The organism is Paenibacillus sp. CMAA1364 (genome assembly GCF_054373195.1).
The window spans coordinates 1-57,671 of the sequence record NZ_JBITNB010000022.1; the positions used below are offsets into that span (position 1 = coordinate 1).

At 39.9% G+C, this 57,671-nt stretch carries 44 protein-coding genes and 2 pseudogenes (1 of these 46 running past the window's edge); 36 read left to right on the forward strand and 10 right to left on the reverse strand.

The window, feature by feature from the left end; all coding sequences use genetic code 11:
- The first annotated feature begins 105 nt into the window (after window positions 1-105).
- Complete coding sequence (locus ACH8E3_RS12585) at window positions 106-1,209, forward strand: FAD:protein FMN transferase (RefSeq protein WP_458632992.1); 1,104 nt, start codon at window positions 106-108, stop codon at window positions 1,207-1,209.
- 87 nt (window positions 1,210-1,296) lie between these two features.
- Here ACH8E3_RS12585 and ACH8E3_RS12590 read toward each other — a convergent pair whose 3' ends face one another.
- Entirely contained in the window at window positions 1,297-1,902 is a 606-nt protein-coding gene (locus tag ACH8E3_RS12590) for a TetR/AcrR family transcriptional regulator (RefSeq protein ID WP_458632993.1), read from the reverse strand.
- A gap of 194 nt (window positions 1,903-2,096) precedes the next feature.
- Between ACH8E3_RS12590 and ACH8E3_RS12595 the strand changes: the two genes are divergently transcribed.
- From ACH8E3_RS12595 to ACH8E3_RS12640, 10 genes and pseudogenes are all read left to right on the forward strand, one after another.
- Window positions 2,097-2,945 carry a hypothetical protein gene (locus ACH8E3_RS12595; RefSeq protein ID WP_458632994.1) on the forward strand — a complete coding sequence of 283 codons (849 nt, stop codon included), beginning with the start codon at window positions 2,097-2,099 and terminating at the stop codon, window positions 2,943-2,945.
- 23 nt (window positions 2,946-2,968) lie between these two features.
- Complete coding sequence (locus ACH8E3_RS12600; RefSeq protein WP_458632995.1) at window positions 2,969-4,141, forward strand: DUF5692 family protein; 1,173 nt, start codon at window positions 2,969-2,971, stop codon at window positions 4,139-4,141.
- A gap of 252 nt (window positions 4,142-4,393) precedes the next feature.
- Window positions 4,394-4,813 carry a HEAT repeat domain-containing protein gene (locus ACH8E3_RS12605; RefSeq protein ID WP_458633034.1) on the forward strand — a complete coding sequence of 140 codons (420 nt, stop codon included), beginning with the start codon at window positions 4,394-4,396 and terminating at the stop codon, window positions 4,811-4,813.
- Between the two features lie 155 nt (window positions 4,814-4,968).
- Window positions 4,969-6,849, forward strand: a complete 1,881-nt coding sequence (gene htpG, locus ACH8E3_RS12610; protein WP_458632996.1) for a molecular chaperone HtpG — start codon at window positions 4,969-4,971, stop codon at window positions 6,847-6,849.
- Window positions 6,850-6,987: 138 nt separating this feature from the next.
- Complete coding sequence (locus ACH8E3_RS12615; protein ID WP_458632997.1) at window positions 6,988-7,686, forward strand: pseudouridine synthase; 699 nt, start codon at window positions 6,988-6,990, stop codon at window positions 7,684-7,686.
- 271 nt (window positions 7,687-7,957) lie between these two features.
- A pseudogene (locus tag ACH8E3_RS12620) lies at window positions 7,958-15,174 on the forward strand (pullulanase).
- A 183-nt stretch (window positions 15,175-15,357) separates the two neighbouring features.
- Window positions 15,358-15,627: a NifU N-terminal domain-containing protein gene (locus tag ACH8E3_RS12625; protein WP_458632998.1), complete on the forward strand. Its 270-nt coding sequence runs from the start codon at window positions 15,358-15,360 to the stop codon at window positions 15,625-15,627.
- 159 nt (window positions 15,628-15,786) lie between these two features.
- The gene (locus ACH8E3_RS12630; protein WP_458632999.1) at window positions 15,787-17,298 is read left to right on the forward strand and encodes a methyl-accepting chemotaxis protein; all 1,512 of its coding nucleotides are present in this window, start codon (window positions 15,787-15,789) and stop codon (window positions 17,296-17,298) included.
- Window positions 17,299-17,348: 50 nt separating this feature from the next.
- Entirely contained in the window at window positions 17,349-17,528 is a 180-nt protein-coding gene (locus ACH8E3_RS12635) for a DUF3934 family protein (RefSeq protein ID WP_458633000.1), read from the forward strand.
- 207 nt (window positions 17,529-17,735) lie between these two features.
- Entirely contained in the window at window positions 17,736-18,866 is a 1,131-nt protein-coding gene (locus tag ACH8E3_RS12640) for a polysaccharide deacetylase (protein WP_458633001.1), read from the forward strand.
- Between the two features lie 131 nt (window positions 18,867-18,997).
- On the opposite strand, the gene ACH8E3_RS12645 is transcribed toward ACH8E3_RS12640, so the two are convergent.
- Window positions 18,998-19,903: a helix-turn-helix transcriptional regulator gene (locus ACH8E3_RS12645; protein WP_458633002.1), complete on the reverse strand. Its 906-nt coding sequence runs from the start codon at window positions 19,901-19,903 to the stop codon at window positions 18,998-19,000.
- Window positions 19,904-20,140: 237 nt separating this feature from the next.
- Between ACH8E3_RS12645 and ACH8E3_RS12650 the strand changes: the two genes are divergently transcribed.
- From ACH8E3_RS12650 to ACH8E3_RS12700, 11 genes are all read left to right on the forward strand, one after another.
- Window positions 20,141-20,707 (forward strand): carbohydrate-binding family 9-like protein, encoded by a 567-nt coding sequence (locus tag ACH8E3_RS12650; RefSeq protein WP_458633035.1) that lies wholly within the window; start codon window positions 20,141-20,143, stop codon window positions 20,705-20,707.
- A 24-nt stretch (window positions 20,708-20,731) separates the two neighbouring features.
- Window positions 20,732-21,574: a sugar phosphate isomerase/epimerase family protein gene (locus ACH8E3_RS12655; RefSeq protein WP_458633003.1), complete on the forward strand. Its 843-nt coding sequence runs from the start codon at window positions 20,732-20,734 to the stop codon at window positions 21,572-21,574.
- 50 nt (window positions 21,575-21,624) lie between these two features.
- A complete protein-coding gene (locus ACH8E3_RS12660) occupies window positions 21,625-22,644 on the forward strand; it encodes a Gfo/Idh/MocA family protein (RefSeq protein ID WP_458633004.1) in 1,020 nt (339 codons plus the stop codon).
- A gap of 377 nt (window positions 22,645-23,021) precedes the next feature.
- Window positions 23,022-23,969 carry a radical SAM protein gene (locus ACH8E3_RS12665; protein ID WP_458633005.1) on the forward strand — a complete coding sequence of 316 codons (948 nt, stop codon included), beginning with the start codon at window positions 23,022-23,024 and terminating at the stop codon, window positions 23,967-23,969.
- A 173-nt stretch (window positions 23,970-24,142) separates the two neighbouring features.
- On the forward strand, window positions 24,143-24,733 hold the full coding sequence (locus ACH8E3_RS12670; RefSeq protein WP_458633036.1) for a spore coat protein: 591 nt from the start codon (window positions 24,143-24,145) through the stop codon (window positions 24,731-24,733).
- A 174-nt stretch (window positions 24,734-24,907) separates the two neighbouring features.
- A complete protein-coding gene (locus ACH8E3_RS12675) occupies window positions 24,908-25,624 on the forward strand; it encodes a cytochrome c biogenesis CcdA family protein (protein ID WP_458633006.1) in 717 nt (238 codons plus the stop codon).
- 24 nt (window positions 25,625-25,648) lie between these two features.
- Window positions 25,649-26,200 carry a redoxin family protein gene (locus ACH8E3_RS12680; RefSeq protein WP_458633007.1) on the forward strand — a complete coding sequence of 184 codons (552 nt, stop codon included), beginning with the start codon at window positions 25,649-25,651 and terminating at the stop codon, window positions 26,198-26,200.
- A 28-nt stretch (window positions 26,201-26,228) separates the two neighbouring features.
- The gene (gene msrB, locus ACH8E3_RS12685) at window positions 26,229-27,356 is read left to right on the forward strand and encodes a peptide-methionine (R)-S-oxide reductase MsrB (RefSeq protein ID WP_458633008.1); all 1,128 of its coding nucleotides are present in this window, start codon (window positions 26,229-26,231) and stop codon (window positions 27,354-27,356) included.
- Window positions 27,357-27,379: 23 nt separating this feature from the next.
- On the forward strand, window positions 27,380-28,159 hold the full coding sequence (locus ACH8E3_RS12690) for a response regulator transcription factor (RefSeq protein ID WP_458633009.1): 780 nt from the start codon (window positions 27,380-27,382) through the stop codon (window positions 28,157-28,159).
- Between the two features lie 8 nt (window positions 28,160-28,167).
- The gene (locus tag ACH8E3_RS12695) at window positions 28,168-29,886 is read left to right on the forward strand and encodes a cache domain-containing sensor histidine kinase (protein ID WP_458633010.1); all 1,719 of its coding nucleotides are present in this window, start codon (window positions 28,168-28,170) and stop codon (window positions 29,884-29,886) included.
- A 45-nt stretch (window positions 29,887-29,931) separates the two neighbouring features.
- Window positions 29,932-30,432, forward strand: coding sequence for a hypothetical protein (locus tag ACH8E3_RS12700; protein WP_458633037.1), 501 nt, complete (start codon window positions 29,932-29,934; stop codon window positions 30,430-30,432).
- A 65-nt stretch (window positions 30,433-30,497) separates the two neighbouring features.
- Here the strand turns inward: ACH8E3_RS12700 and ACH8E3_RS12705 are convergent, their stop codons facing one another.
- The 3 genes and pseudogenes from ACH8E3_RS12705 to ACH8E3_RS12715 form a co-directional block, all read right to left on the reverse strand.
- Window positions 30,498-31,757, reverse strand: coding sequence for an MFS transporter (locus ACH8E3_RS12705; protein WP_458633011.1), 1,260 nt, complete (start codon window positions 31,755-31,757; stop codon window positions 30,498-30,500).
- Between the two features lie 160 nt (window positions 31,758-31,917).
- A pseudogene (locus ACH8E3_RS12710) lies at window positions 31,918-32,785 on the reverse strand (arsenic resistance protein).
- 15 nt (window positions 32,786-32,800) lie between these two features.
- Window positions 32,801-33,742, reverse strand: coding sequence for an NAD(P)-dependent alcohol dehydrogenase (locus ACH8E3_RS12715; protein ID WP_458633012.1), 942 nt, complete (start codon window positions 33,740-33,742; stop codon window positions 32,801-32,803).
- 233 nt (window positions 33,743-33,975) lie between these two features.
- On the opposite strand from ACH8E3_RS12715, the gene thrC reads away from it, so the two are divergent.
- Entirely contained in the window at window positions 33,976-35,370 is a 1,395-nt protein-coding gene (gene thrC / locus ACH8E3_RS12720; protein ID WP_458633013.1) for a threonine synthase, read from the forward strand.
- A gap of 118 nt (window positions 35,371-35,488) precedes the next feature.
- On the opposite strand, the gene ACH8E3_RS12725 is transcribed toward thrC, so the two are convergent.
- Window positions 35,489-37,258, reverse strand: a complete 1,770-nt coding sequence (locus tag ACH8E3_RS12725) for a sensor histidine kinase (protein WP_458633014.1) — start codon at window positions 37,256-37,258, stop codon at window positions 35,489-35,491.
- Window positions 37,255-38,688: a response regulator transcription factor gene (locus ACH8E3_RS12730; RefSeq protein ID WP_458633015.1), complete on the reverse strand. Its 1,434-nt coding sequence runs from the start codon at window positions 38,686-38,688 to the stop codon at window positions 37,255-37,257. The genes ACH8E3_RS12725 and ACH8E3_RS12730 overlap by 4 nt, the downstream gene beginning before the upstream one ends.
- Window positions 38,689-38,939: 251 nt before the next feature.
- On the opposite strand from ACH8E3_RS12730, the gene ACH8E3_RS12735 reads away from it, so the two are divergent.
- The 5 genes from ACH8E3_RS12735 to ACH8E3_RS12755 all read left to right on the forward strand — a co-directional run bounded on the left by ACH8E3_RS12735 (window position 38,940) and on the right by ACH8E3_RS12755 (window position 45,357).
- Window positions 38,940-39,878 carry an ABC transporter permease gene (locus ACH8E3_RS12735; RefSeq protein ID WP_458633016.1) on the forward strand — a complete coding sequence of 313 codons (939 nt, stop codon included), beginning with the start codon at window positions 38,940-38,942 and terminating at the stop codon, window positions 39,876-39,878.
- 22 nt (window positions 39,879-39,900) lie between these two features.
- Entirely contained in the window at window positions 39,901-40,800 is a 900-nt protein-coding gene (locus ACH8E3_RS12740; RefSeq protein ID WP_458633017.1) for a carbohydrate ABC transporter permease, read from the forward strand.
- Window positions 40,801-40,859: 59 nt separating this feature from the next.
- Window positions 40,860-42,494 carry an extracellular solute-binding protein gene (locus ACH8E3_RS12745; protein WP_458633018.1) on the forward strand — a complete coding sequence of 545 codons (1,635 nt, stop codon included), beginning with the start codon at window positions 40,860-40,862 and terminating at the stop codon, window positions 42,492-42,494.
- A 230-nt stretch (window positions 42,495-42,724) separates the two neighbouring features.
- A complete protein-coding gene (locus ACH8E3_RS12750) occupies window positions 42,725-44,113 on the forward strand; it encodes a sulfatase (RefSeq protein ID WP_458633019.1) in 1,389 nt (462 codons plus the stop codon).
- Window positions 44,092-45,357, forward strand: coding sequence for an anaerobic sulfatase maturase (locus ACH8E3_RS12755; protein ID WP_458633020.1), 1,266 nt, complete (start codon window positions 44,092-44,094; stop codon window positions 45,355-45,357). Before ACH8E3_RS12750 ends, ACH8E3_RS12755 begins: the two co-directional genes overlap by 22 nt.
- A gap of 269 nt (window positions 45,358-45,626) precedes the next feature.
- Here ACH8E3_RS12755 and ACH8E3_RS12760 read toward each other — a convergent pair whose 3' ends face one another.
- On the reverse strand, window positions 45,627-46,826 hold the full coding sequence (locus ACH8E3_RS12760; RefSeq protein ID WP_458633021.1) for an ROK family protein: 1,200 nt from the start codon (window positions 46,824-46,826) through the stop codon (window positions 45,627-45,629).
- Window positions 46,827-47,009: 183 nt separating this feature from the next.
- On the opposite strand from ACH8E3_RS12760, the gene ACH8E3_RS12765 reads away from it, so the two are divergent.
- From ACH8E3_RS12765 to ACH8E3_RS12790, 6 genes are all read left to right on the forward strand, one after another.
- A complete protein-coding gene (locus tag ACH8E3_RS12765) occupies window positions 47,010-47,696 on the forward strand; it encodes a chromate transporter (protein WP_458633022.1) in 687 nt (228 codons plus the stop codon).
- A gap of 13 nt (window positions 47,697-47,709) precedes the next feature.
- Window positions 47,710-48,243: a chromate transporter gene (locus ACH8E3_RS12770; protein WP_458633023.1), complete on the forward strand. Its 534-nt coding sequence runs from the start codon at window positions 47,710-47,712 to the stop codon at window positions 48,241-48,243.
- A gap of 39 nt (window positions 48,244-48,282) precedes the next feature.
- Complete coding sequence (locus ACH8E3_RS12775; protein ID WP_458633024.1) at window positions 48,283-49,209, forward strand: formylglycine-generating enzyme family protein; 927 nt, start codon at window positions 48,283-48,285, stop codon at window positions 49,207-49,209.
- A gap of 40 nt (window positions 49,210-49,249) precedes the next feature.
- Window positions 49,250-50,710 carry a sulfatase family protein gene (locus ACH8E3_RS12780; protein ID WP_458633025.1) on the forward strand — a complete coding sequence of 487 codons (1,461 nt, stop codon included), beginning with the start codon at window positions 49,250-49,252 and terminating at the stop codon, window positions 50,708-50,710.
- A 51-nt stretch (window positions 50,711-50,761) separates the two neighbouring features.
- Window positions 50,762-51,751 (forward strand): L-glyceraldehyde 3-phosphate reductase, encoded by a 990-nt coding sequence (gene mgrA, locus ACH8E3_RS12785; protein ID WP_458633026.1) that lies wholly within the window; start codon window positions 50,762-50,764, stop codon window positions 51,749-51,751.
- Between the two features lie 173 nt (window positions 51,752-51,924).
- Entirely contained in the window at window positions 51,925-52,944 is a 1,020-nt protein-coding gene (locus ACH8E3_RS12790; protein ID WP_458633027.1) for an asparaginase, read from the forward strand.
- A 47-nt stretch (window positions 52,945-52,991) separates the two neighbouring features.
- On the opposite strand, the gene ACH8E3_RS12795 is transcribed toward ACH8E3_RS12790, so the two are convergent.
- Window positions 52,992-53,762, reverse strand: a complete 771-nt coding sequence (locus tag ACH8E3_RS12795; RefSeq protein ID WP_458633028.1) for a polysaccharide deacetylase family protein — start codon at window positions 53,760-53,762, stop codon at window positions 52,992-52,994.
- Between the two features lie 121 nt (window positions 53,763-53,883).
- Between ACH8E3_RS12795 and ACH8E3_RS12800 the strand changes: the two genes are divergently transcribed.
- Both ACH8E3_RS12800 and ACH8E3_RS12805 read left to right on the forward strand, forming a co-directional pair.
- On the forward strand, window positions 53,884-55,632 hold the full coding sequence (locus tag ACH8E3_RS12800; protein WP_458633029.1) for an ABC transporter ATP-binding protein: 1,749 nt from the start codon (window positions 53,884-53,886) through the stop codon (window positions 55,630-55,632).
- Complete coding sequence (locus ACH8E3_RS12805; RefSeq protein ID WP_458633030.1) at window positions 55,629-57,368, forward strand: ABC transporter ATP-binding protein; 1,740 nt, start codon at window positions 55,629-55,631, stop codon at window positions 57,366-57,368. Before ACH8E3_RS12800 ends, ACH8E3_RS12805 begins: the two co-directional genes overlap by 4 nt.
- A 57-nt stretch (window positions 57,369-57,425) precedes the next feature.
- On the opposite strand, the gene ACH8E3_RS12810 is transcribed toward ACH8E3_RS12805, so the two are convergent.
- A protein-coding gene (locus ACH8E3_RS12810; protein WP_458633031.1) for a putative quinol monooxygenase crosses the window boundary here: on the reverse strand, window positions 57,426-57,671 show its 3' portion. The gene runs 48 nt beyond the window's last position; only the last 246 of its 294 coding nucleotides appear in the window; its start codon lies off the right edge, out of view; the stop codon is at window positions 57,426-57,428.

A 57,671-nucleotide genomic window follows, 5' to 3' on the forward strand; every position in this document is an offset into this window, starting at 1 on the left:
GGTACGTACGGTGGTGTGAGAGGTCGGGGGCTAGTCGCCCCCTCCTACTCGATTACAATCGCATGATAATAATTCGCTATGTTGATTAGGAATGAAGGTGAGCATATGCTTAAACTACGTAAAGGAATAACAGTCTGTTTACTCTTCGTGTTGAGCTTAACAGGATGTACGTTGGGACAGCAACATCAGGTAGAGAAGTATCATAAATACAGCGGAAGCTTCTACGATAGCTTCAACACGTTAACCCAATTCATTGCGTATACGAAGAATGAAGAAGAGTTCCACAAGTTCTATGAGAAGGCACATAAACGATTTATGCAACTTCATACATTCTATGATATCTACAATGATTATGAAGGAATCAATAACATCAAGACCATTAATGATCATGCCGGAATCAAACCAATAATCGTGGATCAGGACATTATCGATTTGATCATGTTCTCCAAAGAATGGTCAACACGCGTTGGATCAGACACGAATATAGCGATGGGTTCTGTTCTTCAGATTTGGCATGACTATCGCGAAGAGGGAATAGATCAACCCGATCAAGCCAAGCTACCACCTATGGGTATACTAAAAAAGGCTGCAGAGCATATGGATCTTGATAAAGTGATTGTAGATACAACGTTAAATACAGTCTATCTATCTGATAAAGAGATGAGTCTCAATGTAGGTGCAGTGGCAAAGGGATTCGCAACTGAGTTGGTAGCCAAGGAATTAATAGAAGATGGTTTATTATCTGGTATGATCAGTTCTGGTGGTAACATTCGTGCAATCTACAAGCCGCTAGACGACATACGTCAGCGATGGGGTGTAGGATTACAGAATCCTGACAAGTTCATTGCATCAGATGAGGAGAATTTACTAGATACGATTTATATTAATAACGCATCTGTTGTTAGTAGTGGCGACTATCAGAGGTATTACGTGGTGGATGGTAAAGTATATCATCATCTGATTGATTCCAAGACACTGATGCCAGAACAATATTATCGGACCGTCACCATTATGACAGAAGATTCGGGTGTTGCCGATTTTCTGTCCACAACGATATTCCTTATGCCTTTTGATGAGGGATTATCACTCATAGAGAGTTTAGAGGGTGTCGAAGCCATGTGGGTGATGCTTGATGGAACTATTGAAGCCACGGCTGGAATGAACAAGATCATGAAGAGTCATGGGGCAAGTGGCGCGAATGCGGAATAAACAGAACAACTAAATAAAAAGACAGATAGGCCTAAATAGAATTACTATTTGGGCTTATTTGTCTTTTTATTTCATTCGTTCTAAAGGTTAATCCAATGTCTGACTATTCATGAAATCCATAAACCTAGGAATGCCCTCTTTTAATATATAGTGGTATACCGTAGTTACTTCCTCAGGAGTCGAGACATTGGAACCAAGAACCATTTGAAGTGCAACACCATCGATTGCCCCGATTAATAAAGAAACAAAAGCACGACTATGTTTACTTTCTTCTTTATTATGTAAGAGTTTGATGAGCTCTTCTGATCGCGTGATCCATTCGTCATATTTCTCTGTGAATTTCAATCTGAGATCTTCGTTACCAATCATAGCTTCTTGTGCAAGATAGAAATGCAGCTTATTTTCAGATGGCTTTTTAAATCTTTTTAAGATATTATCTGTTATCTCAGCTATGAGGATATCATTATCTTTGGGTAATGTTCTAGATTTCTCAGCAATTCGAGTAGATTCAGATAAGCTATGATCCATGACATCATACAAGACATCTTCCTTATTCTTATAGTAATGATATATTGCCCCCGTACTCAACCCTGCTTCTTGAGCAATGCTTCGCATCGTGGCACCATTAATTCCTTGTGCAATGATGACTCTTTGTGCTGCCTGTAATATTCTTTCTTTTCCGACGACACTCATAACCTTTACCACCATTCTGCTAAGTTAAAAATATCGTACCATAATAATATGGACACTACCAATTGTTATGGCTGGATTGCGTGATAAACATCACAGCTGTTATGTTAGAAAATTGTTATGCTCTGAATGAAACCGAACGCTTGTTATGTTTTAGGGGGATTAAGATAATTATTTTAAAATGAGGAGGGCTTAAAATGCAAATTCCAATTTGGCAGTATGTAGTTACGATGGTCGCTTATATTAGTTTGCTGATGTTTATTGTTGGTTATATGCGTAAGCATATGAAATTCGCCAACATCTTCTGGATCGCTACATTAACTACATTTCCCTTGTGGATTATGGGTGGGGTAGTTGGTTGGTTCAGATGGGTAAAAATCCTAAGTGTTATTTTTCCAACGATCTTCTTAGGCTTCGCACGGTTATCAAATGCGGATGGAATGGCAGCCAAATTCAAAGGCAAGTTCTGGGATTCACTTCGTAAGGATTGGGTGTTATGGATTCTGTATGGTGTATTATTCCTTAACATAGCTGAGGCGACCATTAAGGACGTAGCATTAGGCAATCTGTTCAATGCAGCATGTGGATTCCTTCTATGTGTAACGATTCCATTTCCATTGAAGAGAAACTTCTGGAACATTACAGGTAAAGGTGGAGAACTAGTTGTATACACTACAATCGCATGGAACTTCATCTATACGACTTGGAATGCAGCTTTTGTATATGCAGAAGCACCAATCTACTTCGCAAGTTCATTATGTATTCTATTAGCAGCAGAGCTGTATCCTATCATCAAGCGTAGACCAGAATTATATGTCATTGCTCGTGTATATACATTAGCAACACATTTAATTATTAGAGCGGTAGCACCGAATTTATTCCCAACACTCATGGATTCTTCTTCATGGCACAACCCAATGGTACTTAAATATTGGGGAATGATTAACTTTATTATCATCGTTCCATATGTGTTCTGGCATGTGTACCAACTTCACACAGGTAAAGCGAATGTCAGCTTCCGTAGAGGTAAAGTAGAGGCAGTTTAACTATATAGGTTAAGGAGAATGTCATGAGAAAATCTAAATTATGGATAATGTTATTTTCTTTTCTACTGGCCTTAGTTTATCTACCTTCGGTTAGCTCTGCAGATTCATCTAGTACAAAGGAACTTACGCTAGGCACATGGCAAGGGATTGTGGATGGTTCTTCAAGTGAGGGTTCCTTCTTCTACCGTATGGAATTTAACAAAGATGGTACCGTTTCTGTTCTGAAGCAATACGGCGGGAACAATGTCAAAGAGCAGAAGACTTGGGTTCAAACGAATAATAGTATTGAGGTTACGAGTGAGACCGGCGCAGTTATAACCGATTTCGATGGTGCAAGTCTATTGATTGAAGATGCTTCCAAAAGTATCTCATACCAGAATGGCGATTATATAGGGGTTATAAGTAAGCATAATAGAACACTGTCTGTCATACACTGGGTACTGATTTTAGTAGTTCTTATTGCACTAAACGAATTATTCAGACGCTATAAATGGTTTTCCATTGTATTCTTCTTCATTCTTCCCATTGTATTATTACCTTTATGGATGAGCTATGGCGTTACACATTGGTTCAAATGGGTCAAAGTATATTCTGTAGTAGCAGCTAGTGTCTGGTTTATACTCATGAGATTCACAGGGTTAGGTAAATATAACTTTGCGAAAATGGTAGCAGCATTGTTCTTAGCAATAAATATCGCTGAGGCTGTTACACAAGATTTCTCCATGGCATTTCTGCCTAATATCCTGAATGGAATAGCAGGAATACTCTCGATTATCACATTGTTCTATGGTTGGAAAGGGATTCAAGCAGATAGAAGTAAGCAAAAAGATCTCGTATGGTCTAAGATGACTATCTTTTGGATCATTGCTTATGATCTATGGAATTGGGTATTCGTATATCTCAATTTCCCTGGTTCAGCCTCCGCACAGTTCATGGTGCTCTTGGCATGTACGATTCCTGCCATGTTTATCAAGAAAGGAACTTGGCTGCAAGCACGTGCATTTACACTTGCTGCTTGGTTTATGTACTATTTTACCTTCGCAAGATTTACAGAGGCAACCGAGTTATTAGTTCCTAGAAATGACTTTCTTATGTTGTTCGTAGCCATTCTAAGTATTTCAGCTAATGCAATATATGCAGCTGTTTATTTCAGAAAGCTATATATAGAAAGAAAACAATTACGTATAGCTGAATAAGTACGACTGGAAAAGACGGATGCAGCTAAAGTGTACCGTCTTTTTTGTATATAATTATCCTAACAACGTAGTTCATGGATTAATCTAGACATTAAAGCGCAATAATAGAAACATATGAGGTATAATAGCTATAATGATGTTATTTCATTGTGCTCACCAGATTTTGAATAGAGGGGATTGGATCGTTTGAATATTGAAGAAGTAAATAATGAAGAAATAAATGATGAAGAGGTATTAGAATCAGGTCCCAATATGGAACAATTAAAGAAAGCTGTCAATCGTACATCGGATTGGAGAGTGCGTCTAGAGGCTGTAGAAGAATTAGGGCAGTTAGACGACCAACAATCTATCGATATACTTACACGTGTGATGGCTAATGATGCTGTCTATCAAGTGCAAGAGGCTGCTTACCATAAACTTAAGGCATTAGGTGAAGATGTTCAGTTGCCGTCTAAGAGCACAGGTGAATTGGTTAAGGGAATCACGAAGATTCTAGTTCGTATTAAGAAGAGTTTACCAGAAGGCCATACGTATGAAGAGTTCAAAGAGAAGTTCAAGAAGATGAGAGTTGACCTTTATGATGTATACGAAGGCGATAAAGGTTCTAATTTTGATTCTTGGTTAGAAGATACGTGGGTATCTTTACCGGTTAGAACATCAGCTAAGAAATAGTGGCTGTTGCCTTGTAGACAAGCTTAAGTATAAGCACAACTTGACAACAAAAATTAAGTTATGTAAAAATAGGGATTAGCACTCTGGTCATTCAAGTGCTAATCCTTTTGAAATATAAGAAAATATTGTTAGCTAAATTGAAAGGGGAATTTATCTTGGTTAAAAAAGAGTTCAAAGCAGAATCCAAAAGATTACTAGAGATGATGATCAATTCCATCTATACGCACAAAGAGATCTTCATGAGAGAACTTATTTCTAATGCTAGTGACGCCATTGATAAAATATATTACAGAGCACTAACGGATGATAGCATGGTGTTTAACCAAAGCGATTATTTCATCAAAGTAACAACCGATCAAGAAAAGCGTACATTGACTATTTCCGATACGGGTATTGGGATGACAAAAGAAGAGCTTGAGAATAACTTAGGTACGATTGCTAAGAGTGGTTCATTAGCTTTTAAGAAAGAGAATGAAGCCAAAGACGGACACAATATAATTGGTCAATTCGGTGTTGGATTCTATGCAGCGTTCATGGTGGCAGATGATGTTACCGTAATCAGTAAAGCGCTTGGTAGTGACGAGGCTTTCAAATGGGAATCTAAAGGTGCAGATGGCTATACCATTGAATCATGTGAGAAAGATAGCGTAGGAACTGAAATCATTCTGACCATAAAAGAAAACACCGAAGATGATCAATATGATGAGTATTTAGAAGAGTACCGCTTAAGATCCATCATCAAGAAGTACTCTGATTTCATTCGCTTCCCAATCAAGATGGATGTGAAAGAGCAGAAGCCTAAAGAAGGTACCGAGAATGAATTCGAGGAAGTTCTTGAAGAGCAAACGGTCAACAGCATGGTACCGATCTGGCGCAAGAATAAGAACGAGCTTACACCTGAAGATTACGAGAACTTCTATGTTGAAAAGCGCTATGGTTTCGATAAGCCGCTGAAACATATTCATATTAGTGCAGACGGTGCGGTTGTATATAATGCCATTCTCTACATACCTGAGAATACACCATTTGACTATTACACCAAAGAATACGAGAAGGGCTTAGAGCTATATTCCAACGGTGTATTAATTATGGATAAGTGTTCTGATTTACTCCCTGACTACTTCGGATTTGTGAAGGGTATGGTCGATTCAGAAGATTTATCACTGAATATCTCAAGAGAAATGTTACAGCATGATCGTCAGTTAACGCTAATCGCTAAGAACATTAAGAACAAAATTAAGAGTCAGCTATTAAGTCTGATGAAGGATGAAAGAGAGAAGTATGAGAAGTTCTTTATCTCTTTTGGCAGACAGCTGAAATTCGGAGTATATAATGATTACGGTATGCACAAAGACACATTACAGGATTTATTGATGTTCTATACATCCAAAGAGAAGAAGCTTGTATCCTTGGATGAATATGTATCAAGAATGCCTGAAGATCAGAAGTACATTTACTACGCTTCTGGAGAATCGATTGACAGAATTGAGAAACTTCCAGCGATGGAGCTTGTGAATGACAAAGGGTATGAAATTCTATACTTCACAGATGATGTGGATGAGTTCGCAATCAAGATGATCATGAGCTACAAAGAGAAAGAATTCAAATCTGTATCCAGCGGTGATTTAGGTATCGAAGCAGATGCCAATGATAAGCCTACAGAGGAAGAAGAGAATGAGAATAAGGAACTCTTTGAAGCGATGACAGGCATACTTGGGAATAAAGTATCGAATGTTAAAGCGTCCAAGAGATTGAAGACGCACCCTGTATGTATTTCTACAGAGGGTGAGTTAACGATTGAGATGGAAAAGATATTGATGGCTATGCCTAACGCTCAAGATGTGAAAGCAGATAAGATATTGGAGATCAACGTCAATCATGATGTCTACCAATCATTGAAAGATGCTTACACCAATGATAAAGATAAGCTGAGCTTGTATACTAATCTGTTGTATAATCAAGCCTTATTGATCGAGGGATTGCAGGTTGTTGACCCGGTTCAATTCACGAATGATATTTGCAAAATAATGAAATGATGAAGCGAATTACAGAGTAGTAGCTGAATAACAAGAATAACCCGTATCTGGTGTGAACCAAGGCGGGTTATTTGTCGTTGTGATGAAGACTCTGCTAGAATCAAGATATATCAACATGTTCGAAAGTGGGATAAAAATATGAGAATTAACAAATATATTAGCGAGACAGGCTTTTGTTCAAGGCGCGAAACGGATAGATTAATAGCGGCTGGAAGAATTACGATTAACGGTGTTATCTGTGAACCAGGTGACAGCGTTATTCTAGGTGACACAGTGCTCATTGATGATGAAATGATACCTAGTAAGGAAGATCATGTATATATCGTACTAAATAAGCCCATAGGAATTACTTGTACGGCTGCAAAGCATGTAGCGGGTAACATTATTGATTTCGTGAATTATCCTACTCGAATTTTTGCTATTGGTAGACTAGATAAAGCTTCAGAAGGCCTAATATTATTAACGAACGATGGAGACATTGTGAATAAAATGATGCGTTCAGAGAATGGTCATGAGAAAGAATATGTAGTGACAGTAGACAAATGTGTTACTGCTCAATTCCTTCAGTGCATGTCTAGTGGCGTAGATATTCTTGGAAGGACAACCAAACCGTGTGAGACATTTGCGATCGGTGAATATGAGTTTAGAATCATCTTAACCCAAGGACTAAATCTTCAAATTCGTAGAATGTGTAAGGCTCTTAGTTATAGAGTGCTTAGGCTTGAACGAATAAGGATAATGAATATCTCTATCCATGGACTAGAGCAAGGGAAGTGGAGAGATCTTACCGGTAAAGAACTACAAATACTACACAAACAATTAGATCCAACGAGATGATCTTATAAATTATTAATTGACGTATTGAATAAAGCGTTATAGTATATAAGTGCAAACGCTTTCACGACTTTTAAAAAGTTAGAGGTTTATAAAATGACACTTTCTGTGACGGGTACTGACTTCAGGGGACCTAGTGATGTTACTATTTATTGTTTAAAGGAGGGGTTATCGACTTTTATGCAATCGTTTGCATTATTTTTAAAATTATAAAAGAAGGAGTGTTGCTCACGTGAAGTCTATTTATCAAATGAGACGTATACTGTCCAGCTTTATGGTTTTTATTCTTGTTATTTCGAGTGTGGGGTTAATTCCATTACAGGCTGGTGCAGATACAAATAAAGTTGTGTTGGTCGGTGATTTACAAGAGGCGTTCGGATCTAATGGGAATTGGGATCCTGCAGCACCTGCAACCGAAATGATTGATATGGGCAACGGAAACTATCAGTTCACAGGTATCTTGCCTGCAGGTTCTTATAAATATAAAATTGCCATTGGTGGCAATTGGGATATCAGCTATGGTTTTGGATCATACACAAATCCTATGGGCAAAGATGATGGAGGTAACATCCAAATTACGTTAACCCAAGAAACAGCAGTGACATTCTATTATAACTATCTGACTAATAAAATAGCGGATTCTACTTACTACACGCCATTAGCCGTCGATAAGCATCCGCGAGTAGTTGGGGATGTGCAAATGAATATAGGCGATGCAAACAACTGGTCGCCTGCTGATGCACAAACCATGATGTATGATGATGATTTTGATGATATTTATTCTGTCACGAAGACTGTTTACGCAGGTGATTATGAATATAAAATCGTTCTAGGCTCCACATGGGATGATAGTGCCTATCCCGGAAGTAATGCGAAGTTGAGTCTTCCAGAGAAGCTTGCGGTCACTTTCAATTACAATCGATTAGACCATAGCGTATCTGCAGAGTTCGTCGCACCAGGTGACGATATTCCGGCCAATACGGTCGCATACATTATCAAAGACCGGACAATAACTATAGCCCTTATGGGATTTGGAACTGGGAGGATGTAGCAACACCGTCATCCGTATGGGCATCAGATGCGACCCTTTTTCCAGTTGATCAAATAGATGCATTTGGAGCATATGTTGATATTCCACTCAAAAAGAATGCAAAGAAAATAGGCTTTTTTGTTGTGAATCGTACCAAAGGCGATGCGGACAAAGAGGATAATAGAAGCTTTAATCTATTGGATAGATATAATCAGGTATGGATAAAACAAGGAGATGATAAGGTCTATGTTTCATCTAACGGAGAGTTACCTACAGGTCTGACGTCTGCTGAAGTATTATCTGATAGTAAAATTCAGTTAGGATTTACGATGACCGAAGGTCTAGTTGAGAAAGCATTGAAAGATGCACTAATCATTACGGACAAGAACGGTGATGCTGTAACGATTAACAGAGTCCAAATCATGAATGCGACAACAGTTGAAGTTATGACAACACCGTTCTCGTTGGAGAATGTTCCATTAAGTGTTACATACGCTGGCATAACGCTGTCGGCTACGACGGGTTGGAGAATGATCGATGAAATGTATCATTATGAGGGGAATGATCTCGGAGCCAAATATCACGCGGATACAAAGAGTGTAACGCTTAAACTTTGGGCACCCAAAGCGAGTTCAGTAGTTGCGGATGTATATGACAAATATGATTCTACGCAACTAGTGAGAAGTGTGAACTTAACGCAAGAGGATAAAGGTATATGGTCTGCTAGAATTTCCCCTGGGGATCTAGGTGTTACAGATCTTAAAAACTATTTCTATCAATATGAAGTAACCAATAACGGTATAGCAAAACAAGTGCTTGACCCTTATGCCAAATCAATGGCTCCATTTAGAGTGAATACGAAAGGTAACGTTGGTTCTGATGGAGATGCTGTAGGTAAAGCGGCCATTGTGGACTTGAGCGGAACGAACCCCGCAGGTTTTGACTTCGCAAAGATTGAAGGATATGAACAAAGAGAAGATGCAATTATTTGGGAGGTCCATGTGAGAGACTTCACATCAGATCCATCTATCGAGAATGATTTGAACAATGCAACATGGGGATCGTACGATGCATTTAAGAATAAAATTGATTACATTAAATCTCTTGGTGTAACGCATGTTCAATTACTTCCTGTCATGGCTTGGTATTACGGGGATGAGATGAATATGAACACAAGAGAACTTGATTATTCAACCAAAGACAATGAATATAACTGGGGATATGACCCACATAACTATTTCTCGCCGGATGGCGCTTACTCTGAGAATCCTGCAGATCCGGAACTCAGAATTAAGGAATTGAAGAACATGATTGACGCCATTCATGATGCGGGTATGGGTGTAGTGCTGGATGTTGTATATACTCATATGGCTGAAGCAAGCTTTTTAGATGATATCGTTCCTAACTACTATGCATTTCAAGATGCAAATGGAAATAATATAGGTGGTTTTGGAAATAATCTAGCGACAAACCATAAGATGGCTGAGAAATTAATGATAGATTCCGTTAAATACTGGTTTGACGAATACAAAATTGACGGAATGCGCTGGGATATGATGGGTGATGCAACCTATGAGTCTGTCCAGAATGCTTATGATGCAGCAGAAGCAATTAATCCGAATGCTCTATTTATAGGTGAAGGTTGGAGAACGTTCGGTGGAGCGGTTGCAGATCCTTCATTAGCAGGTAAAGGGGCAGATCAGGACTGGATGGACAAAACCGACAGTGTCGGTGTGTTCTCTGATGAGATGAGAAATGAATTAAAGTCTGGTTTCGGTTCGGAGGGGCAACCGAGATTTATTACAGGCGGTGCGCGCGACATTGATGTAATCTTCAACAATATCAAAGCGCAACCAGGTAACACAGCCGAGGATGATCCAGGCGATATTGTACCTTATATTGAGGCACATGATAATCTAACATTATATGATGTCATTGCACAATCTATTAAGAAGGATCCATCGATAGTAGCTAATGATCTGGAAATTCATAAGCGGATCCGACTTGGGAATATGTTAGTACTGACGTCACAAGGGACGGCCTTTCTACATGCAGGACAGGAATATGGACGTACGAAACAATGGAATGGGGTCACCGCCCCAGCAAGTCCAAATGAACACAAGTTTACTGAATTAGAAGATGAGACAGGTCATGTATTTGGATATTTCGTGCATGATTCCTACGACTCCTCCGATGCAATCAACATGTTTGACTGGACGAAAGCAACGGATAACATAGCTTTCCCTGTGAATAATACAACCAGAGAGTATACAGCTGGCTTGACAGCGTTAAGGAAATCAACGGACGCCTTTCGACTAGGAGACCAAACATTAGTAGACTCTAATATTACCTTGATTCAAGCGCCGGAGATTAAATCACAAGATCTCATAATTGCCTATAAGAACAAAGCAACAGATGGGACGGGTCATTATTATGCATTTGTAAATACAGATAATACAGCAAGAACACTTACACTTTCCGAAGATCTAACAGTAGGTACGGTCGTTGCAGATAATGATGAAGCAGGGATCGTTGAGGTTAAATCGAAATCTGGATTTACACTCACGGCTAATTCAATCACCATAGAACCTTTATCAGCAGTTATTATTAAGATGGAAGCTGCGGCTTCGGTATTAAGCTCGATAGAAGTGAAAGAATCCAAATATTCATTAGAAATAGGCAGAACGAATCAAACAGCCGTGTATGCGAGATATGATGATGGAAGCCAAAGAGCAGTAACGAGCAAGGCTACTTATTCATCAAGTAATAACCTCGTAGCGACTGTGACTGCCAAAGGTTTAGTGAAGGCAGTGTCTAAAGGAACTGCCACGATTACAGTTGCTTATGGCGGGATCACGTCAGAAGTAACGGTTAACGTTACTGCGGAAGTAGCGAAGCGTTACGTCCAAATCAATTATATACGTCCAGATAAGGATTATGAGAATTGGAAGCTGTGGGTGTGGAACACAGGTGTGAAGAATGATCTGATTCTTTTTGATAAGGTCGAGAACGGTGTGGCTACTGTTATGATTGAAGTCGGCCCACAAGCGACAAGTGTTGGATTTGTTCTTATTAAAGCCAAAGGTACAGATTTAGATTGGAACAAAATCAAACAAGATTATCCGGATGATCGCTTAATTTGGGTCACACCTGGCGAGACCCTTACCAAAGTAAATGTGACGAGTATGGTCAGAGACATGGATATTTTGCCAAGCATCACGGGGCCAATTCTGAATGACGGTAATATTACGTTTGTGTACAGAGATGATGAGCTTTTCAAAAGCGGGCAAATGAGCTCTATGACAGATATAAAACTTAAAATTGACGGTACAGAATATGCAATGACTTACGATCCAACCAAAGAATGGTTCAGTTATACGTTAAATAATGTAGGAATTGGTACACATGAATATACGTTCGTTATAACCAAAGATGGGGTAGTTAATGAGGTGGCAGATCCATACAATACGACGAATGGGAAGTCTATTGTGGAGTATCAGTTACCTATAATGACAATGAAATCGATTGTTAATCCATCTGTCATTACAGCTAACGAGAATGCGGTACTGAAATTGAATGTTGTATCGGATCAATTCATAAACTACCGTGAAGGTTATATCGATCTTACCGAATTAGGTGGACCAGATAAGGTGGAATTTGATACGGAGCTTTTGGAACAGTCCATTGCAGTAAAGGATTCGATAGCTGCTGGATCGAAGAGTATCCCAATCACTTTAGTAGATCAATATGGTAACAAACATATTCATTCTGCGACCGTACAGGTGAAGGCAAGAACGTATACTGGGACAGATGATTTCGATTGGGACGAAGCTCGGATTTACTTCGCGCTGACGGATCGTTTCCAGGATGGTGATCCAACGAATAATACCGATGTTGATAAAAGTCATCTTGAAGCCTATCACGGAGGTGACTTCAGAGGTCTTATTGATAAACTGGATTACTTACAAAATTTAGGTGTAAATACATTGTGGATTACGCCAATTGTAGACAACATAGATTTCAACAAAGGTGTTGATTTCAACAGTAAACAATATGGATATCATGGCTATTGGGCTAAAGATTTCACAAAGATTGACGAACATCTCGGCGATCTAGAAACATTCAAAGAACTAATCGATACCGCCCATGATAAAGGAATAAAGATCATGGTAGACGTAGTCTTAAATCATGCAGGGTATGGCTTGAAAGAAGAGGATAATAGACCTGGAATCACGGAGGAAGACAAGGAAAGATTCGCAGGTATGCTGAGAACAGATGGACTTTCTTCGGATGAAGATGTGCTTAAGGGAGAGTTAGCACAACTTCCTGATTTCATCACAGAGGACATCGACGTTCGTGCACAAATCATGGATTGGCAAGCTGGATGGTTAGATCGGGCTAGAACAGATCGTGGATATACGATTGATTATTTCCGTGTAGACACCGTGAAACATGTTGAAGATACAACATGGAAAGCGTTCAAGAATGTATTGACTTCGATTGATCCGAATTTCAAATTGATCGGTGAATACTTTGGTGCAAGCGTTGATAGTGATGGTGGTACGCTCCAAAGTGGTCAAATGGACAGTCTTCTTGATTTCAGCTTCAATGAGAATGCGTCGATGTTCGTGAACGGGAACATTGAATCGGTTGAAGCTTATCTAGCTAATCGGGAAGCGCAGATGGACAATACAAGAACGATGGGACAATTCCTGAGTAGCCACGATGAGGACGGCTTCCTGTCATCTGATGCCGTTGGTGGAAATAAAGGTAGATTGAAGGCGGCTGCGGCACTACAAATTACTTCCAAAGGACAGCCAGTCATATACTATGGAGAAGAATTAGGACGTTCAGGTAAGAATGCAGGCGACATGAGTAAAGGGGAATTTAGTGAGAATCGTGCAGATATGCCTTGGGATCAGTTAGAGAGTGAAAAAGATTTGCATGATCATTACCAGAAGCTGTTGAATATCCGAGCTAAGTATTCCAAAGTGTTCTCCAAAGGAACACGGACATCTCTTGTTGCTTCTAATGAAGAAGGATATCTAGCATTCAGCAAAAAATATGAAGGTAAGAATATCGTTACGATTATTAATACGAAAGAAACAAGTAAAGACGTTACGTTAAGCGTCCCGTTTGCAGCTGATAGCGAAGTGAAGGATGAGTATAGTGGGAAGGTTTACAATGTGACGAACGATCACAAAATAAGCTTTAGCCTTCCAGGTATAAATGAAGGTGGAACTGTTATTCTTTCTCTCATGCCATCGGTTGGTGTTGATACCGACAATGAAACTGAACCCGGTGATAGTAATGTCTCTATTGGTAGTGGGTCTGCTAGTGGTAATAGCGATAAAGTTACCCAGAGGATTGTCACTGAAGAATCGTTGAAGAGCGGCATAGAGAAAGTCATCATTAACCTTGGAGTAAGTGAAAATGGCGTTCTACTTCCGTTGAAAGTAGCTGAAATGCTGGGATCTAAGTCAATTGAAATCAATCAAGGTGATTACAAGATTGAACTTTCTTCACAATTGCTGAAAAACATTCAGTTATTGATTCCATTTGGGCAAGCAGAAGGAGCTGTCATTTCCTTCAAGATGGATGAAGTAAAACAATCACTAGCCGAGTCCCTTGTTGAGCAATCAAATAGCTCGAGTTCGAAGATGAAATTGGCAAGTAAGATGTTCAATTTCAGTCTGAGTATCCAAATGAAAGATGGAAAAGAAATGAAGGTAGAGCGTTTCGTAACGCCGATCACTCTAGTCTTCCATGTTGATGCTTCTGCGAATAAAAAATGGTTAGGCGTATATTTTATTAAGGAAAATGGGGAAATGGAGTATGTAGCCTCCTATTGGGAAAATGGCAAACTTAAAGCGGATGTTTACCATTTTAGTAAGTATGCGGTAATAGAATACAACAAATCGTTTGTAGATTTGGTTAATCACTGGGCGGAAGCGGCTGTTAAGGAACTTGCTGCCAAACATGTGGTGAAAGGAAATACCGATAGTACGTTTAGTCCTGCAGAAAAGTTGACTCGTGCTCAGTTCGCAACGATGCTCATTCGAGCATTGAACTTAACGGAGGAGGGTGACTTTTCTTTTAAAGACGTTGATAGTAGCGCTTGGTACGCTTCGGCAGTTTCGATCGCATATCATAGCGGAATGGTGAGAGGTAAGAGTGAAATGATGTTTGCACCACAAGAAAGCATCACACGAGAAGAAATGGCTGTGATGGTCCTGCGTGCTTATCAGTTTAGAAATGCAGGAGTTACAATACCGAATGGTTCTGGCTCTGTGTTCACAGATGAACAACAGATCAGTTCATGGGCTATTAAAGAGGTTCAAGCAGCTACATCGCTTGGATTGTTGAACGGACAAAGTAAGAGTGTATTTGTTCCGAAAGCGTACACGAGCCGTGCTGAAAGTGCTCAAGCTCTCGTGAATTTACTTGATAAAATTCAGTGAATGACTGGCAAGGACCCCACCCATCTCTAAGTGAGATGGGCGAGGTCCTTGTTTATTACGTAAATAGCAAATATAATGGAATGTGGTTTATATTTAATAGGACAGTTTGGAATGACTGAGCTGATAATTAGTAAGATATGGTGCGGCATGGTACAATGATCTATAAAAAGGGGAGTGAATCGTATGTCAATACAAATGAATGTTCAACCAACACCTAATCCAAATTCAATGAAGATCAATGCGAGCGGAACGATATTTGAAGGGGCAGGAAGTGTATCCCTCAAGAGTGGCGCTCAAACAGATCATCCTTTGGCAAGTGCTCTACTTGCTATAGAGGGTATTGATAATATATTTGGAATACGAGATTTCGTTACAGTTACTAAGGAACCAGATGCACAATGGGACGTTATTCTACCTCAAGTAGAAGAAGCTTTCAAAGTTGTCTATGGCTAATGTTATGACCACTCCGTGAGCCGAAGTGTAATAAGAAATGGTTGTTGTAAAGACTATAAACAGTAATAATTCAACGAAAGATTAACCTGCCTTCATTGTGAGAATTAGTGGATGCGGGTTAATCGTTTTGTTAACTTTTAGCAACTAGGAGTGGGATAAATGGTACAAAAAAAGAATAAATTTATGCTTTATAATTCGTTAGGTATGGTGGCACTAATTTATGTCATCTATTTCATTACGCTTTCAGGAAAGATGGATATGCATGGGATGCATAGTGGACAGGCTTCAGATGATGTCGTCTTGAAATACATATTATTAGTACTCCCGGTTATTCTATTGATTGTCACGACGATCATATACTTGCGTAACCATATACACAAGTATATTCCCCATCTCGTTTCTATTGTGTGTTCTTTTGCAAGTATAGCGATTGTTGTAGCGGGTAATGGAGCGGTAGAATTTCACTTTTCGATATTTATGGCGATTGCATTAATCGCATACTATGAACAGATATCCATTATAGTCACGATGACATTGATTTTTGTTGTAGAGCATGTGGCAGGACTCTTAGTTATACCGGAATTGATATTTGGAGCGAGTGAATATCCATTCCTTATGGTATTGGTGCATGCAGTCTTCTTGGTACTGACTTCTACGATGACGATTATACAAGTTATTTCTAAGCGGAGATTAACGAATGAGCTTGAAGAAGGTAAGCAACTACAACAACGTATTATTGAGAATACAATTGCTGAATTGAGTAAGTCGACCGAAGCCATTAATGAGTCTGTTGCTTCCTTGGAGATGAGTGTGAATCAGACCATTCAATCCAGTGAGAGAATTACAGGTAACATTAACAATATTGAACAGGAAACGGTGACACAGGCCGAGAAGATCAGAGTTAACACCATCTCTATCGAAGAAGTTGCTGTAGGCGTGGATCGGATTGCTCAAATGTCTGGTCAGGTAGCAGAATCGACAGAATCCATGCTTCAAAGAATCATTGAAGGTAATAACTCGGTTCTCAAGGCAGAGAATCAAATCAGTAACGTATCGCATGCGAGCCAAGAAGTGTATCAATCTTTCACTGAATTAGTTGAAAAGACAAATGAGATTTCTAACATGGCAATCGTCATTCGAGATATTGCAGAACAAACCAACTTATTATCCCTAAATGCTTCAATAGAAGCTGCAAGAGCTGGGGAAATGGGTAGAGGATTCGTAGTTGTAGCACAACAAGTGAAGAAGCTAGCTAATCAATCGAGTACTTCAGCCAATGAAATTACTGAATTAATAGACACAGTACAGGCACGTACGATGCGGACACTAGGTTCTATGGAATCTTCTACAGAAGAAGTAACGAAAAGTGTCGAAGATATGGTTGAATTGAAACATATATTCAATACGATTATGATGGCTTCAGAATCAATTTCTGAGCAAATGACGGAATCTGCAACAACGACTGAACAAATGAGCACGATGACAGATCAAGTAAATGTAACCATAGATGAAATAAGTGTCACTGTAGATGCTTCGGTTAAAGAGATCAAGGAAATGTCTCTTGAACTTAATGACCAACAACATAATATAGAGACGATTATGAATTCTATCGACAAACTGCAAATACAAATAGTGAATTTAAATGAAATTGTTGTGAGATTAAATAATTAAACTATTGATGTTATAATGATTGTGAGTCTTAGAAATGTTGGAGTGATGATATGAGTAAAGCTAAGGGTGGAACAGGAAAAGGAACAGGCAAGAAGGGTTGGACCCGTTGGGACAAGATGGATAAAACCAAGAAGGTAAAGAAAAATTATGGTGCGATTCGTGCTGCGGCTAAAGAATCAGAAAATGCCAATTCAAATCATCGGAAAAAGCATGACAACGAGTCTGAGTAGTAAAGACAGCTGAAATGTTGTGGAATTACTAACCAAGTAGAATAGCGAAAGCCCCTTGAGGATGATTTATCTTCAAGGGGCTTTCGCTGTATGTAATAGGTAACAGAACCTTTACCTAAGGTTACAATCTCTCAAATAACATAGTAATCATTTGTGATATAGTATGTTTATTAAATACTAGATTAACGTCAGATAGGAGTTAGGCCAATGATAATCAAGAGAACTTCGTACTTATTATTAATACTAATATTCATGACAACAGGTGTGATACATACCGTAGAAGCAGCGAATATGACTTCATTAAAGCTCAGTATTAATGACAAGATAAGTTCTGTTGATACGGTAATGAAAGACAATTCATTCTATGCTTCTTTGAGAGACTTATCGGAAGCTATGGATGCACAGATGACAGGAACAATATCCATTCTGACGATTGTGAGAGACAATCAAAGGATGATCCTTTATAAGGATGATCAAATAGCTGTTCAATCGGATGGAAGTAAGGTCACTATGGTTACATTCATTCATCAAGGTAAGCTCATGGTTCCATTACGTGAGTTATCTAGTTATTTCGGTTACCAAGTGACGTATCAATCTAAGGAGAATCTATTAAGAATCAAAGATAGCCGTGCTACGCTAAGTGACAAAGAATTTATAACGAAATTCTCAACGCAACTTAAGGCAATGACAGTGGTAGTGCCAACAAAACCTTTAGCTAGTAAAGGGAAAATCGTATATTTAACTTTCGATGATGGACCAACGTCAACCACAGGCCAATTGCTAGATGTATTGAAAGAACATCATACCCAAGCTACATTTTTTATGTTGGGGAATAATGTAATCAAATATCCTAATGCAGTTAAACGGACTGCTTCTGAAGGACACAGTCTAGGTTTGCATGGGGTTACACATATGAAGACGAAATTCTATCAATCGCCAGCATCAGCTAGAGCCGAGATGGATACCGATAAGAGATATATCAATAAGATAACAGGGATTAGTCCTAAATTAATACGCACGCCTTATGGTAGTAAGCCATACTTTACCACCGCTTTTAGAGATAAGATGTTAGGTGATGGTTACCGTTTATGGGATTGGAATGTTGATTCTATGGATTGGAAGTTTCAAGAAGATAGTAATTCGATTTATACAACCGTCATGAATCAAGTAAGACAATTAGAGAAAGGCAAGGTAACCCCAATTATTCTACTTCATGATCAGAAAGCGACTCTAAAGGTCCTTCCGCAAATCATTGAATCTTTGAAGAAGAAGGGATACTCATTCGAACTGATTACGCCAGATTTGAAGCCAGTAAATTACTGGCAGGATATAAGGTGATCTCTTTATACCATCAATACTAATATCGTAATGGATATGATATATGAATAAACAACAAATAGGTCAGCCGAAAAGAAGCTGACCTATTTGTTGTTTATAGCGGTAACCAAACAGTAGGTAAAAGTTATAACTTATAGAATCCGCGATAACTTGCGATATTCACTTGCTGGGATACCTTCTTGTCGACGGAATAAACGGCTGAAATAATGAATATCGGGATAACCCACATGTTCGCCAATTTCTTCAACCGTCATATCGGTTTCACGTAATAGTTTTCTTGCTTCGCGATGTCGAATAGATTGAATGAATTCATTGGGTGGCATGCCAGCGGTTTGCTTAAATAATTTAGCCGTATAATCAATACTTAATTGTAGTTCTTCTGCAATAGAATGATTACACCAATCCCCAGAGGGATTTAATTCGATCTTCCCCATAATTCTAGAAATCTTATTGGCATACGGTGAGGTATGTGTTAATGATATAGAACGCGAGATGCGTAATAGATGAGCTAGAATATTTAGGATCAGAGCTCTGCACACGAGTTCATATCCGAGTGGGCGCATTGTAAATTCGTGGACCAGTTTCTCCATCAACTGAATGCACGCAAGTGGAATGGTATATACAACTTGCGACGATAGGGATGTGAAATTCTCGGAACAGGGTTCCAGTGCGAATTTATTCAAATGGATATTCTCTTCATTAACAATCATATCCGCTTCGGTTGCAATATTCAGCTCATCGAAGAAATCAAAGTGAATCCCAAGAAAACTTGCATCTGGTGTAGATACGACTTCATTCTGGTGCAATACACCAGAAGGTAGGAAGAGGAGTTGTCCGGCAATTATATCAAACCTCTGACCGTAAATAGTTGTTGCCGCTTGTCCTTGAACCAAGTAGAGAAGTTCAAAATTATAGAGTCTTCTCTCTGGAAGGACACCTGTAGGCATTCGTTGAAATTGTGCATAATGAATATTAGGGGACCATTCTCTGAAACTAGCTTGTCGCTGAAGGGGGTAGATTCCCTTAATCATGTCCATAATAATGCTCCTTGGATAATTAAATATATTTAATAACGGAATTGTGCAAATAATACCCTTATTGGCTAAAGCAATGCGATCATAACTCGGTTATTATAAATGTATTATCACATGTTATTGTTATGTATACAATATAACTGAATGAGATAAGGAGGGTGAAGGCTAATTACTACAGCTAAGCAAGTTGAGAATAGTTATATATGTAAGCGCGCCGAATATTTAAATTCGGATTGCTCTATTGAGTCTCTTGACTGGAGTAATGCTCAAGTGATCTCGTTAACGGATACGGCAACTGGATTGCCTTCTCGTGAAGACACAAAGGTTCAAGCTTGTTGGAATACAGACCATTTGTTTATTCGCTTCGTATGCGAGGATGCTCACGTCGTGTCAGATTACGTGAAGAGAGATGATCCATTATATGAGCAGGACGTTGTGGAAGTATTCATAGATGAGGATGGTACGGGTAAGGAATATTTAGAGTTAGAAGTAAGTCCCAATAATATCGTGTTTGACGCTATTATTCAGAACGACGGTCACCAATCGATTGTTGGTTCGGACAAGTCGTGGGAATTTAGAGGACTTCATACTTCAGTCGCAAGAGATGATGCAGATCAATTGGTCTATTTCATCCAAATTCCATCAACCAATTTCAAGAAACCACTACAAATAGGTTTGCAATGGAAGGTTAACTTTTATCGAATTGATGAGTGTGTGCAAGGAATTCGTGAGTATCAGGCATGGCAACCTACAAGAGCAATAAACTATCATATACCATCCAAATTTGGAACCATGTTATTCATATAAATTTATATGGGGAGGTTTTTTATAATGAAAAAGGGAATAAACATTTGGTCTTTCAATGGGGATTTATCGATTGGGGAATGTATCAAGACAGCAAAAGAGGCAGGATTTGACGGTATTGAATTGTCACTGAATGAGACGGGCGAGTTAGGTCTTGCTAGTGGTGATAAGGAAGTTAAGGAGATCAAGGATCGTCTAGAAGATGCATCACTTGAAATCGCTGGATTGGCTACTGGTTTGTATTGGGATTATCCAATGACAAGTTCAAATAAAGAGCTTCAATCCAAAGCTATCGATGTATGTAAGAAACAGCTTGAGTTAGCAGAAGCATTTGGCGTAGACGCGATCTTGGTCATTCCAGGCGCGGTTGGCGTAGACTTTATTCCTGGTAGTGAAGTTGTTGATTATGAGCATGCATACGACCGTGCACAGGAGTCTATTGCCAAATTAGTACCTTTTGCAAAAGCTGCTGGCGTATCGATTGCAATCGAGAACGTTTGGAATAAGTTCCTTCTATCTCCGCTAGAAATGCGTTCGTTTATTGATGATTTGGGATCTGAATTCGTTGGATCTTACTTTGATGTGGGTAACACCGTAAACAATGGTTATCCAGAACACTGGATTCGTATACTAGCCCATCGTATTAAGAAGGTACACTTCAAGGATTACCGCCGCGATGCTGGTGGACTACATGGTTTTGTAGACTTGCTAGCAGGTGATGTGAATTATCCAGCAGTAATGGATGCGCTTAGAGCTATTGGATACGACAACTACGTAACGGCCGAGATGATTCCTGCCTACACACATCATTCGAACCAAATTATATTCAATACATCCAACTCCATGGATGCCATCTTGGGTCGCAAGTAATCATTCGTTCATTCAGTTATTTATTATATATATAATAGGAGGTTTTTATTATGTTGAAAGTTGGATTAATCGGATTTGGATTTATGGGACATATGCACTTTGATAATTATGTTAGATTAGCATCTGAGGGTGAACAGGTTCAATTGGTAGCGATCTGTGATATAAGAATTGACGAGCTTAAAAAGAGTGCAATCGTAGGTAATATTGCTACAGATAAATCAGAATACGATTTGACGCCATATAACCTATATGACAATGTAGATGCGATGTTGGCGAATGAAGAGTTGGACGTGGTAGACATTTGTCTACCAACCTATCTGCATGCGGACTTAACCATTAAAATGCTTGAAAAAGGATTACATGTATTCTGTGAGAAGCCAGTTGCTTTTGATTCTAAAGATGGATGGAAGATGGTTGAGACAGCTAAACGTAATGGCAAAACATTGATGATCGGTCAATGTTTACGCTTCTGGCCAGCATATGAGTATTTGAAAGAATGTGTAGTCGATGGACGCTACGGCAAAGTGAAATCAGGACATTTCTTCCGTGGATCAGGATTCCCGCAAGGTTGGGAAGATTGGTATCTAGATGGAAGTAAGAGTGGTGGTAACATCATGGATATGCATCTTCATGACACAGATATGATTAACTGGTTGTTCGGTATGCCGGATCAGGTATCTGCACTTGGTCGCAAGGATGATTCTGGAAGTAGATATGACGCAGTTTCTACGAACTATATCTATCCAGATGGTAAAGTGTTGAATGCCATGTCTGACTGGACGCTTCAAGGTGACTTTGGCTTCGCAATGACGTATCGTGTCAATTTCGAAGGTGGAAACTTAGTGTTTGAGAATGATGAACTTAAGGTTAATCCAAGTGATGCGCCAGGATTTGTGGCTGAGTTAATCGAAGATAGAGGATACTATCGTGAAGTGAAACACTTCATTCAATCTATTAATAGTGGAGAACAGATTACAATTTGTACGCCAGAAAGCTGTGTAAATACTTTGGAGATCATCGAAGCAGAGCTTCGTTCTGCAGACAACGCAGGAGCATTAGAGAAGATCTAAGTTTTTCTAGATAAGTTTGTCCCGATAGCAGGCCAAGGTAGTATACCCTTGGCCTGCTATCTGATGTTTCTGGTCCACTTTATTTAGAAGTATAAGGAGATCGCTCTTTATGTTAATGGTTGGTGGAAAGATGAAGTAGCGCAGCGGACGGAACGACTTCGAAAAAGCGTTAGCGGTCGCCTTGGTCTCCGAATTTCAACCACTGCGTGGTTCAATCTAGAAATTTGGAGAGCACAGCGATTGTAGAAACGTTCCGTTCGCGGAGCGTCTACTCGGACAGCCCCTATGCACTTGCTATAAGATACATCACACAAGTGTTGATGATTACATTATATAATCACTTATTGTGATAAATATCTTCAGGGGGCGATCAAATAATGAAGTATAAATCTCTTGAACTAGAGAAACCTAATACATATGCATTAGAAGGATTGGAGATTGGCGTAACCTCTAATTGTAACTTCCGCTGTGATTACTGCTGTGCTTATGAGAGAAATGACGGGAATAGTCTGGATGCGAAGGAAATCATTCGTATTCTTGAGGGCATTCCCACATTGAAACGAGTAAGATTATCGGGAGGAGAAGTGACTTTGAAGTTCCAAGACTGTGTCGAGGTGGTTGCCTATTGTTCATCAAGAGGTATTCAGACGCAGTTAAATTCCAACGGTAGTCTGCTTAATGCAGATCGTATTCAACAATTGGTTGATGCACAACTGACGACGATCCACATCTCATTCAATTTCACGACGGCAGAAGAATTCTCACGTTATTACAACATCCATCCTAGCGTGTATGTAAAGATTAGAGAGAATATATCCATGTTCGCAGCAACTTCTGTGGACACGGTCCTGGAGACGTTATTATTCAGTGAAACCGAGTATCATATGATGGAGATCAGTGATCATGTGTACCAATTAGGTGTTCGAACACACGAGATTCAGAATAGCATCATTATGAATCATACGGGTTGGAAGGCAATTGCAGCTCGCGAAGCATTGAAGAGTGCCGTTCATGAGCTGATTGAACATAAGAAAGAGGATACCACTTTATATTTCACATGTATGGATCATTTTGCAGAGGCGCTAGGGTTCAAAGAACAACCAGGTGTTTATTTCCCTCATTGTATAGAAGGCAAGACGCAACTCCATCTTCATGGGAATGGTGATATTCTCATCTCTGAATTATGTCATCCTGTTATTATCGGTAATATTTATACAGGAACAGCATTACAAGATATCTATACAACAATACCTCCTCAACTACAAGATTATCTAGATAAGGAACCATGCCCCGCATTTAATGCGTTATTCCCACAAGGATTATAATATCTTTGCACAAAGGCCTATACCTCCAGTGATCATATTGTTCGCAATGTTGTCATGTATAAATAAGTGCTGAAACACTCAACCTATTGTAGTTAGATTAACCATCCCAATACATTAGAGGAGGTTTTACAGTGCATAATCAAGGTCAACAGAATCAAGCGAATAATCAACCAATGGGTATGCAGAATCAGAATATGCAGCGTGCGGGTAAGGAAGTTCTCGACGTGCATGACGTATTAACTTGTACGGTCGCTGTTCTAGATCAAATGGTAATGTATAAAACGATGGTACAAGACCAAGAATTGTTATCTATGATAGATCGTCAATATAACTTCATTCTGTCACAGTACAACCTGACAGCAGAGTGCTTTACAACAGGGCATAAACCAAGTCAAGACACTGCCAAGTATATGATGCAAGAATCAACCGATCAGATTATCTATGGACTGAAGCCAGGTCAGCCGAAAACACCTGCTCAATCCGCTAATGAAATCAAGGAAGAACACATTAGTGGATTTATGCTAGGTAATCTGAAAGCAGCAACTTCACATATGACAGTAACTGCTTCGGAGGCAACGAATCCTGTTATTCGTCGAGTGATCGCTTCGCAAATTGAGAACTACCTTGAGATGGCCTATGAAGTATTCTTGTATCAGAACAAACATGGATACTATCAGTTAGCAGAGTTAACACAGTCCGATGCACAGCAACTGTTAAATGCTTGCGCACCCGCAACAGGTCATTCGCGGATGCCGTTACAATAAACGTTAGATCACATATTACAATAGTAAACTTAAGAAGAAGAACCCTAGCCAATCGGCTGGGGTTCCTTTTCTTACATATGATGATTTTATAGAAAGGTATCATGAGATCGAATGTTCATTCCACATGAAATGCATTACACTTTAACTAACTTATATAAAGAGGATGTGGCTAGCATGTTGACAGAACAAGTATACATTGGAAGTGTGTTTATTGCAGGCATATTATCTTTTTTCTCACCGTGTATATTACCTTTGCTACCAGTTTACTTATCATTTCTAGGTGGTTCGGATATAGAAAATAAGACGAAGACGAAGACAATTGGTAAACTTATAATTCATCCCCATCTGATAGGGAATACGATCTTCTTTATTCTAGGGATATCTACCGTCTTTGTACTACTTGGATTCGGAGCTGGAGCGTTAGGCAATGTGATTAATAATTCTTGGTTTATTATTGTGTGTGGTGCTGTTGTTGTTCTATTTGGTATTTATCAGACTGGTATTATTAAGCTGTTCTTTATGGAACGTGAGAGGAAGATGGAGTTAGACTTGCAAGGCAAGAAAGGATGGATCGGAGCATACCTTCTTGGGTTCACATTTAGCTTCGGTTGGACGCCATGTATTGGGCCAGTATTAGCCGCAGTTCTAAGTATATCAGCGAGTGAAGGTTCATCGATGTTCGGAGGATGGTTAATGTTAGTCTATACATTAGGATTAGCGATCCCGTTTCTCGTACTATCTCTCTTCACAGATGTATTACTGCAACGCATGAAAAAGATATATAAATACATGGGAACATTAAAAGTGATATCAGGTATCATCTTGATTCTAATGGGATTGTTACTGATGTCCAATAAGTTGAACATGATCACCACGTTTTTTGCAGTGTAATCACACTATAGGGGGTATACGATAATGATGATAAGAAAGAAATGGACTATGCTAACGCTGTTTATCTCCATTGTTGTACTTATAACAGCTTGTGGGAATAGCGCCAATACTTCAACTGAAGCATCGGGGACGCAACAAACAACAGTAAATCAAGGGAAGCTTGCTCCCATGTTCGCACTTAAGGATCTAAATGGCAATGAAGTTGTACTAGCAGATTTAGCGGGAGAAAAGGTATATGTGAAGTACTGGGCGTCATGGTGCTCGATATGTCTTGCGGGGCTTGAAGAACTCAATACATTATCTACTCAAGATGTAGATTTCAAAGTCATTAGCATAGTAAGTCCCAACTTTAATGGAGAGCAATCGCAGGAAGCCTTCACTAAGTGGTTCAAGACACAATCAGCATATCAAGATGTTACCGTACTATTGGATGAGGATGGAACATGGGCGAAACAATTCGGAGTTAGAGCATATCCGACAAGTTATTATATTGGTTCAGATGGGATATTAGCGAAGACTGCCCCCGGCCATAGTTCGAATGAAAAGATTATAAATGTCATGAATGAGGTCAAATAATACGGACAGATAGATAGGAGGAGCTAGAATGAAACGATATACATGGTTAGGTTCACTGTTATTACTCTTGTTAATTGCGACAGCTTGTTCATCCGTGAATAGCGCACAAGGTGAAGGTATAGCAAATGATACACCGCAGGTATCTAACAATCCCAACTCAACGATCGATTACACCAATACGGAGTTAAAAACAATTTATTTGGCTGGCGGATGTTTCTGGGGCGTAGAGGAGTATATGTCACGTATCTATGGTGTCAGTGATGTGACTTCCGGCTATGCGAATGGAAAGGGTGAGAACCCAACCTATCAAGATGTCATTGACGGGGATCGTGGATTCGTCGAAACTGTGGAAGTGAAATATGATCCCAAGCGAGTGACATTAGAAGATCTAATAGCTAAATACTTCAAAGTGATCAATCCATTAAGTCTCAATAAACAAGGCAATGACATAGGCGATCAATACCGTACAGGTATATATTATAAGGATGATGTAGATCTACCGATAATTACAGCTGCTGTGGCATTAGAACAAAAGAATTATGATCACGAGATTGTAACAGAAGTATTACCTCTCACGAATTATTACTTAGCTGAGGAATATCACCAAGATTATTTGATTAAGAATCCGGATGGCTATTGTCATATTGATCTAAGTATTCTGGATGATCAAGAAGTACCGGTGGAAGATGGAGGGGCAATTCAGATTGATGCTACCCTGTATCCTAAGCCAAGCGATAAGGAACTGAAGAGTAAATTAACCAATGAACAGTATCAAGTAGCTGTGAATGAGGATACAGAACGTGCATACTCCAATGAATACTGGGATCAATATGAACCAGGTATATATGTTGATGTAGCTACAGGAGAACCTCTTTTCTCAAGTCGAGATAAATATGATTCTGCCTGCGGATGGCCTAGCTTCACGAAGCTGATTATCAAAGAAGTTGTGACCTATCATGAAGATAAGGCATATGGCATGGTGAGAACAGAAGTGAGAAGTCGTGCAGGTGATATTCACCTAGGACATGTGTTTGATGATGGACCTCAAGATAAAGGTGGCAAAAGATATTGCATCAATAGTGCTTCCATTCAATTCATCCCTCTTGCAGATATGGTAAAGGAAGGGTACGGTTATGTTACTATAGCAGTAGAATAATACAGAAATGGAGCCCTTCGTGAATGTATACATTAATGCTTGTAGAAGATGAAGAGTTGGTGCGTAATGGGATAAAACGTTTCGTACCTGTAAGTGAATTGAACATTACCGAAATCATTGAAGCAAGCAATGGAGAAGAAGGGCTTCGGCTCTTCGAAATTCATCTACCTGATGTGGTGCTGTTAGATATTAATATGCCTAGAATGAATGGGTTGGAATTCGCCAGTAAAATAAAGATGATCAAACCCAGTGTCAAAATCGCAGTCATCACGGGTTATGACTACTATGATTATGCGGTGACGGCTTTGAAATTGGGAATCGATGATTATGTGCTTAAGCCTGTATCGAAGAACGATGTCTTTGAAGTGTTGAGTAAATTGGTGGAAAAGATGAATAGTGAATCTCAACAAACCATGTTGCACGATGCGCTTAAAGAATACCAGATGAATATCCATACGAATCAGTCAAGTGATGATGATCGTTATAAGTTCTCTATAAGTCAAATGGTAGAGGATAATATAGGCGAACCAGACTTTTCACTCACGATGCTAGCAGAGCATATGGGGTTTAGTTCGGGTTACATGAGCGTTTTGTTTAAGAGATTGTTTAATGTGTCTTTTCAAGATTATATGGTGTCGACACGCTTAGAACGTGCAAAGCTTCAATTGCTAATGTCAGACATGAAAATGTATGAAATATCACTAGCTGTTGGCTTCGATAACCCCAATTATTTCAGTTCAGCTTTTAAAAAGAGGTTCGGACTCTCGCCGCTCCAATACCGTGAACGGATCAAAGAGTCATGAGGAACTTTATGCATTCCCTTCAATTTCGAATTTCATGGATTTATATGATGATTAGCTGTGTGACGATCGGTATTATTGGGACAGTGCTCTATGTTGGTATTTCGCAAGTGGTGATAAAGGATTCTATTCAATCCTCGGAGATGGCCATAACGAAGAGTGGCACGTACGTAGAGATGTATATAGATCGTCTGAAAGTATTAACGACGATGCTTGCACATAATCCACAAACGATTCGAACACTAGCATCTGAGGATAAATCCGGTGAAGAAGACGTACTCCAATTCATTAATACGGTTCTTATGTCAGACTCCTATATTAAATCCGTTGTGGTAATTGGGAAAGACGGCTATGTTCTATCTAATGAGAAAAAACTAAATATGATGCGTTCATCCGATATGATGAAAGAACCTTGGTATGCTGCGGCAGTCAATAGTAGTAACCCTGCACTTACCTCCGCAAGAATGCAGAAATTCTCAATGGATAAAGATAATTGGGTCATATCCATGAGTCAAGAAATTAAAGATGAGAACAATAACAATCTTGGTGTTGTTCTATTGGACATTCAATATAAAGGGCTTGAAGACTATCTGAATGAGCTGGAATTGGGTAGCAATGGGTATGCTTATATTGTGAATAGCCAAGATGAGATTGTCTATCATAAAGATCCTTCCTACTTCAGAAATGATAAGAAAATAAATAAATTGCTTCAGCAAACGCTAGATAAGGAAGGATACGATAAGAAACAGAATATCCTTGTTCACCATACCGAGCTTCGAAATTCAGATTGGACATTGGTGGGCGTCAGTTCATTAGATGGACTAGCACAAATTCGTAACCAATTACTGAAATCATTTGTGATCGTGGCCTTAGGCTTGTTAACGTTAATTGTTATCGTCTCTCCGCTGATTGCTAAGAGTATGACAAGACCGATTCAACGGCTAGAACAAGCAATGAAGAAGGTGGAGACAGGCCGATTAGAGGTCAGTGTGCCCGAGACGGGTGTGACGGAGGTACAGGGGCTAGCTCAACATTTCAATAGGATGGTCATGGAGATGAAACGCCTCATGGCGGATATTGAGAAGAAGGAGCAGAATCTAAGGTCCTACGAGTTGAGCGTATTGCATAGTCAGATCAATCCGCATTTCTTGTACAATACGTTGGATACGATTGTGTGGATGGCTGAGTTCAACGATAGCGAACGAGTGATCTCGACAACGAAAGCACTTGCTAGGTTCTTTCAATTATCGCTAAGTGGTGGAAGTGAGTTCACATCGATTCAGAACGAAATAAACCATGTGACACAATACCTCTTTATTCAGAAAGAACGCTATGGTGAGAGACTGCAATATGACATTCAGTATGACCTTGAATTATCTGATCTGGTTATCCCGAAGCTGATCTTACAACCGTTAGTGGAGAATGCGATCTATCATGGTATACGTGAGAAGGATGGTCCTGGCTTGTTGGAGATTTCCTGTAGAACAACAGATGAGGGACATATTCTTTTTATCGTGAAAGATGATGGGGTTGGGTTCGATACGTCCTTGGATAAGAGTAGTCTGATAGGTGAAGGTGAGTCGGTAATCAAACTAGGTGGTGTAGGTATTCATAATGTGGACGAGCGATTGAAACTCTACTATGGTCAGGAATATGGGATTACGATAGCGTCTAAGTTATGTGAAGGAACAACGGTAAAGATTGTGGTTCCCGGTGTAAATGACTTATAATATAGAGATATGTTATAGATTATATAAAAGGATGTTGGATGTGTGATGTTATCTTTTGAACAGAAGCTACAAATTCTAGAATCTTTCCCAGAATTACAGCGTAAGAATGTATCACTTGGACGAGTGAACTTTCACTATGAAGAGAGCCAGACGGATAAAAAAACGATAGCACTTCACATGCATCCTAATGGCAATGGATTCATCTATGTCGGTCTATTAGAAGGTTATGATGCGGATGAGAAAGGGTTCGTAAATATCCGTGAATATACATCGGAAGAACTGACATCACTGGTTATTGCAGCTATTGACTCCCTCTCAAATGACAAGGTCGAGCTTTATGTACAATCAGGTAAAGTAAGTAACCAAGAAGCGGCTCAATATGAAGCCGAAATGTGGATGAACCGTGAAGAGGAAATGTTATCACTTACACGTGACGATGACCTTTGGTATATCTATACAGGTCCTACAATTGAAATGGTGTTCGGAACACTTCAAGAAGCGAAGGAATATTTATGGGAAGAAGGGTTTAGACCTTCAAAAGAATGAGTTGTAAATGAAATGGGATGTCCAAAGCCGTATTAATATGGCTTTATGGACATCCCTCTTTTGTTCTATGATGTTGTTTCAGGTGTAACGGTAGCTAAAGAAGCAGCAGGTTTATGTTTGAATATTGGAATTAGAATTAAAGCACCAACTAGCATGATTAGCCCGGATACACAGTAAATTTCCACAAGTGGGAAATGGCTTTTGATAAAGCCTGCTAAGGACATCATAATGACCATCATCCCCATGAACATTGGACTGAGCACACCATTCACACGACCTACATAAGATTGTTCTGTCGACTGTAGAATTAGGGTGTTGATACCGATTTGAATACATGGCATCGTCAGACCATTTATAAATTGTAGCACCAACGTTAAGGGAACGCTTGTTGAGAGTCCCATGCCAGCAACAGATAAAGCACTGACCGTCATCCCAAAGGCGAGTAGAACTTGTGGAGATACTCTTTTGGCTAATGTCATCACGCTAGCACCGCCAATCAGCATGGCAATTCCATTCACCATGAGAAGAAATTGAAGGAATTCCTTTGTTTGGCCAAGTCGTTCCGTCACTAGGAAGAGTCCTAATGTCTGGATTATCCCCACGGAGAACCCGGCGATGGCAAATGCTCCAGCAAGTACCTTCAATATCGGGCTACGCCATACATAACGAAATCCATCAGCTAGTTCTTGGCGCAAGTTCAACGACTGCTCATTGTGATCGGTCTTCTCTACATCGGGAGGTAGACGGAATAACACTACTGCTGATAATAGGAAGGCTACACCCATAACGGCAATGGAAATATGAATACCAAATTGGTGATATGAGAATATGCCAAGTGCAGGTCCCATGATCATAAAGATAGCCATCAGGGATTGGAATAGTGCCATGCCTTGCTGTAACTGATCGGGATGGACATGCTGCTTGAATAACTTCATCACAGATGGCTGTGAGAATTGAGATAATATTGCGGATACAAACGTCGCTAAGTAGATCATTTCCCATGAACCATATAGTAAAGTTAAGAGAACAGCGAGTACCGAAATAGAGGATAAGAAGTCACACCAAATCATCGTTCTTTTTGGTCTCCAACGGTCAGCAAAGGCCCCTCCAATGAACGAGAACACAAAGATGGGTGCGAATTCGACGACGGAAATAAGTGATATGGCTATGGGATCATTGTTTGTTTGATCGGTTACGAACATCAAAATGGCAAAGTTACGAACCCATATTCCAATTTGAAGAAATAAGTTTGAGATAAGTATGGTTTGGTAGAATCTGTTCCTGAATAAATTACCGGTCATGGGTGACGCATGCACATTTGACATTTAATACACTCCTAAATAAGTTCCGTCTTATTTTTCACTATATTAGAATAAGGTATTATAGACTATTTGGAAAGGGGAAAATCTAAGAAAAGGGATTGAGAAAGGAGAAAGAAATCGTTCTTCCCCAACCTCCAAATCCAAATGTAGAATCGGATGGACCTCAAGGGCAACCGGGTTCAATATCAGGGGTAGACTTGTGTTGATCCCGCATAACAAAACCTGGAATTAGGCGGATGTAAATTATTTCTCCGATCAATTCTACAATCGTCTGGGTAACAATAACGGTCGCTGCGATCGGAGCCCAATCATCTGGCAAAGCCAAAGATCGGGATGACACCACGGATGATATTGAAATCGAAATACACCTTTTCAATTTGGGACGCTACGACAACGATCAGTGTAAGTGCCATGAATGGGACTGGCAACCAAGCCGTTGCATTAAGCGCGGATTGTCCTCTAGGTCTACGCCTAGTCCACAATTGTGTACACACCGCAAATAATAATGGCAACACAATCAAGCTTAAGAAAGCCTCTACAAACAGTCCTACCTTCATAATATTAATCGTTTCCTCACCTATAAATAGCCATAGATACAGCGGAAGTAATATCATTTGAACAACGAATAGAATAGGAGTTGCGGCTAACATTAACTTCTCATTTCCACGGCCTAGCTGTATGAACACAATGATGTAATCGATGCACGGAGTCAATAAAACAAGGTATACTCCAATCGAAACAGCGGGAGTCAGCGGATACAGTTGTGTAAGCAACCATACGACAATGGGTACAATAATAAAATTTGTAACCAGTAATGCACCGATAAATTTACCATTTGACAGAGATTTCCGTGAATGAAAAAAGGGAATCTGTGCGAACATTCCAAATAGAAGAACTGCCAGAATAGGTGAAATGGTAAAGTACAGAAAGGAACTCACAATAGGACTTATCAAGCCTACAGTAGCCCCAATGAATAGAGATGCTACATATAACCAAATTTGTTTATTCTCAAGCTGTTCTCTCGTAATCAATTAAAGGGTAACCTCCTAATCTTGAACTTGAATAATAATTTTACCACGTACTTTGGAGGTTTCACTAAGCACATGTGCTTGGGCAATGTCCGATAGAGGGAATATATTCTCGATAAAAGGGTTCACTAACCCATCGTTACTCAATTGTCCCACGATTTCCAGATCGGCTGTATTGGCATGCACGGATATAAATCGACTTTGTCGGCGAGAAGAAAACTTCGATAGCATGATAGAGGGTGAGGGAATCGTGGAGACATACGTCCCGTTCTCTTTTAAAATACGACGGCAACGCCAATAGCTATATTTGGCAACAGCGTCAAAGATTATATCATAATGCTGGTGATTGTTTTTGAAATCGGACTGATCATATGGTAATACCTCATCGCATCCAAGGGTAGTCGCAAGATCAATGTTCCTTGAATGGCAGACACCTGTAACATGGCATCCTGCGGCTTTAGCCATCTGTACGGCGAAATGCCCCACACCACCGGTAGCGCCCGTAATAAGCACGCGCATGCCTGGTGAGATATGAGCTTCTCTGTGAAGGGCTTGATAAGCAGTGAGTCCAGCTAAAGGAATGGCAGCGGCTTGCTGATCATTCAGACGCTTTGGTTTTAGAGCTACTTTTGAAGCGGGACAGCACATGACTTCGGCATATGCACCACCCTTTATGGCAGCCGATGAGAAACCATAGACTTCATCGCCCGGTTTAACATGTTGAACTTGAGATCCGCACGCGATCACCACACCTGAGAAATCAGCACCAAGGATGCGTGGGAACTTAAAGCCTGACATAAAGAAGATACTCCCTGAGCGTGTTTTATAGTCGATTGGATTTACGGAAGAAGCCATAACTCGTATTTGTACCTCATCAGGCTGAGGCAGGGGTTCCTGTACGGATTCGATCTTGAAAACGGTAGGCTTACCATATCTGTGAATTACAGCTGCTTTCATCATGGGCTAGGCTCCTTTTATAGGGATCATGAATAGACTTGCGTATTGAGGGCTTTCCTTTTGTATCATACATGATTGATAGCAAGAGAAAGTAACAAATGGATATGGAATTTGTCGTATACAAGGGTCTTCTGAAAAATAAGGGATTGGCTATATCTGCAAGGGAAGGTATTATAGATATAATGAATTAGACGTTGTTCATGAACTAATCTAAATGATATTAATGGAGGATTCATATGAAATATATAAGCACAAGAGGGAATGTAGAACCTCAAGGGTTCATCGATACTGTACTTATGGGGTTGGCAGATGATGGGGGATTAATGATTCCGCAGGAGATCCCACAGGTGTCAGCAGAGACATTAAAGGAATGGAGTACTTTAAATTATAAGGAATTATTCCTACGAATCTTTGCACTGTACACCAATGAAGAGATTCCGCAAGAGGATCTGAAGGAAATGGTAGACAAGAGCTATGCTAGCTTCCGGACTTCCGAGGTAACACCTGTGAAGCAATTGAATGATTCACTTTACATTCTAGAATTGTTCCATGGACCAACATTTGCGTTCAAGGACGTGGCCTTGCAGTTCATGGGTGAATTCTATTCCTATGTATCCAAGAAACGCAATAAGATCATTCATATTCTTGGCGCAACATCGGGAGATACAGGTGCAGCAGCGATTCAAGGGGTTCGTGGTAAAGAAGGAATTAAGATTTGTATTCTTCATCCACATGAGAAGGTAAGTAAGGTACAAGAACTACAAATGACAACGGTGGAAGATCAGAATGTATTGAACCTTTCCGTGAAAGGGAACTTCGATGATTGTCAGAAGCTGATTAAAGAACAATTTGCGGATCTGGATTTCAAAAGCAAGCATAATCTACGCGCGATTAACTCGATTAACTTCGTTCGTATACTGGCTCAGAGCGTCTATTACTTCTACGCTTATTTTCAAATCGAGCAAGGAGACCAGCCGAAGAAGATTAACATGAGCGTACCTTCCGGGAACTTCGGAAATATCTTCTCAGGTTTTCTAGCGAAGAAAATGGGCTTGCCGATTCATAAATTGATTATTGCAACGAATGAGAACAATATTCTGGAACGATTTGTGAAGACGGGTGAATATAAACCTGGTAATTTCAGAAGTACGCATAGTCCATCTATGGATATTCAAGTCGCAAGTAACTTTGAGAGATATCTCTATTACTTCTTAGATCAAAACTCGCAGAAAGTATCATCGTACATGAAGAAGCTACAGGATGATGGAGAGATCGTGATGCGTGGCGAAGATTTGGCACGCGTTCAGAGTGACTTCGAAGCTTATGGGGCAAGCAATGATGAAGGACTACGATTGATCAGCACATATAAGGCAGAATATGATTATTTACTAGATCCGCATACAGCTTGTGGTGTTGCTGCATATGAAGCGTGTAGTGGAGATGATGAGATATGTATTTCTTTTGCTACGGCACATCCTGCTAAATTCAATGAAGCAATCGAACAATGTGACATTGAGCAGGAGTTCCCTGATGAAATTCAGAAATTGTTCACTAAACCACAATACCAGGTTGTACTAGATCATAATAAAGAAGAAATCATTAAAGAGTTAATTACATTTTATGAGAGATAAAGTTAAACAAATATAAGAGGTGATGTTCACAGATCAATATCATGATCTATGAACATCACCTTTTGTTTAATTATATAGTCTAGTACCCTTTGAACAGCCATTCGCTGTGAATACCTGTTCAATAAATCCAGTCTTTGATGGGAAGTTGAATCGTGACCGTTGTGCCTTCACCTTGGGTGCTGACAATCTTGATGCCATATGGGTCACCATATTTCAACCATAACCGGTTATGCACATTCTGTACACCGATATGCTCACTTGAGGAAACATTCTTCATATTTAACCTGTCAATGATAGTAGAAAGATCATCTGAATCGATGCCTACGCCATTATCTGCAATGGTTATCACTACATTGTTCATATTACGTTTTTCCACGCGGAGTAGAAGTGAGCCTCCTTTACCAAAAGGTTCTAAACCGTGGGTTAGTGCATTTTCAAGGATGGGCTGAATGATCATCTTAGGAACCGGAATTGTCTTGAGATCATCAGGACAAGACAACTCGAATGTCATTCGATCTGGGAATCTGCCTTGGTGAATTTTCACGCAAGCCGCCGCAATTTTAAGTTCATCTTCTAAACTCACCTCATCCTTCGCTTTGATCGTGTACCTCAACATGGTGGATAAAGCGTTTGTCATCTCATAAATATCCCTATTACCTTTGACGATTGCAATTCCTTTAATAGAATCAAGTGTATTGCTTAGGAAATGCGGATTGATCTGACTTTGAAGAAAAGCGAATTCTGCACGTTGCTTCTCTAAATCTACCTGATATAGTCTGGTTGTAGTCTCAATCAATTGCCCGGTCAGATCATGAACACTTTCGAGCATGGTGTTGAATTGATTGGATATGACCTCGATTTCAGCATAACCTTCTAGGGCAACCTTCGTATGAAGGACATCCAGATTCTCAGATTTCAGTCTAATCATGAATTGCATTAGCTTCGTAAGTGGATTTAGAATATTCATCGTCAGAATGGTATAGGGTATGGTGAATAATAGAAGAAATATCACAAGCAAGATGTAGGTTGATTTCCGTAATGAATCCAGTTCTTTTATCAAGCTGTGTATTGGGACTGCAGTTATAATACTTCCAGAAATCTCCGGTAAATCAAAGGATTGGATAACATAATCCTTACCTTTGATATTAGTTATATAGCCGTTCTCCCCGTCAGCATCCTTACCTGCTTGTTTAAATTGATGGAGTAATTCATCATTATTACTATTATTCGTATATACAACATCATTATCATCCATAACGATGATGGTTGATTCTGTTAGACGTGGATAACGTTCCAATTCTGTTTTTATGGAATTAACATCCAATGCAATTGCAATATAACCAATTTTATCTCCATATAATGCTGTATCCCCAGAAGCATAAATATTCATTCCAAATAAAAACTTATCTTTGGAGATTAGATTATCCTCTTTACGATAGCCAATATATTGGACGCTTCCGTCATCTTTAAGTTTCTGCATATCCAAGTGAATATCATTCATTTTTCCAACTAGTGGTGTCTCTATGTTTAGATATCCTGCAGTTACAATATCAAGGATATCCTTATTTGTACTTTTGACTACACCCAGTAGACTTTGAGCATTCTTAGATAGATGATAGATACCGAGTTTGTCCTTTTCAGTGATTAATGCTTGTATGGTTGTATCGTAACCAAGATTCATTAATAAATTGGATGTGTTGGTATAATTAGCAGATAACTTCTGCTTCAGCATGAATACGAGTTCCTTATTGTATTGTGTATTCTGATTTATGATAATGGCACTGGTCTGCTGATATACCTTGATGATAACGATAGGAATCATGGAAATGATGATGGCTCCAATAATCAACACCTGCATCCGGATAGATAGTTTTTTGAAAGATTTCATTCTGCTAACCTATATTGAGTCGGGGTTAGCTTGTTGTATCTTTTGAAGATTCTCGTGAAGTAGAAATAATCATGGAATCCACATTGTTCACCGACCTGATAGATGGTAAGTTCGGTTTCTTTGAGAAGCTTACAGGCATAATCTATTCGTAAACGCGAGATATACTCCACAATGGTGTCACCAACTTCCTTCTTGAACAATTGACATAAATAGTTAGGGCTTAAAAAGAACTTGTCTGCCAAGATTTGAATGGATATTTCTTGGGTGAAGTTACCATGGAGGTAAATCACGATTTCTTTTACCTTTTTGTTAGCTACATGGACAACATGTGCAGATATCTCTTCAGTGAAATACTTGTAAGTTTCCTTAATCATCTCTTCGATCATGACATCAATATTTCCATAATAGGTATACAAGTGCTCATATCCTTCGAAGAATCGACTATTCGTTCTATTTCCCTCACGATAGAAGAGATACATTGACGCTGTATAAATTAAGTAAGCATCCTTTATCGTAAAAGTACCATTGTGAAACAGGTTTCTTGTAGACTCCAGAATATTGATAAATTTGCTCTGATCTTTGTGTTCTAGTGCATAGTTAATTTCCTTGAGCGTCTCATTGATAGCAATACTAGGCTGATTAGTAGCTTTATAGACACCGGATTTACTTGTTGTAAATATACCGTAGGCTACCAAGGATGCGGCTTCAAGGGAAGCTTCAAGATCTGTAACATCGGAAATGGAGTAGCCTACGCCTACACTTAACGAGCTTGATGTATGTGTAAGTAGACACTGTTTGAGGAAATCATCTTTATGTTCATCAATGACAAGATATCCAAGACGATTGTAATTCATGGCAAAGCTAAGTTGCCCTTCCATCTGCTGAACCGAATGAAGATCAATCCCTTGCACAACAATGGGGGTAATATGAGAATTGGAGTCAATTGGCATAAGATTATCCTGTAGAATCAGGTTCATCTTCGTAGTATTGCTAGAACAAATGGCATCGTACATCTCCAAAGAGTGAATAGGTGAGTGCGCTTTCATCTTTGATTTCTGTTGCAGATATTCGGACGCTCTACTTAGCACACTATGAATTTCTTCAATCTCAAAAGGCTTTAAGCAATAACTGAACGTGCCGTAATTTAAGGCTCTTTGTGCATAAGCAAATTCTGCATGTCCACTCAACACAACGAATAATGTTTCTGGTGACGATAACTTACCGTTCTTTATAAGTTCTAGGCCACTCATATCAGGCATTTTTATATCTGTAAGAACAAAGTCTGGACGAAGATTCTTAATCAATTGAAGGGCATCTATTCCATTCTCAGCATCCCCAATGACTTCGAATCCATATTCATTCCAGTCTACCCCAGCCTTTAAACCTTCAACAATCCACTTCTCATCATCCACCACGATAGCAGTATGCATAATTTCCCCCCTGTAGTAAACAATTTCTTATTCCATCGTAATGGTGAAAGTATGTGTTGGGTATGGCGAAAACTACGATCAATATATCCAATATTATGATAAGCGCTTACTGAAAGCGATTCCATTGAATAATCCACATGATTCGAATTATTTATCCATACTCAGAGTTACACTCTCTCTTTATAATCTAACATATAGAGCCACAAAAAAAGAATATATCACGAAAAATCAGCGAAAGGTGGCAAAAGGGGATGGAGAAAGTGGAGAAGAAAGTTAAAAAGAGAAACTTGTGGGACACAATGCTCCAATATAAGTACTTTTATATCATGGTTCTACCTCTCTTAGCATGGTACGCAATATTCAGTTACGCTCCAATGTATGGGGTTACACTGGCATTTAAGACGTTCGACTATAGCGAAGGTATTACGGGAAGTCCATGGGTAGGGCTAGAACACTTTAGAACAATAATGTCTGATCTAGAGTTACGTCGTGCATTCTATAACACCATTATAATTAGTATGGTGAAGTTGGTAACACACTTCCCAACGCCAATTATTCTGGCCATTGTATTGTATGAATTTTCACGGGTAGTTGCAAGACGTGTGTTTCAGACTATTTTAACATTCCCTCACTTTATTTCATGGGTTGTATTATCTGGTATTATCGTCAACCTATTGAGTAGAGAAGGAATCATTAATCAGTTAATCATTATATTTGGTGGTGAGGCGATTTCGCCACTTGTAGATGAGAATTCATTCCGTTCTGTATTGTATATTACCCACATTTGGAGAGAAATCGGTTGGGACTCTATTATATATCTAGCAGCATTAGCAGGAATCAATCCAGAGTTATTCGAGGCTGCAGAGATGGATGGGGCTAACCGCTTTCAACGACTTGTCAACATCTCATGGCCTGGTATTAAGAGCACAGTGGCTATTCTCTTGATCCTTCACGTAGGTCAACTCATGACTAACGGTGCGAGCTTCGATCAAATCTTCAACATGTACAGCTCGCCAGTGTATTCGGTTGCTGACACATTAGACACTTACATTTATCGAACATCGTTTACAACCGGAGGCGACTTTGGTTATACGACGGCAGTAGGTATTGTGAAATCATTAATTAGTTTAATGTTATTGGTAATAGCTAACACGGTTGTGAAGAAGCTTGGTGAGGAAGGATTATATTAATAAGTATAAGGGGGACCACAAATTGGATGCAGTAGTGAAAAAACAAAGAAAAAAGTGGAAACTATTTGACATCATAGCTTATATCGTTTTAGGCATACTGACGCTGATCACGTTCTTTCCGTTCTATAACGTAATCATTGTTTCGTTTGCAAGTTTTGATGCCATTAGTAAGAGTGATTTATATATATTACCTAAGTCATTTGATCTATCTGCCTACAAGCTTATTCTATCGGATATGAAGTTTTGGAGTTCTCTGCGAAATTCAGTCGTCGTAACTGTAGTAGGTGTTGCATTTAGTATGACTCTATCGGTTGCTGGTGCATATGCCCTGTCTAAGAAAGGTATGCCTGGTAGAAATACTATGCTTACATTGATCTTATTCACAATGTTCTTCAATGGGGGATTGATTCCGTTTTATCTAGTAGTAAAGGAGTTAGGCCTAGTTAACAACATTTTGGTAATGATTATTCCAGCGGGACTCAATACATTCTATCTTATCATTATGAAAAACTATTTCGCTACGATTCCTGAAAGTCTGGAAGAATCAGCTAAGCTAGATGGTGCGAACGATATGTATATTTTACTTAAAATTATCCTGCCGATATCCGCACCTTTTATCGCTACATTCGGCCTATTCTATGCAGTAGAGAGATGGAATGAATGGTGGTATGCGTTGATCTTCATCAGTGATTCATCTAAGGTACCACTTCAAATCTATCTTCGTGAGACATTGATTACGTCCAACTCGTTACTGAACACGATGGCAATGGACATGGCATCGAAGGGTAATAGTGCCAAGGTGTACACTCCAGCATTACAGATGGCAACGATTGTTATTACTTGTATCCCGATTATTGCGGTGTATCCTTTCTTACAAAAGCACTTCAACAAAGGTATCATGGTTGGTTCAATTAAAGGATAAGGCAACACAAATATAGCAACCTATCCTAAATATGTGAAAACAAAAGGGAGGCTTCATCTATGAAAGTTAAAAAAGGAAAGTTTATCACACTTATTGCCTGTACTGCATTACTTGCAAGTATGCTGGCAGGATGTGGTAGCGGCAACAATAGTAATGAAGGTAGTGCCAATGCACCTAAGAATCCAGATACAAACTCTAGTGCAAATGTAGATGATCCATATAAAGAACCTATGGAAATCTCGATCGCATTCTGGGATATTGAGGCTGAAATTGCAAAATTAGCACAGGATCCAATAGCCCAAGATATTCTGAAGAAATTTAATATCACGATCAAACCAGTGAATACGACATGGGATGACTATGCTCAGAAGATTCAAATGTGGGCTTCATCTGGTCAGCTACCTGATATATTCGCCATTGATGCTATTGGAACACAATACCAGAGAAAATGGATTGATCAAGGTGTTGTCAAGGCACTTCCAGATCTAGCTAAATATCCGAACCTTGAAGAATTCTTTAAGGCACCAGATATTGCAGGATTGGCTGTAGAAGGTAAACAATATACTGTTCCACGTCGTATGTTCCCAACGTTAGACTGGAGTGCTCTAGATAGAACAGTTCTATATAGATGGGATTTAGCACAAAAGGCTGGTATTACGAAAGAACCTGAAACATGGGATGAATTCAAAGCGATGCTTGATGCCATCGTGAAACAAGATACTGAGGGCAAGAAGATTACGGGTCTGACAGCAGCACAAGTGAAGATGATTGGTGGTTTCTTCTGGCTATATGGTAATCCACTCGCAACTAGTGATGGAAGCGGAAGTGATTATAAATGGATTGAAGAAGATGGGAAGCTAATTCCGGCAGTGTTCTCTAAGAATGCTGTTCCAGCTCTTCAGAATATGAGAGAAATGTATGAGAATAAATTGATTGATCCAGATATCGCGTTAACTAAACCAGATGTTTCTTATGATAAGTTTGTTTCTGGTAAGGCAGCTGCAGTACTTACTGGTGGTGGATTTATTAACTTTGATGGTAATGTGAATACGAAGCGTTGGGAGCAGACATACCCAGACGTAGAAATCACAGATAGTGTTAAAGTTCTTAAGCCACTAGTTGGACCTGACGGTGAACGCCACCACGCTGTTTTCAAAACATACTGGTCTGAAAGTTATTTCAGTGGAAAGATCAGCGACGAGAAAATGGAACGCATCATGGCAATGTATGATTATATCCTTTCACCTGAAGGAAAAGATTTGTTGACTTATGGTAAGCTAGATGAAGATTACAAAATCGAAGGCGACAAAAAAGTTGCTATTGGTGATACACCGCTTCATGAGAAATACCCAACAAGAATGTTCTTCAAGAACTTAGTTTCTTATGAGACATCCGATAGTTATGATATGAATAACCCATCGATTACAAGTGAGAAGATTCGTCAAGAAGGTATTGACTATATCGATTGGATTATTGAGAATACCAAAGTGTCAGATTATGATATTCGCTTAACTTATATGTCTACTCCAGCGAAAGACAAGTTCACTGTCTTAGATCATGATGATCTTTTGAAAGTTATGCTTTCTAAAGAACCAGTTGAAAAAGTATGGGATGGTATTATGAAGGATTACAAAGCTAAAGGATTAGATAAAGTTATTGAAGAAGTTAATGCAAAAGCAGCAGAATTGAAGTAATAACAATTAAAATAGGCAACTTCCTGAAAGTTCTAACTTTCAGGAAGTTGTCTTCATATGTAAGGTGTGAAAATTTTTTAGCTATTGTGAAATATCAAATAGACAATAATTGATGTTAGCTTCTAGTATGAACGATAGGATATAGCCTAATATCATCAGAATAAATAAGAGACGATTGTTCTTCAACAAGTGCGAATAAAACTACGAGCTATACGAAGGAGAAATTGATTATGCGAATTTTATATCTCGACCTGGACGCTTTACGTCCTGATCATCTAGGTGCTTATGGATACCATCGAAATACGTCTCCTAATATTGATTCTATTGCTGCAGAAGGTGTGAGATTTGACAATTGTTATACTTCTGATGCACCCTGTTTGCCATCGAGAACAGCAGTGATGTCTGGTAGATTCGGAATTCATACAGGTGTTAACGCACATGGCGGTACGGCAGCTGATATGCGAAGAGAAGGAGCTACTCGAGGATTTCATGATATCCTTGGACAAGAAAGTCTACCCGCTTTTCTGAAGAAGTCAGGTATGCGTACGATATCGATAAGTCCATTTGCGGAGAGACATGGTGCATGGACTTTTAATGCAGGGTTCTCGGAAGTATATAACACAGGCAAATGTGGATTAGAATCTGCGGAAGAAGTTACGCCTGTTGTACTCGATTGGATTGATAGAAATGCGAAGGAAGATAACTGGTTCCTACATATTAATTATTGGGATCCGCATACACCTTACCGTGCCCCGGAAGATTTCGGGAATCCGTTTGAGAATGAAGAAATACCTTCTTGGTTAACGGAGGAAGTTGTAGCTTCCCATTTGGAGAAAGATGGTCCATGCAACCTACAAAATATCGATATGTTCGTCCGCCCAGAATATCCAAGGCAACCTGGTATGGTTAGTGATATGGCTGGTGTACGTCGAATCATTGATGGTTATGATTGTGCAGTTCGTTATATGGATGGCCATATTGGAACACTGTTTGAAGCGCTTCGTAAAGAGGGTGTCATGGATGATCTAGTGATTATTATCAGTGCAGACCATGGGGAGAACTTGGGCGAACTAGGGATTTATTGCGAGCATGGTACGGCTGATCATGCAACATGTCGCGTGCCCATGATTATTAGATACCCTGGTTGTAAATCAGGTCATGTAGATGATGGTTTACACTATCAATTGGATCTAGCTCCGACGATAGCTGAACTCATGAATCAACCCGCAGCTACATCTTGGGATGGTACCAGTTTTGCTCCTAGCATCATGCAGGGAGAAGATAGTGCCCAACCTTATCTGGTCGTTACGCAATGTGCGCATGTCTGCCAACGGAGTGTACGATTTGGAGATTATATGTATATCCGCTCGTATCATACGGGATATTTCGAAATTGAGAATGAGATGTTGTTCAATGTGAAGGAAGATCCTCATGAACAATATAATCTTGCGAAGTCTCATCCGGAATTGTGCCATCAGGCTGTTTATATATTGAATGAATGGCATGATCACATGATGAACACGATGCCATATACGGAGGATCCGCTGTGGGTCGTTATGAATGAGGGTGGACCTCTTCATGCAAGGGATTATTTGCAGTGGAGAAGAAGTGCACGATGAGCGGCTGTATACAAACTTCAAGACCCCAGAACCTTCATGTGATGTGGAAGACGGTCTCAGAAGATTGTAATCTGGCGTGTGACTATTGCTACTACAGCACCGCTGGTGGCAAGCCACATCATCCTATACGTACGATGGACGTAGATCTTCTAGAACGTTTTATCACGCAATACATGAACAGATCATCAGGGATTGCCACCTTTTCTTGGCAAGGCGGGGAACCGTTATTGGCAGGACTTCCATATTTCGAGAAGGTTGTCTCCATACAAGCACGTACTGCACCTGCAAATACGGTGATAAGTAATGGATTACAGACGAACGGAACGCTCATCAATGAGAAATGGGCAGGTTTTTTTAAACAGTATCACTTTCTTGTTGGGGTTAGTCTTGATGGACCGCAACCGATTCACGATACGCGTCGAGTAACGGGTTCGGGTCAAGGAAGTTTTGAGCAAGTGATGCGTGGAATTCGCCATCTAGAGAATGCGGGTGTGGAATATAATATCCTGACGGTCTTACATGAGGACAACATTACGAAACCGGATGAGTTGATGGCATTTTATAAGGAGCAGAAGTTCCAATACATTCAATTCATTCCTTGTATGGATTTTGTCTCACAGCAGAGCGGTATGGCTGGGAAATTCCGAATTACACCTGAACAATATGGACGATTTCTATGTCGGACCTTTGACTTGTGGTACAACGAAGGATACCCAGAAATTCCTGTGCGTATTTTTGAGAATATGCTTCTTGTTCTTATGCATCGACCTTCAGAAGCGTGTGTTCATAGTGTGTCCTGTCCGAAAATGATGGTGCTTGAGACCAATGGGGATGCCTATCCTTGTGATTTCTTTATCGATGATGAACATAAGCTTGGAAATATTGGGGATACGGACTTAGAGACATTGCTAGATAGCCCGGTATACGATGAATTTCTACAGTTGAAGCCGAATATGAATGAGACGTGCCGAACATGTGAATTCATTAGCTTCTGCCATGGGGGATGCCCACGTAACCGAAACTGGTTAGATGTGTTTGATCGTTCTGAGGTGGATTATTTCTGTTATAGCTATAAAATGTTCTACGCTCATGCCTATGAGCGGATGACTCTCATTGCTAACCGGTTGAAGACAGAACAGATGTTGGATTATCGAAGAAATGGTCATCCATTGCCTGGACGAAATGAGATATGTCTATGTGGTAGTGGTAAGAAGTTCAAGAATTGTTGTCAGACTCGATCATAATTTTGACGTAATGCAACACTACGAATGTGAATCATTCTTCCGATCGCTGTTGGTACCAGATTTCTTCTCAATCTTATGAAAAAGGTTGAAATCCGGGACCAAAGCATAAGCTTCCGAAGTAGCTTTCCGTTGGAAAGCTTGTAGGCGAACGCTTCGCTTCTCCAGTATGACTCCGCCTTCTCCGTTGTAGCTTTATTTCTCGTTACAACTCAAAGGCTGACCCCTGTAATTTCTCAGGAGTCAGCCTTTTTCAATTGTTATAATAAATTCTAAAGAACCATATGATTTCGTACCATGATGGCTGCGCCTGTCACAACTGCTTCCTCCCTTAATTTACCTAATGAGAATTGAGGGTGGTATTCAGGATAACGATAGATGTTCTTCAACGCAACGGAGGATGCAGTCTCGAAGAATAATGGATGGGAGTGAATAAGTGCACCACCTAAAATAATCGTCTCGGGATGAAATAAGTTAATCACATTAGCAAGTCCAATACCCAAATAAACGGCCGCCTTTGTAAATAATTCGCGAGCATGCGCATCGCGATCTCTGAGCGCTTGAACTAATACATCGTAAGTTAATTGTTCTAGTGATACTTGATATGTACTCAGTATCTGATCGCGCCCCATCTTTACTTCGTCACGTGCGTGTTGTTCCAGAGCCTGTACAGACACGAACGCCTCCAGAGCACCATGATTCCCCGAATTAAGTAATCGAGGTCCACTGGTTTCTATAATCATTTGTCCAATGGCATCCTCCATATCCATGGTACCATGGAGAATGACTCCGTGGGACATCATGGATGACCTTAGACCTGCTCCAGCATGAACATATAACATATGTTGTATGTCTGCATGTCGAATGGACCAACGTTCACCCAGAAGTGCGGCATTAGCGCCATTGTCCAACCATGCCTTGAAGCCCGTTCGTTCCTCCACAAGCTGACATATAGGGAGATTATTCCAACCCGTAGCAGGAAAGTGTAATGGAGATAGTATCAAGCCTTTATTACGATCAAGCGGGCCGACAGCTCCAATTCCAATCCCAATAATTTGACTATCTACCAACTGGTGATCCCTTAGAAAAGCACGTATATGTGTAGTTATATGATCCAAAAAGTTATCAGGAGTAAATGCTTCATCCATTCGCCAATGAATAATAGATTTGGGACTCATCTGCATATCAAATAAACCGAGTGATGAATATACCCTGGAAATTTCTAAACCCAATACATATCCGTACGACGGGTTGATCTGGTAAAGAATTGGCCGTCTTCCCCCACTAGATTCTCCAAATCCAGATGCAATGAGTAAGCCTTCTGCGGTCATCTCTTCTAATAGACGGGTCATGGTGCTTTTGGTTAGTGAGAATGTGGTTAGCAGATCAGACTTCGATACAGTACCTTGTTCTGCAATTCGTTCATACAGGAGTTTTTTCGTTGATAAAATAAAAGTTGAACGCTTGTCCACAATATACCTCCAAAGAAGCTTATGATCATGATTATTTCATCCAGTATAACCCATATCGAAACAAATGTATTTCACAGTCAGAAATATTGGAAATATTTATTTTAACAAATAGTCAAAAACTTAATTCCATTTTGATAAAAAGTGCTATAATAGATATATAAGAAAGAAATGAGGGTGGAATTTATGAGAATATATGCAGAGACTACGGCACATACAAAGTCTCATATAAAGACTCATTCAAAGGCGCAGGCAACATTAACATTACTATTTCAGTTATTCTGGACATTCTTGAGGATTGGTCCTGTTACCTTCGGTGGAGGGTATGCAATGATCCCTATGATAGAGAGAGAAGTAACAGACAAACGGGGTTGGCTTGACGAGACGGAGATGGACGATATTCTATCTTTAGCTGGTTCTGCACCCGGTGGTGTAGGTGTGAATGCTTCTGCATTTATTGGATATCGGCTTGCTGGTGTATTAGGTGCAATCGTAGCGATTGCAGGGATTACGATACCAACGGTTATTATCGTTTGTTTGCTGAGTTTAGGTTATTCGAAGTTTGATGACCTGCCTAAAGTAGATGCTGCAATGAAAGGGATTCATGGTGCGATCATTGCATTAATACTGATCGCTGCATATCGGATGGGCAAAAATGCGTTGTTCGACAAGACAACTGCAGCGTTGGCTGTGAGCGTCATGCTTATTCTTTTAGTAATGAATGTGAATCCTATATATATGATTGCAACGGGTTTGATTGTTGGATTCGTATTAACACGCATCAAACAATGGTTCGGACTTCAAGTGCGTGTGGAGAAGAGGCAATCTCATTCTTCACATGAAGAAGCGAATTACCCAGAGTATTACATCTAAGGGGGAATCATAAATGTTATGGGAATTATTTATCACTTTCATTAAAATTGGATTTCTATCCTTCGGTGGCGGTTATGCGATTATTCCGATGATTCAGCATGAGGCCGTAGGGGGTGGATGGTTATCTCAAATGGATTTTCAAGAGATCGTATCTATCGCGGGAATGGCACCAGGCCCTGTTGCGACGAATAGTGCAACCTTGATCGGATATCGTATTGCTGGTTTTCAAGGTGCTTTAGCGTCAACGTTAGGTATAGTTCTGCCATCTTTAATTGTCATTGTTATGATTTCAATGTTCTTTTATCGCGTCAAAGATAGTCACTGGATCAAAGTAATGTTCTACGGTTTACGTCCTGTCATCACAGGATTAATTGCTTACGCTGCTATTCATTTTGGATTCATGGGTAAGGATCAACCGTTCTTCACCTGGCCAACACTAATGACGTTTATAATCGTATTCGCTGCACTATACGGACTGATCAAATATAAGTTACATCCATTGACGATTATTGTGGCTTCAGGCATTCTAGGGATAGCATTATTTTAATTAAAAAATACGTACTATCTATAGATAGGGGAAGTGCATATGAATGAGCACCAAAAGTCTTGTTGCGCAGCGAACCGGGATCAAGTCAAAGGCATTGGAATCGATACTTTAAATAGAGATCAGGAATTCATACAACAGTCATCAAGTGATTTAGATGTAACGGGTATGGTGCTGATTCCAGGAGGTACCTTTCTTATGGGGACAGAAGATAAGGAAGGATTTCCAGCAGATGGGGAAGGGCCTGTAAGGAATGTTACAGTATCCTCCTTTCTCATAGACGAGACCACCGTCACCAATGAGCAATTTGCTAAATTCGTAGAAGCAACTAGCTACGTTACAGATGCCGAACGTTTTGGATGGTCCTATGTGTTTCATTCTTTTGTCTCAGAAGAGACAGGCAAGAAGGTTACACAATTGGCGGAGCAGACCCCATGGTGGTGGGTTGTAGAAGGTGCCTATTGGCGTCATCCCGAAGGAGCAGATTCCCATGTCAATGAGCGCTTAGATCATCCTGTTATCCACATGTCTTGGCATGATGCTGATGCGTATTGCCGCTGGGCAGGTAAACGTCTTCCAACAGAAGCGGAATGGGAATATGCAGCCCGTGGCAGCCTTCATCAGAAGAGATATCCATGGGGAGACGAATTGAAACCGAGTGGGGAACATCGCTGTAACATTTGGCAAGGAAAGTTCCCAGAGAAGAACCATGCGAGTGATGGTTATGCAGGTACCGCGCCTGCGCGGTCCTATGTGGCTAACGGTTACGGCCTTTATAATATGGCAGGGAACGTATGGGAATGGAGTGTGGATTGGTTCACACCTAATGGCAAGGTACGGTCCATGCGTGGGGGATCCTATTTATGTCATAAATCATATTGTAACCGTTATCGTGTAGCTGCTAGAAGTAAGAATACACCGGACAGTTCTTCCGGTAATATTGGTTTTCGATGTGCGAAGGATGTTTGAATTATGTGTTTAATTACATATTATGAAGGAGTATATGAAAATGAATCGTAAGAAGAAAACTCATATATGGCTTATTACAGCAGATCAGATGCGTGCCGATGTTATTGGTAGTGAGAATATTACAGTACAGACGCCAACACTCGATAAGTTAGCTTCAGAAGGAACTGTCATGGCGAATGCTTATTGTGCGAGTCCTGTATGTACACCATCGCGTGCTTCCATATTCACTGGTCGTTATCCACATGTCCATGGGGCATGGAATATTGGTGTATCGCTTGATGAGGATGAGGTAACCCTTGCTGATTATCTGAAAGAAGAGAACTACAAGACGGTTGGCGTTGGAAAGATGCACTTTCGCTCCCAATGTAAACCAGGGTTCTCTACCGAAGCAGAGGATGTAGTGATACGTGATCGAGCTAGGAATAGGGATCATACCTATTATGGCTTTGACGAACATCATATATCAGAAGATAATCCAGTAGGTGAATATTTGGATTGGCTACGTGAACGTGATCCAGTGGTAGCAGATCGGTTCGAACTGGATCGATTCCGATCAAAGGATGCCGAGCATGATGTATGGGAGAGTGATATGCCAGCCGAGCTTCATCAGACTTACTGGACAGCACAAAAAAGTATTGATGCCATATTGGCGCATGATACGGATCAACCTCTATTCTTATGGACGAGCTTTGTCGACCCACATCATCCATTTGATCCACCTAAGGCTTATGCCGATCTATATGCGGATGCTGATATTGCGATTCCACACTCTTCTCCAGATGAATTGAAGCTTCGTCCAGAACACCTACGTCAACAAGGAACAAATGGGTATTGGCCTGGAGGCGGAGAAGCTCATTCATATACGAATGAACATCTTGCTAGAGTCATCCGTAATTATTATGGAATGATTACATTTATAGATGAACAAATTAATCGTATTATGGACGTTTGGAAGAAAAAGGGTGTGTACGATGATGTTCTAGTCGTATTTACGAGCGACCATGGGGAACTGCTTGGTGATCATGGTCTTATGTATAAGGGACCTTGGTTCTACGAAGGGTTAACTCGTATTCCAATGATTATTAAGGGTCCTGGGATCACACGTGGTGAGAGATCGTCCGGCTTGATGGAGCACGTTGATATTCTACCAACATTGCTTGATGCTATAGGTCGAACACGTCCTTATGGCGTGCAAGGTTTATCGCAATTAGACGTACTGAATGGTCAGAAGCTTAACGTACGTGATGCTGCCATCACTTCGTATGATGCACATGATCGGGGGATCCAAGCGAAATGCTTACGCACGGACCGATACAAGCTAGTTGTGTTCGCTGGTGAGAACTATGGTGAATTATATGATATGCTAGAAGACGCAGACGAACGTTGTAATCTATTCTTTGATGATGCGTCACGTGATGTGAAATATAGTCTGTTGGAAATGCTTACACATCGACTCATTCAAGATCAAGATCCACTTCCGGAACGATTAACGAACTGGTAATTATATGTATGGGATAGTTGCCTCACAATATCTTAACAAGGAGTGATTGATGTGGTATACACGGCAAATGAGCAACGATATGAACAAATGGCTTATAGAAGAAGTGGAAAAAGCGGGCTGAAACTACCTGCTATTTCCCTAGGACTATGGCATAATTTTGGTGGAATAGATAAGTATGAGAACGGTAGAGAAATGGTTAGAAAAGCGTTCGATTTGGGTATCACGCATTTCGATCTTGCGAACAACTACGGACCACCTGCTGGATCAGCTGAGGAAACGTTCGGTAGAATTCTACGAGATGATTTCTCCGCATATCGGGATGAAATGATTATATCAACCAAAGCTGGGTATTATATGTGGCCTGGTCCTTATGGCGAATGGGGATCTAAGAAGAGCTTAGTGGCTAGTCTTGATCAGAGCTTATCCAGATTGGGACTGGATTATGTAGATATTTATTATCATCATAGACCAGATGAGGACACACCTCTTGAAGAGACGATGTCTGCCCTTGATCTAATCGTTCGTCAAGGAAAGGCGCTGTATGTTGGACTCTCCAATTACTCTCCTGAGATGACGCTAGAAGCTTCACGTATTCTGAAAAGACTTGGAACACCTTGCCTGATTCATCAACCTTCTTATTCGATGATAATGCGTAAACCAGAGCAAGGCTTACTCGATGTGTTAGAAGCTGAAGGTATCGGGTCTATTGCTTACTCCCCATTATATAAAGGGATACTAACGGACCGCTATCTAAATGGTATTGCATCGGATTCAAGAGCAGCAGGTCCGAGTGTGTTCATGAATGCGAAGGAATTAACAGAGGAGCTGTTAGGCAAAGTAGCTAAGCTTAACGATCTTGCTATGGAGCGCGGTCAGAAGCTATCTCAAATGTCCCTAGCTTGGGTGCTTCGTAAGGAAAAGGTGACCTCTGCTCTGATTGGAGCAAGCAAGGTCAGCCAAATTGAGGATGCTGTAGGAACTATAAACAACCTTGCATTCACGGATGATGAGTTAACACGTATAGATCAGATTCTATCTTAGTGGCTATTCTAGTCTAATCCTAAATTCAGTCCAAACATGAATGTCGTGTTTGGCTGTTTTTGTATGAGAAGAATTTGTAGTTATGAAACGATATGCCATGCTTGTCGTTGTAGCCTTTTGTGTTGAATATGTTTATGATGAAATAAGTCAAAAGGCAAAAGGAGACAACAAAGATGAGTCAAGCCATTCAAGTATTTAGAGGAGAGTATGTTGAGAGTGCACATCATATTCATATAGCTGTTGTAGACCATACAGGAAAGCTATTGTATTCATATGGAGATCCGAATCGATTAACGTTTGCGCGTTCGGCAATGAAGCCATTTCAAGCCGTTCCACTTGTAGAGACAGGAACAGCAAAGGCATTTCAATATTGTTGTTCAGATATAGCATTAAGCTGTGCTTCACATAGTGGTGAGAGTATACATCGAGAAGCTGTATTAGACATTCTTGATCGTATTGAACTTGCGGAAGATGCATTACAGTGTGGAACGCATGTTCCTCGTGATAAAGCAAGTTATATACAACTGATTCAATCAGGTAAAGAGCTAACACCCGTCTATAGTAACTGTTCGGGTAAGCATGTGAGCATGTTGGCAACAGCGGTTCATAGGAATGAAGATATTCATACCTATCCAGACATTCAACACCCTATTCAGCAGAGAATTCTTCAAGTGATTGCTGAAGTATGTTGTATCGCTGTCGAGGAAATAGGTCTTAGTGTAGATGGTTGTGGTCTGCCTGTACATCAGATTCCATTGTGCAACACAGCGCTTGGTTTCGCTCGATTAGCACAACCGAATGGAACGGTATCGTCAACTAAAGCTGAAGCACTGGCAACCATTCGTGATGCAATGATAGAACATCCTGAGATGGTTGCAGGTATGAAGAGGTTCGACATGGATGTGATGAGAGCTTTTAAGGGGAATCTCGTCACGAAAGTAGGAGCAGAAGGTGTACAGTGTCTTGGAATTATTGATCGTGGCATTGGGATTGCGATTAAGGTGGAGGACGGATCAGATCGTGCATCGGGTGTTGCAGCAATGGAAGTATTAAGACAACTGGGTATTGGTGATAATACAACAAATGAATTGTTGAAGGACTATATTGAAGCACCTGTGTTAAATGCAAGGGGCATTAAGATTGGTGTTGTAAAACCAAACTTTATACTAATCAAACATAGCGTAGAATTGTAAGAATTCTACGCTATAGTATTATGAACACTAAATTAACGTTATCGGAATTATTCGCTAACTTCAATGTGCTTTCCTGGAAGATCTTTATTGGAGAGTAATTCAGAAACGGTAACGAATGAATAACCTCTCTTTGTTAATTCAGGTAATACAATTTCTAAGGCCTCTATTGTGTTTGAACCTTTGTATACAAAGTCATGCATCAGAATAATATCGCCATGATGAACGTTATTTAATATACTATTTACTATGGAATCTACACTTGGACTAATCCAGTCCCGTGTGTCTTGATCCCAAGACCAGAGAATCATCAACAACTCATTCTCCTTGCATATGCTCACAGATGTTTCATTATAATTACCACCAGGAGGCCTGAATAATGTTGCCTTTTGTCCAGTGGCATTATAAATAGCGTTTTGCGTTAGTTGCAGCTCTGATAGCATTTTAGTTCTAGAGAGACCCTGGAAAGAAGCGTGATCAAAAGAATGGTTCCCGATCTCGTGTCCATCTAATGATGCCTGCTTAACAATGTTTGGGAATTTCTCTACACGACTACCTAATACAAAAAAGGTTGCTTTAGCTTGGTATTGTTTAAGTAAAGCAAGTATTGCAGGTGTTCTATTAGGATCTGGACCGTCATCAAAGGTAAAAGCGATAACTTTCCGATCTGTTGGAACTTCCCAAACGATGTCTCCCCGTTTCTCATAATAGAATCTATTTTTACTAGCTGTTGAATGTGGCTCTGCATAGGCTGCGTTCATGGATATTAAATTAGCAATGGTAAATAATATAATTAAACGAGATTTAATCGAGATTATCATCAACCTCCATCTTTGGGGAGTTGTCTATTTGTTCATTTGTGATTATGGTTGTGAATATTATATTTCACCATGATGTAGTTAATTATTCGATAAGAATTTGTATGTTAGGTGTTGATCAAAGTTGTTTAAGCTAGCTATTTATTTGAAATCATATAAAAAAGAGGTCATCCTTGGACCGATCTTTAAGTTGTTAGAAGCCATATTTGAACTGCTACTACCTACGATCGTCGCGCTCATTATTAATAAAGGTATTGGGTTGCGTGATACTTCATATGTACTCACTATGGGTGGGCTTATGTTGATCCTATCGCTGATAGGATTCGGTTGTTCCATGGTCTGTCAATATTACGCAGCACGTGCCTCACAGGGCTTTGGAACGACATTGCGCAACACAATTTACAAACATATCTCATCACTCTCTTATGCGGATATGGATAAGTACGGAACATCATCACTTGTGAATCGAATAACCAATGATGTCAATCAGTTACAGTTGGCAGTGGCGATGTTAATTCGTCTTGTTATACGTGCGCCATTTATATGTATTGGTGCCATTATCATGTCTATGATCTTGGATTTTCAGTTATCTCTCATACTACTCTTAGCTACACCTATATTTGGCGTGATTGTGTATTTTGTCATTACTCGTTCCACGCCAATCTACCGTAGCTATCAACAGAAGTTGGATCGAATGGCACTTGTTCTAAGTGAGAATCTGTCAGGTGTCCGAGTTATTCGTGCTTTTGCGAAACGTAGAATTGAACAAGAGCGCTTTGATCATACTTCGGAGGATTTAACGCATACTGCCATACGAGTGGGTCGAATATCAGCCTTGTTGAATCCCATGACTACACTTGTAGTGAATGCTGCAATCATCTTAATTCTATGGGTCGGTGGAATTCATATCGATGAAGGACGGCTCTCACAGGGTGAGATTATTGCCTTTATGAACTATATTACGCAAATATTATTAGCACTCATTGTTGTTTCTAACTTGGTTATTATTTTCACCAAGGCATCCTCTTCCGCAGCAAGAATCAATGAGGTATTAACCACATCACCATCCGTGGTGGACTTGGGTAACATACCAACATCTTATCCCAATCTGGATGATCTCTCACATGTGCCAGCAATTACATTTAATAACGTTTCTTTCGCATATAACATGACAGGTGAATTGGTGCTTGAACAGATCAATATCGAGATTAAACGTGGTTCTACCGTAGGTATTATCGGAAGTACAGGCTCAGGCAAATCAACATTGATTAACTTAATACCGAGGTTCTACGATACAATCGAAGGAATCGTAACCATCGATGGAATGAATGTGAAAGATTATTCACTTCACGAACTAAGGAATAGAATTGGTCTAGTTCCGCAAAAGGCTATGCTGTTCACGGGTACGATTGCCGATAATATACGATATGGTCATGAGCATGCAACAGATCAAGATGTGGAAGAAGCGGCGTCCAAGGCGCAAGCCATTGAATTTATCGGTAAGCTTCCAGAAGGGTTTGATACGATTGTCGCGCGTGGAGGCCGTAATTTGTCAGGTGGTCAGAAACAACGATTAACGATTGCTCGTGCACTGGTTGCCCAACCACAAATTCTAATTCTGGATGATTCATCAAGCGCATTAGATTTCGCAACAGATACTGGGTTAAGACGTGCCCTCAAAGAAAGTAGTAACGCGATGACGATTCTTGTTGTATCCCAACGAGTCAGCACGGTACAGGAAGCAGATAGAATTATTGTGTTGGATGATGGTCGAGTGGTAGGGAATGGTGCGCATGATGAATTGATGGTTAGTTGTAGGGTATATCAAGAAGTGTACCGTTCGCAGCTTTCCAATAAGGAGTCAGTAGAATGAAGAATAAAGAAATATGGAAAAGACTCATACCTTACACAAGTAAATACAGACAAATGATCATTTGGGTCGTGTTATGTGCCTTGATCAGTGTTGTGACAAGCCTTGTAGGTCCATTATTCATTGGTCGAACGGTGGATCTACTTATAGGGGTTAACCAGGTCGATTTTCACGGTATGTTGGAATTGTTGGGTATACTAGCTAGCGTATATATCATAGGTGGTTTCTTTGGATGGCTACTGATCTATCTGACAAATCGTATTGCATACAAGACGGTATATGATATGAGACGTGAACTATTTGACAAGATGAATAACCTTCCGCTAGGTTATCACGATACTCATCCACAAGGAGACAGCATCAGTCGGTTCGTTAACGATATGGATATTGTCTCCGATGGATTATTACAAGGATTATCTACGCTACTTACAGGTGTAATTATGATTGTAGGTGCCATCGGCTTTATGCTTTATATTAATCCGCTAATGACTCTAACTGTTTTCATCTCAGCACCCGTATCGTATTTTGTTGCAAAATTTATTACGACAAGATCACAGCAGTTGTTTCGTGAGCAGGCCCATATTTTAGGTGGACTAAATGGATATGTAGAGGAAGCAATAGAAGGGCAAAAAGTAGTACAAGCATTTCAATATGAAGAACGCTCGATCCGTCATTTTGAAGAAAAGAATCAAGAACTGTATCATGCGGGTGTGAAATCTCAATTTTATGGTTCTTTATCAAATCCATCCACCCGTTTGGTTAATAATCTGACCTTTTCTGTTATCGCTACGATGGGCAGTATAGCCGTTATTCTAGATACCATCACAGTGGGGGAACTAACAAGCTTTCTGATCTTCTCCACCTTGTTCGCTAAGCCGTTTAATGAAATAACAGGTGTATTAACACAACTGCAATCAGCAAGTGCATCTGCACAACGAATTTTCAATGTCATGGATCAAACGTCGGAGCGTCATGACGATCCCGATGCGATTTCGTTGGAACATCTTAAAGGAGAAATCACCTTTGAGAATGTTAGTTTTGCATATCAACCTGATCGTCCACTGATTACTAATTTTAGTCTACATGTCGAGCCAGGAACTCGGATTGCTATTGTAGGACAGACTGGTGCTGGCAAGACAACACTGGTTAATTTATTAATGCGGTTCTATGATGTGGATCGTGGCTCTATTACAATAGATGGTGTTAATATCAATCAACTCACACGCGATAGCTTACGACAAAATTTCGGGATGGTATTGCAGGATACATGGTTATATGGAGGAAGTATCCGGGATAATATTGCTTATGGTAAGCCAGAGGCGACGATGGACGAAGTTATAACTGCCGCCAAGGCTGCTAATGCACATAGTTTCATACAAAAGTTGCCCGATGGTTATGATTCGTTGATTACGGGAACGGGGGGAAGTCTTTCGCAAGGACAAGAACAGCTACTGACGATTGCCCGTGTCATGCTAGTTGATCCACCAATGCTCATTCTTGATGAGGCTACAAGTAGTATTGATACGGTTACAGAGATTCGTATACAGAAGGCTTTTCAGACCATGATCAAAGGAAGAACAAGCTTTGTCATTGCACATCGCTTATCTACGATCCGAGAAGCTGATCTTATTTTGTACATGAAGAATGGGGATATCGTGGAGAGTGGAAGTCATGATGAATTGTTGAAGCGTGGTGGGCATTATGCAGGGTTGTACAACAGCCAGTTCACAACAACTTAAATATAGTTAAATAAAAAGGAGAAGGGGGAATCCCCTTCTCCAATTAAAGGTTGATATTTAACTCAAAGCTTGTCCGTTATAAACTTTGACATCAAGTGGTGAAGCTAAGAAATTAGCAGCCATACCAACGAAAGAAGTGAAGTGAGCGCTAGTATTGTGACTCGCTACAGCTTCAGTATCCTGCCAGACTTCAACCATAATCAATACATTGTCTTTGTCCGTACTTTTAAATAAATCATAAGAGATATTACCTGTTTCTGCTCTTGAAGCATCAATTAATGGTTGAATTTCCTTCATAAACGC

Coding starts and splice junctions, on each gene's coding strand:
- ACH8E3_RS12585 (WP_458632992.1), top strand. CDS start 106: ATGCTTAAACTACGTAAAGGAATAACAGTCTGTTTACTCTTCGTGTTG.
- ACH8E3_RS12590 (WP_458632993.1), bottom strand. CDS start 1,902: ATGAGTGTCGTCGGAAAAGAAAGAATATTACAGGCAGCACAAAGAGTC.
- ACH8E3_RS12595 (WP_458632994.1), top strand. CDS start 2,097: ATGCAAATTCCAATTTGGCAGTATGTAGTTACGATGGTCGCTTATATT.
- ACH8E3_RS12600 (WP_458632995.1), top strand. CDS start 2,969: ATGAGAAAATCTAAATTATGGATAATGTTATTTTCTTTTCTACTGGCC.
- ACH8E3_RS12605 (WP_458633034.1), top strand. CDS start 4,394: ATGGAACAATTAAAGAAAGCTGTCAATCGTACATCGGATTGGAGAGTG.
- ACH8E3_RS12615 (WP_458632997.1), top strand. CDS start 6,988: ATGAGAATTAACAAATATATTAGCGAGACAGGCTTTTGTTCAAGGCGC.
- ACH8E3_RS12625 (WP_458632998.1), top strand. CDS start 15,358: ATGTCAATACAAATGAATGTTCAACCAACACCTAATCCAAATTCAATG.
- ACH8E3_RS12630 (WP_458632999.1), top strand. CDS start 15,787: ATGGTACAAAAAAAGAATAAATTTATGCTTTATAATTCGTTAGGTATG.
- ACH8E3_RS12635 (WP_458633000.1), top strand. CDS start 17,349: ATGAGTAAAGCTAAGGGTGGAACAGGAAAAGGAACAGGCAAGAAGGGT.
- ACH8E3_RS12640 (WP_458633001.1), top strand. CDS start 17,736: ATGATAATCAAGAGAACTTCGTACTTATTATTAATACTAATATTCATG.
- ACH8E3_RS12645 (WP_458633002.1), bottom strand. CDS start 19,903: ATGGACATGATTAAGGGAATCTACCCCCTTCAGCGACAAGCTAGTTTC.
- ACH8E3_RS12655 (WP_458633003.1), top strand. CDS start 20,732: ATGAAAAAGGGAATAAACATTTGGTCTTTCAATGGGGATTTATCGATT.
- ACH8E3_RS12660 (WP_458633004.1), top strand. CDS start 21,625: ATGTTGAAAGTTGGATTAATCGGATTTGGATTTATGGGACATATGCAC.
- ACH8E3_RS12665 (WP_458633005.1), top strand. CDS start 23,022: ATGAAGTATAAATCTCTTGAACTAGAGAAACCTAATACATATGCATTA.
- ACH8E3_RS12670 (WP_458633036.1), top strand. CDS start 24,143: ATGGGTATGCAGAATCAGAATATGCAGCGTGCGGGTAAGGAAGTTCTC.
- ACH8E3_RS12675 (WP_458633006.1), top strand. CDS start 24,908: ATGTTGACAGAACAAGTATACATTGGAAGTGTGTTTATTGCAGGCATA.
- ACH8E3_RS12680 (WP_458633007.1), top strand. CDS start 25,649: ATGATGATAAGAAAGAAATGGACTATGCTAACGCTGTTTATCTCCATT.
- msrB (WP_458633008.1), top strand. CDS start 26,229: ATGAAACGATATACATGGTTAGGTTCACTGTTATTACTCTTGTTAATT.
- ACH8E3_RS12690 (WP_458633009.1), top strand. CDS start 27,380: ATGTATACATTAATGCTTGTAGAAGATGAAGAGTTGGTGCGTAATGGG.
- ACH8E3_RS12695 (WP_458633010.1), top strand. CDS start 28,168: ATGCATTCCCTTCAATTTCGAATTTCATGGATTTATATGATGATTAGC.
- ACH8E3_RS12700 (WP_458633037.1), top strand. CDS start 29,932: ATGTTATCTTTTGAACAGAAGCTACAAATTCTAGAATCTTTCCCAGAA.
- ACH8E3_RS12705 (WP_458633011.1), bottom strand. CDS start 31,757: ATGTCAAATGTGCATGCGTCACCCATGACCGGTAATTTATTCAGGAAC.
- ACH8E3_RS12715 (WP_458633012.1), bottom strand. CDS start 33,742: ATGATGAAAGCAGCTGTAATTCACAGATATGGTAAGCCTACCGTTTTC.
- thrC (WP_458633013.1), top strand. CDS start 33,976: ATGAAATATATAAGCACAAGAGGGAATGTAGAACCTCAAGGGTTCATC.
- ACH8E3_RS12725 (WP_458633014.1), bottom strand. CDS start 37,258: ATGAAATCTTTCAAAAAACTATCTATCCGGATGCAGGTGTTGATTATT.
- ACH8E3_RS12730 (WP_458633015.1), bottom strand. CDS start 38,688: ATGCATACTGCTATCGTGGTGGATGATGAGAAGTGGATTGTTGAAGGT.
- ACH8E3_RS12735 (WP_458633016.1), top strand. CDS start 38,940: ATGGAGAAAGTGGAGAAGAAAGTTAAAAAGAGAAACTTGTGGGACACA.
- ACH8E3_RS12745 (WP_458633018.1), top strand. CDS start 40,860: ATGAAAGTTAAAAAAGGAAAGTTTATCACACTTATTGCCTGTACTGCA.
- ACH8E3_RS12750 (WP_458633019.1), top strand. CDS start 42,725: ATGCGAATTTTATATCTCGACCTGGACGCTTTACGTCCTGATCATCTA.
- ACH8E3_RS12765 (WP_458633022.1), top strand. CDS start 47,010: ATGAGAATATATGCAGAGACTACGGCACATACAAAGTCTCATATAAAG.
- ACH8E3_RS12770 (WP_458633023.1), top strand. CDS start 47,710: ATGTTATGGGAATTATTTATCACTTTCATTAAAATTGGATTTCTATCC.
- ACH8E3_RS12775 (WP_458633024.1), top strand. CDS start 48,283: ATGAATGAGCACCAAAAGTCTTGTTGCGCAGCGAACCGGGATCAAGTC.
- ACH8E3_RS12780 (WP_458633025.1), top strand. CDS start 49,250: ATGAATCGTAAGAAGAAAACTCATATATGGCTTATTACAGCAGATCAG.
- ACH8E3_RS12790 (WP_458633027.1), top strand. CDS start 51,925: ATGAGTCAAGCCATTCAAGTATTTAGAGGAGAGTATGTTGAGAGTGCA.
- ACH8E3_RS12795 (WP_458633028.1), bottom strand. CDS start 53,762: ATGATAATCTCGATTAAATCTCGTTTAATTATATTATTTACCATTGCT.
- ACH8E3_RS12805 (WP_458633030.1), top strand. CDS start 55,629: ATGAAGAATAAAGAAATATGGAAAAGACTCATACCTTACACAAGTAAA.